The 57,105-nt window shown below is 72.3% G+C and carries 48 protein-coding genes and 2 pseudogenes (1 of these 50 only partly in view); 30 read left to right on the forward strand and 20 right to left on the reverse strand.

Going from position 1 to position 57,105, the window contains the following annotated elements:
• From ACSLTV_RS24235 to ACSLTV_RS24260, 6 genes are all read left to right on the forward strand, one after another.
• A partial coding sequence (locus tag ACSLTV_RS24235; protein ID WP_435612873.1) for an alpha-glucosidase C-terminal domain-containing protein occupies positions 1–230 on the forward strand: 230 nt, incomplete at its 5' end.
• Between the two features lie 93 nt (positions 231–323).
• Positions 324–1,703 (forward strand): maltokinase N-terminal cap-like domain-containing protein, encoded by a 1,380-nt coding sequence (locus tag ACSLTV_RS24240; RefSeq protein ID WP_432158729.1) that lies wholly within the window; start codon positions 324–326, stop codon positions 1,701–1,703.
• A 34-nt stretch (positions 1,704–1,737) separates the two neighbouring features.
• Entirely contained in the window at positions 1,738–4,566 is a 2,829-nt protein-coding gene (gene glgB, locus ACSLTV_RS24245) for a 1,4-alpha-glucan branching enzyme (protein WP_435612874.1), read from the forward strand.
• A gap of 61 nt (positions 4,567–4,627) precedes the next feature.
• A complete protein-coding gene (locus tag ACSLTV_RS24250; protein ID WP_435612875.1) occupies positions 4,628–5,728 on the forward strand; it encodes a hypothetical protein in 1,101 nt (366 codons plus the stop codon).
• Positions 5,632–6,225: a hypothetical protein gene (locus ACSLTV_RS24255; RefSeq protein WP_435612876.1), complete on the forward strand. Its 594-nt coding sequence runs from the start codon at positions 5,632–5,634 to the stop codon at positions 6,223–6,225. Before ACSLTV_RS24250 ends, ACSLTV_RS24255 begins: the two co-directional genes overlap by 97 nt.
• A gap of 36 nt (positions 6,226–6,261) precedes the next feature.
• Positions 6,262–6,672: a hypothetical protein gene (locus ACSLTV_RS24260; protein WP_435612877.1), complete on the forward strand. Its 411-nt coding sequence runs from the start codon at positions 6,262–6,264 to the stop codon at positions 6,670–6,672.
• A gap of 177 nt (positions 6,673–6,849) precedes the next feature.
• Here the strand turns inward: ACSLTV_RS24260 and ACSLTV_RS24265 are convergent, their stop codons facing one another.
• From ACSLTV_RS24265 to ACSLTV_RS24280, 4 genes are all read right to left on the reverse strand, one after another.
• Positions 6,850–9,072: a HelD family protein gene (locus ACSLTV_RS24265; RefSeq protein ID WP_435612878.1), complete on the reverse strand. Its 2,223-nt coding sequence runs from the start codon at positions 9,070–9,072 to the stop codon at positions 6,850–6,852.
• A 169-nt stretch (positions 9,073–9,241) separates the two neighbouring features.
• Positions 9,242–9,556, reverse strand: coding sequence for a thioredoxin family protein (locus ACSLTV_RS24270; protein ID WP_432158731.1), 315 nt, complete (start codon positions 9,554–9,556; stop codon positions 9,242–9,244).
• The gene (locus ACSLTV_RS24275) at positions 9,553–9,990 is read right to left on the reverse strand and encodes a MerR family transcriptional regulator (RefSeq protein ID WP_432134177.1); all 438 of its coding nucleotides are present in this window, start codon (positions 9,988–9,990) and stop codon (positions 9,553–9,555) included. Before ACSLTV_RS24275 ends, ACSLTV_RS24270 begins: the two co-directional genes overlap by 4 nt.
• A gap of 29 nt (positions 9,991–10,019) precedes the next feature.
• Entirely contained in the window at positions 10,020–10,529 is a 510-nt protein-coding gene (locus tag ACSLTV_RS24280) for an Lrp/AsnC family transcriptional regulator (protein ID WP_432134176.1), read from the reverse strand.
• A gap of 45 nt (positions 10,530–10,574) precedes the next feature.
• Between ACSLTV_RS24280 and ACSLTV_RS24285 the strand changes: the two are divergent.
• Positions 10,575–11,487, forward strand: a pseudogene (locus ACSLTV_RS24285) (NAD-dependent epimerase/dehydratase family protein).
• Positions 11,488–11,489: 2 nt separating this feature from the next.
• Positions 11,490–12,401 (forward strand): aldo/keto reductase, encoded by a 912-nt coding sequence (locus tag ACSLTV_RS24290; protein ID WP_432134174.1) that lies wholly within the window; start codon positions 11,490–11,492, stop codon positions 12,399–12,401.
• A 190-nt stretch (positions 12,402–12,591) separates the two neighbouring features.
• Here the strand turns inward: ACSLTV_RS24290 and ACSLTV_RS24295 are convergent, their stop codons facing one another.
• A complete protein-coding gene (locus ACSLTV_RS24295) occupies positions 12,592–14,442 on the reverse strand; it encodes an MFS transporter (protein WP_435612879.1) in 1,851 nt (616 codons plus the stop codon).
• Positions 14,443–14,596: 154 nt separating this feature from the next.
• On the opposite strand from ACSLTV_RS24295, the gene ACSLTV_RS24300 reads away from it, so the two are divergent.
• Complete coding sequence (locus tag ACSLTV_RS24300; RefSeq protein ID WP_432158722.1) at positions 14,597–15,214, forward strand: TetR/AcrR family transcriptional regulator; 618 nt, start codon at positions 14,597–14,599, stop codon at positions 15,212–15,214.
• A 149-nt stretch (positions 15,215–15,363) separates the two neighbouring features.
• Here ACSLTV_RS24300 and ACSLTV_RS24305 read toward each other — a convergent pair whose 3' ends face one another.
• On the reverse strand, positions 15,364–16,779 hold the full coding sequence (locus tag ACSLTV_RS24305) for a cation:dicarboxylate symporter family transporter (RefSeq protein ID WP_432134192.1): 1,416 nt from the start codon (positions 16,777–16,779) through the stop codon (positions 15,364–15,366).
• A gap of 155 nt (positions 16,780–16,934) precedes the next feature.
• Here ACSLTV_RS24305 and ACSLTV_RS24310 point away from each other — a divergent pair, with 155 nt between their 5' ends.
• On the forward strand, positions 16,935–18,575 hold the full coding sequence (locus ACSLTV_RS24310) for an ATP-binding protein (protein ID WP_435612880.1): 1,641 nt from the start codon (positions 16,935–16,937) through the stop codon (positions 18,573–18,575).
• A complete protein-coding gene (locus ACSLTV_RS24315; protein WP_435612881.1) occupies positions 18,572–19,270 on the forward strand; it encodes a response regulator in 699 nt (232 codons plus the stop codon). The genes ACSLTV_RS24310 and ACSLTV_RS24315 overlap by 4 nt, the downstream gene beginning before the upstream one ends.
• On the opposite strand, the pseudogene ACSLTV_RS24320 reads toward ACSLTV_RS24315, so the two are convergent.
• Together ACSLTV_RS24320 and ACSLTV_RS24325 are read right to left on the reverse strand one after the other, a co-directional pair.
• Positions 19,266–21,359, reverse strand: a pseudogene (locus tag ACSLTV_RS24320) (ATP-binding protein); the annotation flags it as partial. The gene ACSLTV_RS24315 and the pseudogene ACSLTV_RS24320 overlap by 5 nt on opposite strands.
• The gene (locus ACSLTV_RS24325) at positions 21,356–21,910 is read right to left on the reverse strand and encodes a hypothetical protein (RefSeq protein WP_432134169.1); all 555 of its coding nucleotides are present in this window, start codon (positions 21,908–21,910) and stop codon (positions 21,356–21,358) included. The gene ACSLTV_RS24325 and the pseudogene ACSLTV_RS24320, both read right to left, overlap by 4 nt.
• A 45-nt stretch (positions 21,911–21,955) precedes the next feature.
• On the opposite strand from ACSLTV_RS24325, the gene ACSLTV_RS24330 reads away from it, so the two are divergent.
• Both ACSLTV_RS24330 and ACSLTV_RS24335 read left to right on the forward strand, forming a co-directional pair.
• Positions 21,956–22,834, forward strand: coding sequence for a nucleosidase (locus ACSLTV_RS24330; RefSeq protein ID WP_435612882.1), 879 nt, complete (start codon positions 21,956–21,958; stop codon positions 22,832–22,834).
• 385 nt (positions 22,835–23,219) lie between these two features.
• A complete protein-coding gene (locus ACSLTV_RS24335) occupies positions 23,220–23,927 on the forward strand; it encodes a helix-turn-helix domain-containing protein (RefSeq protein ID WP_435612883.1) in 708 nt (235 codons plus the stop codon).
• Here ACSLTV_RS24335 and ACSLTV_RS24340 read toward each other — a convergent pair.
• Positions 23,924–24,949, reverse strand: coding sequence for an ATP-dependent 6-phosphofructokinase (locus ACSLTV_RS24340; RefSeq protein WP_432134166.1), 1,026 nt, complete (start codon positions 24,947–24,949; stop codon positions 23,924–23,926). The genes ACSLTV_RS24335 and ACSLTV_RS24340 overlap by 4 nt on opposite strands.
• Before the next feature lie 279 nt (positions 24,950–25,228).
• Here ACSLTV_RS24340 and pta point away from each other — a divergent pair, with 279 nt between their 5' ends.
• The 3 genes from pta to pyk all read left to right on the forward strand — a co-directional run bounded on the left by pta (position 25,229) and on the right by pyk (position 30,121).
• Positions 25,229–27,391, forward strand: a complete 2,163-nt coding sequence (gene pta / locus ACSLTV_RS24345) for a phosphate acetyltransferase (protein WP_432158714.1) — start codon at positions 25,229–25,231, stop codon at positions 27,389–27,391.
• On the forward strand, positions 27,388–28,602 hold the full coding sequence (locus tag ACSLTV_RS24350) for an acetate kinase (protein ID WP_435612884.1): 1,215 nt from the start codon (positions 27,388–27,390) through the stop codon (positions 28,600–28,602). Before pta ends, ACSLTV_RS24350 begins: the two co-directional genes overlap by 4 nt.
• A gap of 88 nt (positions 28,603–28,690) precedes the next feature.
• Positions 28,691–30,121, forward strand: a complete 1,431-nt coding sequence (gene pyk / locus ACSLTV_RS24355) for a pyruvate kinase (RefSeq protein WP_432134163.1) — start codon at positions 28,691–28,693, stop codon at positions 30,119–30,121.
• Between the two features lie 97 nt (positions 30,122–30,218).
• Here pyk and ACSLTV_RS24360 read toward each other — a convergent pair whose 3' ends face one another.
• The 4 genes from ACSLTV_RS24360 to ACSLTV_RS24375 form a co-directional block, all read right to left on the reverse strand.
• Positions 30,219–31,547: a hypothetical protein gene (locus ACSLTV_RS24360; RefSeq protein ID WP_435612885.1), complete on the reverse strand. Its 1,329-nt coding sequence runs from the start codon at positions 31,545–31,547 to the stop codon at positions 30,219–30,221.
• 94 nt (positions 31,548–31,641) lie between these two features.
• Complete coding sequence (locus ACSLTV_RS24365) at positions 31,642–32,253, reverse strand: DUF6114 domain-containing protein (protein ID WP_432134161.1); 612 nt, start codon at positions 32,251–32,253, stop codon at positions 31,642–31,644.
• A 139-nt stretch (positions 32,254–32,392) separates the two neighbouring features.
• Entirely contained in the window at positions 32,393–33,052 is a 660-nt protein-coding gene (locus ACSLTV_RS24370) for a DUF6230 family protein (protein WP_432134160.1), read from the reverse strand.
• 664 nt (positions 33,053–33,716) lie between these two features.
• Complete coding sequence (locus ACSLTV_RS24375) at positions 33,717–34,691, reverse strand: tetratricopeptide repeat protein (protein WP_432155814.1); 975 nt, start codon at positions 34,689–34,691, stop codon at positions 33,717–33,719.
• Positions 34,692–34,913: 222 nt separating this feature from the next.
• Between ACSLTV_RS24375 and ACSLTV_RS24380 the strand changes: the two genes are divergently transcribed.
• Positions 34,914–35,540, forward strand: a complete 627-nt coding sequence (locus ACSLTV_RS24380; protein WP_432134158.1) for a TetR/AcrR family transcriptional regulator — start codon at positions 34,914–34,916, stop codon at positions 35,538–35,540.
• A 19-nt stretch (positions 35,541–35,559) separates the two neighbouring features.
• Here ACSLTV_RS24380 and ACSLTV_RS24385 read toward each other — a convergent pair whose 3' ends face one another.
• Positions 35,560–37,260 carry an acyl-CoA mutase large subunit family protein gene (locus ACSLTV_RS24385; protein WP_432134157.1) on the reverse strand — a complete coding sequence of 567 codons (1,701 nt, stop codon included), beginning with the start codon at positions 37,258–37,260 and terminating at the stop codon, positions 35,560–35,562.
• 95 nt (positions 37,261–37,355) lie between these two features.
• Between ACSLTV_RS24385 and ACSLTV_RS24390 the strand changes: the two genes are divergently transcribed.
• The gene (locus tag ACSLTV_RS24390) at positions 37,356–37,697 is read left to right on the forward strand and encodes a DUF3817 domain-containing protein (protein WP_432134156.1); all 342 of its coding nucleotides are present in this window, start codon (positions 37,356–37,358) and stop codon (positions 37,695–37,697) included.
• A gap of 46 nt (positions 37,698–37,743) precedes the next feature.
• On the opposite strand, the gene ACSLTV_RS24395 is transcribed toward ACSLTV_RS24390, so the two are convergent.
• Positions 37,744–38,253: a MarR family winged helix-turn-helix transcriptional regulator gene (locus ACSLTV_RS24395; protein WP_432134155.1), complete on the reverse strand. Its 510-nt coding sequence runs from the start codon at positions 38,251–38,253 to the stop codon at positions 37,744–37,746.
• A gap of 107 nt (positions 38,254–38,360) precedes the next feature.
• A complete protein-coding gene (locus tag ACSLTV_RS24400; RefSeq protein WP_435612886.1) occupies positions 38,361–39,728 on the reverse strand; it encodes an MFS transporter in 1,368 nt (455 codons plus the stop codon).
• A 111-nt stretch (positions 39,729–39,839) separates the two neighbouring features.
• Here ACSLTV_RS24400 and ACSLTV_RS24405 point away from each other — a divergent pair, with 111 nt between their 5' ends.
• The 3 genes from ACSLTV_RS24405 to ACSLTV_RS24415 all read left to right on the forward strand — a co-directional run bounded on the left by ACSLTV_RS24405 (position 39,840) and on the right by ACSLTV_RS24415 (position 42,664).
• Positions 39,840–40,820: a DUF5937 family protein gene (locus ACSLTV_RS24405; protein ID WP_435612887.1), complete on the forward strand. Its 981-nt coding sequence runs from the start codon at positions 39,840–39,842 to the stop codon at positions 40,818–40,820.
• Positions 40,821–40,953: 133 nt separating this feature from the next.
• The gene (locus ACSLTV_RS24410) at positions 40,954–41,718 is read left to right on the forward strand and encodes a hypothetical protein (protein WP_432134152.1); all 765 of its coding nucleotides are present in this window, start codon (positions 40,954–40,956) and stop codon (positions 41,716–41,718) included.
• Positions 41,719–41,980: 262 nt separating this feature from the next.
• Entirely contained in the window at positions 41,981–42,664 is a 684-nt protein-coding gene (locus ACSLTV_RS24415; protein ID WP_435612888.1) for a TetR/AcrR family transcriptional regulator, read from the forward strand.
• 110 nt (positions 42,665–42,774) lie between these two features.
• On the opposite strand, the gene ACSLTV_RS24420 is transcribed toward ACSLTV_RS24415, so the two are convergent.
• Entirely contained in the window at positions 42,775–43,086 is a 312-nt protein-coding gene (locus ACSLTV_RS24420) for an MTH1187 family thiamine-binding protein (protein ID WP_432134151.1), read from the reverse strand.
• A complete protein-coding gene (locus ACSLTV_RS24425; RefSeq protein WP_432134150.1) occupies positions 43,083–43,427 on the reverse strand; it encodes a DUF3817 domain-containing protein in 345 nt (114 codons plus the stop codon). Before ACSLTV_RS24425 ends, ACSLTV_RS24420 begins: the two co-directional genes overlap by 4 nt.
• Positions 43,428–43,605: 178 nt before the next feature.
• On the opposite strand from ACSLTV_RS24425, the gene ACSLTV_RS24430 reads away from it, so the two are divergent.
• The 4 genes from ACSLTV_RS24430 to ACSLTV_RS24445 all read left to right on the forward strand — a co-directional run bounded on the left by ACSLTV_RS24430 (position 43,606) and on the right by ACSLTV_RS24445 (position 46,253).
• Positions 43,606–44,238, forward strand: a complete 633-nt coding sequence (locus ACSLTV_RS24430) for an AIM24 family protein (protein WP_432134190.1) — start codon at positions 43,606–43,608, stop codon at positions 44,236–44,238.
• Position 44,239: 1 nt separating this feature from the next.
• Positions 44,240–44,890, forward strand: coding sequence for an AIM24 family protein (locus tag ACSLTV_RS24435; RefSeq protein WP_432134149.1), 651 nt, complete (start codon positions 44,240–44,242; stop codon positions 44,888–44,890).
• Between the two features lie 38 nt (positions 44,891–44,928).
• Positions 44,929–45,681 (forward strand): AIM24 family protein, encoded by a 753-nt coding sequence (locus ACSLTV_RS24440; RefSeq protein WP_435612905.1) that lies wholly within the window; start codon positions 44,929–44,931, stop codon positions 45,679–45,681.
• 95 nt (positions 45,682–45,776) lie between these two features.
• Positions 45,777–46,253 (forward strand): MarR family winged helix-turn-helix transcriptional regulator, encoded by a 477-nt coding sequence (locus ACSLTV_RS24445; protein WP_432134148.1) that lies wholly within the window; start codon positions 45,777–45,779, stop codon positions 46,251–46,253.
• Between the two features lie 873 nt (positions 46,254–47,126).
• Here ACSLTV_RS24445 and meaB read toward each other — a convergent pair.
• Positions 47,127–48,083, reverse strand: a complete 957-nt coding sequence (gene meaB, locus ACSLTV_RS24450; RefSeq protein ID WP_432134147.1) for a methylmalonyl Co-A mutase-associated GTPase MeaB — start codon at positions 48,081–48,083, stop codon at positions 47,127–47,129.
• Positions 48,084–48,120: 37 nt separating this feature from the next.
• Positions 48,121–49,317 (reverse strand): acetyl-CoA C-acetyltransferase, encoded by a 1,197-nt coding sequence (locus ACSLTV_RS24455; protein WP_432134146.1) that lies wholly within the window; start codon positions 49,315–49,317, stop codon positions 48,121–48,123.
• A 149-nt stretch (positions 49,318–49,466) separates the two neighbouring features.
• On the opposite strand from ACSLTV_RS24455, the gene mce reads away from it, so the two are divergent.
• From mce to ACSLTV_RS24480, 5 genes are all read left to right on the forward strand, one after another.
• Positions 49,467–49,907 (forward strand): methylmalonyl-CoA epimerase, encoded by a 441-nt coding sequence (gene mce / locus ACSLTV_RS24460; RefSeq protein WP_432134145.1) that lies wholly within the window; start codon positions 49,467–49,469, stop codon positions 49,905–49,907.
• Positions 49,908–50,169: 262 nt separating this feature from the next.
• Positions 50,170–54,270, forward strand: a complete 4,101-nt coding sequence (gene scy, locus ACSLTV_RS24465; RefSeq protein WP_435612889.1) for a polarized growth protein Scy — start codon at positions 50,170–50,172, stop codon at positions 54,268–54,270.
• A 183-nt stretch (positions 54,271–54,453) separates the two neighbouring features.
• Entirely contained in the window at positions 54,454–55,392 is a 939-nt protein-coding gene (locus tag ACSLTV_RS24470; protein WP_432134143.1) for a cellulose-binding protein, read from the forward strand.
• A gap of 89 nt (positions 55,393–55,481) precedes the next feature.
• Positions 55,482–56,435 (forward strand): ABC transporter ATP-binding protein, encoded by a 954-nt coding sequence (locus tag ACSLTV_RS24475; RefSeq protein ID WP_435612890.1) that lies wholly within the window; start codon positions 55,482–55,484, stop codon positions 56,433–56,435.
• Position 56,436: 1 nt separating this feature from the next.
• Positions 56,437–57,105, forward strand: the 5' portion of a protein-coding gene (locus ACSLTV_RS24480) for an ABC transporter permease (protein WP_432134141.1). Its footprint extends 102 nt past the window's final position; only the first 669 of its 771 coding nucleotides appear in the window; the start codon lies at positions 56,437–56,439; the stop codon falls past the right edge of the window.

A 57,105-nucleotide genomic window follows, 5' to 3' on the forward strand; every position in this document is an offset into this window, starting at 1 on the left:
GGGCCGTCCTCGCCTTCCTGCGCGAGTTCGAGGACGACCTGGTGCTGTGCGTGCACAACTTCTCCCGCTTCGCGCAGCCCACCGAGCTGGACCTGCGCCGCTTCGCCGGCCGCCACCCGGTGGAGCTGTTCGGCGGGGTGCGGTTCCCGGCCGTGGGCGAACTGCCGTACCTGCTCACCCTCGCGGGTCACGGCTTCTACTGGTTCCGGCTGCGCGACGACGTGGCGTAGCCCGGCCCAACCCCGGGCGGGCCGGTTTCCGTCGGCCCACCCGGGGCACGCATCAGTAGCACCCCCGACCCTTCGGGGAAAGGACGTGACGCCATGGCGGAAACGGTCACCACCCGCGCCGGCACGACCACCACGAGCCCCGGCCTCCTCACGTCGCTGGAACCCCTGCTGCGGGACTGGCTGCCCCGGCAGCGGTGGTTCGCCGGCAAGGGACGGCCGGTCACCGGGTTCTCGCCGGTCGCGGCCACCGACCTGCTGCCCGCCGGAGGCGAGCTGGGCCTGCACCACGTGCTGGTGCGCACCCACGAGGGAGCCGCCCCGGGCGACTGCTACCAGTTGTTCGTGGGCGCCCGCGAGGCGCTGCCGCCCCGGCTGGCCCCCGCCCTGATCGGCCACGCGACGACCGGCCCGCTCGCCGGGCGCACCCTGTACGACGCCCTGTACGACGCCCGCCCGGCCGGTCTGCTGCTGGAGGCGCTGCGCACCGGAGCCCGGATCGGGGCGCTGCGCTGCGAGCGGGATCCGGCGCAGGAGATCCGGCCGGGGCTGGTGCCGCGCCTGGGGACCGCCGAGCAGTCGAACTCGTCGGTCGTCTATGGAGATACGTTCATTCTGAAGCTGTTCCGCCGAGTGGTGCCCGGGATCAATCCGGATCTGGAGCTTCCGCTGGCGCTGGCCCGGGAGGGCTGCACCCGGGTGCCGCCGCCGACGGCCTGGCTGCGGGCCGAGCTGGGCGGGGAGGCGTACGTCCTCGGCGTGCTGCAGCCATATATGCGCGGCGCGGTGGACGGCTGGGAGCTGGCGCTGCGGGAGCTGGCCAAGGGCGAGGACTTCGCCGAGGAGGCTCGCTCGCTCGGCCGGGCCACCGCCGAGGTGCACACCGCGCTGGCCCGCGCGCTGCCCACGGTCACGCTCGGGCACGCGCAGCTGGGGCCGCTGGTCGACGGCATGACCGAGCGGCTGGAAGCCGCCGCCCAGGCGGTGCCCGCGCTGCGCCCCTACGCGCCCGCCCTGCGCACCGCGTACACGGCGCTGGCCGACCTCGCCGGCGAGGGCCGGACCTGGACCGCCCAGCGGGCCCACGGCGATCTGCACCTGGGGCAGTGCCTGCGGTCGCCCTCCGGGGAGTGGACGCTGATCGACTTCGAGGGGGAGCCGGCCCGGCCGCTGGCCGAGCGGCGGATGCCTCAGCCGATCGAGCGGGATGTGGCGGGCATGCTGCGTTCCTTCGACTACGCTGCGTACTCGGCCGACCCCCCGGTGCCGGACTGGGCGTCCGCCTGCCGGGCCGCGTACTGCTCCGGCTACGCGGAGGTCTCCGGCACCGACCCGCGCACCGATCCGGTGCTGTTGCGGGCCTACGAGACGGACAAAGCGGTCTATGAGGTCGTCTACGAGGCCCGGCACCGTCCCGACTGGCTGCCCGTACCGCTGTCGGCGATACGGCGGCTCGCCTCACCCGACCCGTCCTGACGTCCCCCTCATCGCCGCCCAGGAGGCCCCGTCCGTGACTGCCAGCCCGTCGTCCAGCGACCCGAACCCGAAGAAGAAGTCGGTGGCGAAGAAAGCCGCGGCGAAGAAGACGACGACTGCCGAGAAGGCGGCGGCTGCGAAGAAGACGACCGCGGCTGCCAAGAAGACCGCGGCTGCCGAGAAGACGGCGGGTGCCCAGAAGACGACGGCGGCGAAGAAGGCCGCCGCGAAGAAGACGACCGCCGGCAGGACCACGGCCAAGAAAGCCGCCGCCACCAAGGCGCCGGCCAAGAAGCCGGCCGCGAAGAAGACCACCGCCGCGAAAACCGTCGTGAAGTCCGCGACGAAGACCGCCGCGAAGACCGCGGTGAAGAAGGCGGCCACGAAGAAGGCCGCAGCGTCCTCCCCCGCGGCCGAGGCCACCCCGGCCAAGGCCCCCGCCGCCCGGACCGTGCCCGCCCAGAAGGCCGCCCCCGCCGGGGCGCCGCCCGCCGGCAGGACACCGGCCCGGAGGACACCGGCCCAGAAGGCGCCCGCCCGGACGGCACCGGTTCACCAGGTGCCCGCCGGAACGGCGCCGGCCGACCAGGCGGCGCCCGCCCGGAACGAACCGCCCGTCGAGAAGCCCCCGGTGGAACCCATGGAGCCCACCCCCGCCACCCCCCTGACCATCACCGTCTCCCCCGCGCTGTCCGCCGCCGACCGCGAGCGGCTGCTCTCCGGCACGCACCACGAGCCGCACTCCGTGCTCGGCGCCCACCCGGTGTCCGGCGGGATCGTCTTCCGCGTGCTGCGTCCGTACGCCCACTCCGTCACCCTGCTCTGCGGCGAGCTGCGCGCCGAGCTGCACGACGACGGGGACGGCTTCTTCTCCGGCCTGCTCCCCCTGCGCGAGGTCCCCTCCTACCGCCTCCTGGTCGCCTACGAGGACGCGGTCCTGGAGATCGAGGACGCCTACCGCTTCCTGCCCACCCTCGGCGAGTTCGACCTGCACCTGATCGGCGAGGGCCGGCACGAACAGCTGTGGACCGTGCTCGGCGCCCATGTCACCACCCACCAGGGCGTCACCGGCACCCGCTTCTCGGTGTGGGCGCCGAACGCGCTCGGTGTGCGGCTGGCCGGCACCTTCAACCTCTGGGACGGCACCGCCTACCCGATGCGCTCGCTGGGCTCCTCCGGGGTCTGGGAGCTGTTCGTGCCGGGCATCGGCGAGGGCGAGCTGTACAAGTTCGACATCACCCGGCCCGACGGCTCGCACACCCTGCGCGCCGACCCGCTGGCCCGCCGCACCGAGGTGCCGCCGGCCACGTCGTCGGTGGTGACCGCCTCGGACTACGAGTGGGGCGACGAGGAGTGGCTGGCCCGGCGCGCCGACGCCCCGGCCCACCAGGCACCGTTCTCCGTGTACGAGGTGCATCTGGCGTCGTGGCGGCCCGGGCTGACGTACCGCCAGCTCGCCGAGCAGTTGCCCGCCTACGTCAAGGACCTGGGTTTCACCCACGTCGAGCTGATGCCGGTGGCCGAGCATCCCTTCGGCGGGTCGTGGGGCTACCAGGTCACCGGCTTCTACGCGCCGACGGCCCGGCTGGGCGGCCCGGACGACTTCCGGTACCTGGTGGACCGCCTGCACCAGGCGGGCATCGGCGTGCTGATGGACTGGGTGCCGGCGCACTTCCCGCGCGACGACTGGGCGCTGGCGGAGTTCGACGGGCGCCCGCTGTACGAGCACACCGATCCGCTGCGGGCCGCCCACCCGGACTGGGGCACCCTGGAGTTCGACTTCGGGCGGCGCGAGGTGCGCAACTTCCTGGTCGCCAACGCGGTGTACTGGTGCGAGGAGTTCCACATCGACGGGCTGCGGGTCGACGCGGTCGCCTCCATGCTCTACCTCGACTACTCGCGCGAGCCGGGCCAGTGGGTCCCCAACGAGCACGGCGGGCGGGAGAACCTGGACGCGGTGGCGTTCCTGCAGGAGATGAACGCGACGGTGTACCGCCGCAACCCGGGCGTGGTGACCGTCGCCGAGGAGTCCACGGCGTGGGACGGGGTCACCCGGGCCACGCACCACCGGGGCCCGAGCGGCTTCGGGGGGCTGGGCTTCGGCCTGAAGTGGAACATGGGCTGGATGCACGACTCGCTGCAGTACATGAGCCACGAGCCGGTCCACCGCAAGTACCACCACCACGAGATGACCTTCTCGATGGTGTACGCCTACAGCGAGAACTACGTGCTGCCGATCTCCCACGACGAGGTGGTGCACGGCAAGGGCTCGCTGGTGTCGAAGATGCCCGGCGACTGGTGGCAGCAGCGCGCCAACCACCGCGCCTACCTCGGCTTCATGTGGTCCCACCCGGGCAAGCAACTGCTGTTCATGGGGCAGGAGTTCGCGCAGGGTGCCGAGTGGTCCGAGGCACACGGCCCGGACTGGTGGCTGCTGGACCCGGCGTACGGCGCGGCGGACGACCACCGCGGGGTGCGGGACCTGGTCCGCGACCTCAACCACGTCTACGTCGCCACTCCGGCGCTGTGGCAGCTGGACACCGATCCGGCCGGCTTCGAGTGGATCGTGGGCGACGCGGCCGAGGACAACGTGTTCGCGTTCCTGCGCCGCGACCGGGAAGGCGCCCCGCTGCTGGCGGTGAGCAACCTCTCCCCGGTCGTCCGGCAGGACTACCGGCTCGGCGTGCCCGACGACGCCGCCGCCTGGCACGAGGTGCTGAACACCGACGCGGCCCGCTACGGCGGCGGCGACGTCCGCAACCCCCACCCGGTCAAGGCCGAGGCGCACCCCTGGCACGGCCGCCCGGGCTCCGTCCGGCTGACCCTGCCACCGCTGGCCACGGTGTGGCTGCGGCCGGCCTGAGGCGCGGCCCGCCCGGCTGGTCTCACGACAGCATCTCGAAGGAAGGCCATGTGACTTACCGATGCTGTTCGCCCCGACCGACGTCGTCGTCCGCGTCGCGCTGAACCTCCGGGACGCCGGGACCGCCGACGCCGCCATGGCCGCCTGCAGGCCGCTCGTGGGCGAGCTGGCGCCGAGGGCCGTGTGGTTCGAGGCAGCGGACCCGGCCGGACTGCGCCGGGGTTTCCTCGGCGAGCTGCTCGTGGTGCTGCCGTGCGCTCCGGCGCCGACGCCCGGTCGGGCGCTGCGCCGGTCGGTCGAGCCCCTGATGCGGCGGCTCGGCCTGCGGCCGGAGTGGCTGAAGATCTCCGACGCGGGCGGCACCGCCGTGAAGCGGGACGCCGACGCGGCCCTCGCGGACGGCTCCGCCGTCGTGCTGAACGAGTTCATCGAGACGGGCCAGCACACCGCCCGCGCCGAGGACGACCGGGAGACCGCGCTCACCCTGCTGAACGACGGCGGGGCCGAGGTCAAGGCGGCCGCCGAGGTCGCCCTGGCCGGCCCGGACGCGCTGCTGCGCGACTTCGTGGCCGAGGGCCGGTACCGGGCGGCCAAGCGGGACCACGACACGGCGACGCACGTCGCCGGGGTCCGCCGGGTCATCGCCGACGCCGCCCAGGTGGCCGCGCGGGCCATGGAGGACGCCGCCCGGGCCGCCGAGGAGGCCGCCAAGGCCCGCGACGCGGCGCAGGACGCCCTGGACTACGCCGCCCAGGCGGACGCGTCCGCCCAGGAGGCCGAGGGCTACGCCAGCAGGCCGCGGCCTCCGCCGCGCAGGCCCGCAGCGCCGCCGACACCGCGGCGACCGCGGCCCGGCAGGCCACCCGGTCCGCCGCCTACGCCCGCGCTTCGGCGACCAAGGCCGCCTCGTACGCGAGCGGTGCCTCCGCCGAGTCCGCGCTCCAGGCGATCATCACCTACCTGGAGCTGCGCGAACAGGAGGCGAAGAACTCGGCGGGCTACGACATCAACGATCCAGACGGCAAGGACAGCCCGCCCATCGACGCGGACAAGCAGCCGCCGTACATGGACGGCCTCGCCACGGACATCTACAAGCTGCTCGCCATCGACGACGACGCCGTACGGGCCGCCCAGGCCGGGGCGATGGGGATCGCCTGCCTGAAGGCCGGTCCGCTCTCCTGCGAGCTGTACAAGTACTGGCTCGGCAAGGAGGGCGGCACCTACGAGCTGAACCAGAAGCAGATGGGGATGATCTTCGGTGACGCCGGCTGGAACACCGACCTGGACGACAGCCTCAAGAGCTACGCGACGGCCGCGGCCGAGCAGTGCCAGGGCCCGGTGGGCGCGCAGTGCGTGATCCGGCTGGACTCGAAGTGGATCACCCACCAGTTCACGTCCGGTGACCTGTACTACGCGTACCGGGGTCTGAACTACCGCGTGACCGGGCAGTTGCTGGGCACGATCACGGAGAACGGGGTCCATCTGTCGGGCACGGCCCGGGTCGACGTCTTCAAGGACTACAACTTCGACCTGTTCGAGACCGCCGAGTTCAAGGGCATCGACATCCCGCTGGCACCGCTGTCCGTGGCACCGTCGTACGGTCTGGCGCGGAACTTCGTGATCCAGGGCAGCCAGACCATCGACGTCGACGTCCCGTAGGCGACGCAACACGCGGGAGGTCCCGCAGGAGGACACATGCGGACACGGCTCACCGCCGCCGCCGTGGGAGCGGCGCTGGCGCTCACCCTGACCGGGTGCGCGTTCGAGGTCTCGGACCCGCGTGCCTACCCGGGCACGTACGAGGACCTCGACCCGGTGCTCGACAGCTTCCGGCTCACTCTGCCCTCGTGCGAGGTGGCGGACCTGCGGTACACCGGGCGGTCCAAGGAGTGGGGCAGGCATCTGTACCTGCGCTTCGAGGCGCCCACGGCGTGCGTCGAGAGCTATCTCACCGCCCACGGTGTGGATCTCGCGCATCCGCGCCACTGGCCGGACGAACCCGGCTTCACCGTCGACGGCGAGCAGGTGCTGTCGCCGACCGCGCCGCCGTTCCCCGACGAGGCCGTGGAGAAGTTCGGCCTGAAGCTCGACCCGAGGAGGACGTAAGACCGCTACCCGGACTTCGGCACGCCGGCCGGGGCCGAGTTCAGCGTCCTCCTGGTGCCCTCGGGCACCGACCGGCAGACCGTGTACATGACGTCGACGTCCGCGGGCGGCGACTGAGCGGCACGGCCGCCACCGCGGGGCCGCTGCCCGTCGACCGGACGGGCAGCGGCCCCTTTCTCATCCGAGCCGCCCGGCCAGTGCCGCCGGCAGTCCCTCACAGTGGACGACGCCGAGCCTTTGGGTGGCGCGGGTCAGGGCCACGTACAGGTCGCTGGTCCCGTAGGCGGCGGGCTCCACCACGAGCACCGAGTCGAACTCCAGCCCCTTGGACTGGCGGGGGTCCAGCAGCACCACCGAGCGGGTGAGGTCCGGCTCGCCGCCCGCCGTGACCCCGTCCAGCCGGGCGGCGAGGGCGCGGTGCAGCGGGCGCGGCGCGATCACCGCGAGCCGGCCCTCGGCGGGGGTCAGCTCGGCGACGGCCTCGGCGACCGCGCCGGGCAGGTCGTCGGTGGCGCGGGCCCAGGGCCGTACGCCGGTGGAGCGGACCGAGCCGGGCGGTTGGAAGCCGGGGTGCTCGGCCCGTACGACCGCCGCCGCGACGTCCATGATCTCGGCGGGGGTGCGGTAGTTGACGCCGAGGCGGGTGTGTTCCCAGCGGTCCTCGACGTAGGGCTCCAGGATGTCCCGCCAGGAGCCGACGCCGGCCTCCTCCGCGGTCTGCGCGGGGTCGCCGACCAGGGTCATGGAACGGGTCGGGCAGCGCCGCATCAGCAGCCGCCAGGCCATCGGGGACAGCTCCTGCGCCTCGTCGACGATGATGTGCCCGAACGCCCAGGTGCGGTCGGCGGCGGCCCGCTCGGCGGCGCTGCGGTGGTCGGCCTCCACCTGCCGTTCGGCGAACCGCTCGGCGTCGATGATGTCGTGCGCGGACAGCACCTCCGAGTCCTCGTCGTCCTTGTCCTCGAACTCGTAGGTCCTGGAGGCGTACGACACGTCGAGCACCCCCTGCGCGTACGCGACCTGGGTCTCCCGCTCGCGGTCGGCGCGGGCGCGGGCCGCCCGTTCGTCCTCGCCGAGGAGTTCGGCGGCCTCGTCGAGGAGCGGGACGTCGGCCACCGTCCAGGCGCGGGTCACCGGGCGGCGCACGGCGTCCGCGTCGGCCGCGTCGAGGTGGTCCTCGGGCGCGGCGAGGAAGTCGGCGACCAGGCGTTGCGGGGTGAGCACCGGCCACAGGCGGTCGATGGCGGCCCAGACCTCGGGGTTCTCGGCGATCTCGTCGCGGATCTGGGTGATGTCGGCGGCGTCGAGCAGGCTGGAGCCGTCATAGGGGTCGGTGCCGACGCGCTCGGCGTACAGCTCGGTGAGGGTGTTGAGGATGTGGCCCTCGAAGTACTCGCGCGCCGCGTTGTGCGGGAGCTTGGCGGCCCGGGTGCGCTCCCGGGCGACGTTCACCAGATCGTCGTCGAGCATCAGCACCTCGCGGTCGTGCTCGATGGCGATCACCGGGTCGGGCAGCGTCTGCCGGTCGCGTACGACGGCGGCCAGCACCTCGGCCATGTCGGCCCGGCCCTTGACCGCGGCCGCCGCGGGCGAGTCCGTCGCCGTCGCCTTCACGCCCGGGTAGAGCTCGCCGACCGTGGACAGCAGCACACCGGTCTCGCCGAGGGAGGGCAGCACCTCGCCGATGTAGCCGAGGAAGGCGGGGTTGGGGCCGACGATGAGGACGGCGCGCCGGGCGAGCAGTTCGCGGTGCTCGTAGAGGAGGTAGGCGGCGCGGTGCAGCGCGACCGCCGTCTTTCCGGTGCCGGGGCCGCCCTCGACGACCAGCACACCGCGGTGGGGCGCCCGGATGATGCGGTCCTGCTCGGCCTGGATGGTCTGCACGATGTCGCTCATGCGGCCGGTGCGGGCGGAGTTGAGCGCGGCGAGCAGCACGGCGTCTCCGGTGGGGTCCTCGTGGCCGGTGCGCTCCCGGTCGCCCAGGTCGAGGATCTCGTCGTGCAGGGCGGTGACGGTGCGGCCCTCGGTGGTGATGTGCCGACGGCGGCGCAGCCCCATCGGGGTGTGGCCGGTGGCCAGGTAGAAGGGGCGGGCGACGTCGGCCCGCCAGTCGATGAGGACCGGGGTGCGCTCGGGGTCGTCCCGGCGCAGTCCGATACGGCCGATGTGGTGCGCGGCGCCGGAGGCGAGGTCGATCCGGCCGAAGCACAGCGAGCCGTCGACCGCGTTCAGCGCGGCGAGCAGTCCGGACCGCTCGGCGACCAGGATGTCGCGCTCCAGTCGGGCCTGCATCGGCTTGTCGCCCTGGGCGAGGGCGTCGGAGACGGAGTTCTCGGTCTCGCCGCGCAGGGCGTCGACGCGCGCGTAGATGCCGTCGATGAATTCCTGCTCGGCGCGCATTTCACCGTCTTGAAAATCGCCGTTTGACAATTCCACTCCCGGGCCGATATACTGTGCTCAGTAAGCTTCTCCGTGACTCGAATTCCATGAAGTCACGAATCAGCGAATATACGCGAGGAAAACCCCCGGGCGCAATTGCCCGGGGGTTTTCTTTGTCTCGGACGCCATGTCACAGCACGTCGGCGAGTTCCTCCAGCAGCCGTCGCCTGGGCCTGGACCCGACCATCGACCGCACCGGTTCACCGGAGCGGAAGACGATGAAGGTCGGCATCGAGAGCACCTTGTAGGCGTTGGTGGTCGCCGGATTGCGGTCCACGTTCAGCTGCACCACCTTCAGCCGCTCCCCCTCCTCGGCGGCGACGGCCTTGAGTACCGGCGCCATCTGCCGGCACGGCGGGCACCAGTCGGCGGTGAACTCCACCAGCACCGGCAGCTCCGAGCCGATCACCTCGGCCTCGAAATCCGTGTCCGTCACCTCGGTCAGCTCCGTCGCCATGGCGGCCCTCCCATCTCGCACCCGGGTTCCGGACCCCCCGGAACCAGCGCCTCGGCGGCCAGCTCGTCCCTTACCCGCTCGGCACGGGCCAGCTGGTCCGCGACCTTCGCCCGCACCGCTGCGAGCTCCGCGACGAGCGCGTCCAGCTCGGCCAGCTTCCTGCGGTACACCGCGAGCGAGGCCGGACAGGTGTCGCCCTCGGGGTGTCCGGCCCGCAGGCACTCCACGAACGGGCGGGTCTCCTCCAGCTCGAACCCGAAGTCCCGCAGCGTCCGGATCTGCTCCAGCAGGCGCAGGTCCGTCTCGTCGTAGCAGCGGTGCCCCAGCTCGTCGCGGCGCGCGGGCAGCAGTCCCCGCGACTCGTAGTACCGCAGCGCTCGTGTCGTGGTCCCGGCCCGTGCGGCCAGTTCGCCGATTCGCATGCGTCCGAACGTAAGCCCTGACGCCGACGTCAAGGCAACAGCGGTTTGCGGGGCACCGGAGAGGTCAGCACGATCGACGTCGTGGTGCGCCCGAGGGCCGACACCTCCTCCAGGACCTCCTCCAGGTGGACGGTGTCCTTGACCGCGGTCTTCAGGATCCAGCAGTCCTCGCCGACCACATGGTGCACCTCGACGATCTCCGGCCGCCGGATGAGCTCCAGCGTCCGCGGGTGCCTGAGGTTGTAGCCGCCGTGCGGATCGACCCGGATGAACGCCTGGATCCCGTACCCCAGCCGGGCCGGCACGACATGGGCGCCGTACCCGCTGATCACCCCGGCCGCCTCCAGTCGGCGCACCCGCTCGGTGACCGCGGCCGGGCTGAGCCGCACCCGGCGCCCCAGCTCGCTGAACTTGATCCGCCCGTCGGTCTGGAGCAGCCGCAGGATCTGCCGGTCCAGCTCGTCGAGGGCGACCGAGGTTCCGTCGGCGCCGGCGCGCGAATGCCGTGGTTCTTTCGGTGCGGACGCCGGATCTCCCATGTCTTCCCTTTCAGGACGTGGTGGCGGGCCGGGAGAATTATGATCATGCATACGGCGCGAGAGGCACGAGACGTACTGGTCATCGGCGGCAGCCGCTACTTCGGGACCCGGCTGGTGGCCCGCCGGGGACCGGGTCACCGTCCTCAACCGCGGCTCGTCGCCGCCCCCGGCCGCCGCCCGCCATCTGATCGCCGACCGCGACGACGAGCCGTCCCTGGCCGCCGCCCTGGCCGGCCGCGACTTCGACGTCGTCGTCGACCAGGTCTGCTACACCCCCCGCCAGGCGGACATCGCCCGCCGTCTGTTCACCGGCCGCACCCGCCGCTACGTGATGACCTCGACGGTGGAGGTGTACGAACATCAGGACTCGGCGTCCCTGGTCCCGGAGTCCGCGGTCGACCCCTCGACCGTGGCCGTCGACCTGGCACTTCCTTGGCACGACGCGGACTTCGCCGCCGCCCACTACGGCGAGGGCAAGCGCCAGGCGGAGGCGGTGTTCGCGGCCGGCGGCACCGGGCTGCCGTACGTCGCCGTCCGCGTCGCCCACGTGCTGGGCGGTCACGACGACTTCACCGGTCGGCTGCGGCACTACGCGGACCGACTGCGCGCGGGCGACCCGATCGCGGTCCCGGCCGGCAACCGCCCGGCCACCTACATCCATGTGGAGGAGATCGCCGACTTCCTCTTCTGGGCGGCCGGCGCGGGGTTCACCGGCCCCGTCAACGCGGCCTCGCACGGGCTGCTGGACACGGCCGGCCTGTGCGCGGCGGTGGCCGCCCGTCTCGGCACCGGCCGGCCCACGTTCCGTCAGGCCGGTGCCGGAGAGACCTCCCCGTTCTCCTTCCACCGCTCCTACGGCATGGACAACTCCCGCGCGACAGCGCTGGGCTTCACCTTCGGCGACGTACGGCGCTGGCTCCCGGACGCCGTGGCCGAAACCCTCGGGAAGGACGTCTGACCATGCGGTACCGCCCCCTGGGAGAGCTGCGCGTGAGTGCCGTCGGACTCGGCGCCATGCCACTGTCGATCGAGGGCCGCCCCGACGAGGCCCGCGCGGTCGCCACCGTGCACGCGGCGCTCGACGCGGGCGTGACCCTGCTGGACACGGCCGACTCCTACACGCTCCCGGACGGCGAGCCCGGCCACAACGAGCGGCTCGTGGCTCGGGCGCTCGCCGCCTACGGCGGGGACACGTCCGGCGTGCTGGTGGCGACCAAGGGCGGCCGCGGCCGCACGCCCGACGGCGGCTGGACGGTGAACGGCGACCCGCGCCGGCTGAAGGCGGCCGCCGAGGCGTCCCGAAGGCGGCTGGGGGTGGAGGCCATCGGCCTCTACCAGCTCCACAAGCCGGACCCGGACGTCCCCTTCGAGGAGTCCGTGGGCGCACTGCGCGACCTCCTCGACGCGGGCACCATCCGCTCGGCGGGCCTGTCCAACGTGAACGCCGACCAGCTCCGCCGGGCCCACGCGATCCTCGGCGACCGCCTGGTCTCCGTGCAGAACCGGTACTCACCGGCGGTCCGGGACAGCGACCCCGAGCTGCGCCTGTGCGCCGACCTGGGTCTGGCGTTCCTGCCCTGGAGCCCCCTCGGCGGCATCTCCCGCAGTTCCCTGGACGGCCCGCCCCGGACGGAGGGCGCGACCCGGTTCGCCGCGTTCCACGAGGTGGCGCGGGAACGCGGGGTGAGTCCGCAACAGGTGTGCCTGGCCTGGCTGCTGGCGCGGTCCCCGGCCGTGCTCCCCATCCCGGGCGCAAGCCGCCCGCAGACGATCAGGGATTCGGCAGGGGCGGCGGACCTGGAACTGACCGGGGAGGAACTGACCCGTCTCGGGGCGAGCGTCCGCACCGCGGTGGGGGCGCACCCGCTGTGACCGCCGCGTCCCGTCCCCGCGGTCGCCGCGCCGGGCCGGTTCCTCGCTCGGCGGGGCCGAGCCCCTCAGGCGGGCGGGCCTGACAGGCCGCTGCCGCGCGTCGGGGCGAACCGGACCCGGCCTCACCAACGGGCGGGCCAGGCTGCGGCGGGAGGTCGTCCAACGGTGCAGGCGGCCTCCCGCGCGGGTCTCATCGGCGCGCCGACTCCTTGTCGGCCCTGCCGCGCCCGCCCTTCCGGGACCGGGACCCCTCGCCCCCGGAGTCGTCGCCCCCGGAGCCGTCGCCCCGGGCGTGCTCGCTCCGCGCCTGCTCGTCCGCGGGCTTCCCGCCCTCGGACTTCCGGTCTTCGGACTGCTCGCCCTCCGTCCCGCCGTCCCCCTCCTCGGTGGACTCGGACCGGGTGACGCCGATCTCGACGGCGCCCGCCCCCTTGCGCGGCAGCAGCAGCGTCACGAGCACCGTGCCGACGCCGAGGATCACCGCGCCCACCAGGCTGGTGTGGGCGACCGCGTCCGCGAAGGAGGAGCCGACCGCGTCGGCCATCTGCCGCGCCCCCTGGGCCAGCTGCTCGGCCTGCGCCTTCAGCCCGGCCGCCTGCTGCGGGTCGGTGGCCTGCGCGGCCTGCGCCGCGAGCGCTTGCGCCTTCTCCCCCACGCCCCGCGCGACCTCGTAGCCGGCGCCCACCGAGTCCTGGGCGGTGGCCAGGGTTGCGGCGGGCAGACCGGCGCCGTCGGCCGCGTCCGCGAGGTGGTCGGAGTAGGACGTGCCGAGCAGCGAGCCGAGGATCGCGATGCCGAGCGAGCCGCCCAGCTCCAGCGAGGTGTCGTTCACCGCGCCGCCGACCCCCAGGTCGGACTCGGGGAAGGCGCCCATGATCGCGTCGGTGCAGGGGGACAGCGCGAGGCCGATGGCCACGCCGAGGATGACCAGGGGAGCGACGAAGTCGCCGTACGCGGACCCCGCGTCGACCCGGGTGAGCAGGGCGAGCGCGAGCGTACCGAGGGCCATGCCCGCGCCGACCGTCCACTTCATGCCGGTCCTCGGGGTGAGGTAGCCGGTGAGGGCGGAGCCGACGAAGACCGCGCCGGCCAGCGGCAGCATGCGCAGCCCGGTGTCCAGGGCGTCGTAGCCGAGGACGAACTGCAGGTGCTGGGTGAGGTAGTAGAAGGCGCCGAACACGGCGAGGAAGAACAGGGCGACGGCGAGGTTGGCGCCGGCGAAGCCGCGGTGGGCGAAGCGGCGCACGTCCAGGACGGCGTTCGGGTGGCGCAGCTCCCAGCCGACGAAGGCCAGCAGGCCGACGCCCGCCACGACGGCCGCGGTGACCGCCTTGGGGCCCCAGCCGAAGTGCGGCCCCTCGATGATCATGTAGACGAGCGCGCCGATCCACACCACGGACAGCAGGCCGCCGACGAGGTCCACGCGGTCGTGGTGCCCGGCCTTGGACGGCGGGACGAGGACGAAGGCGCCGACGAGGGCCACCGCGGCGACCGGCACGTTGATCAGGAAGGTGGCGGACCAGCCGTGGTTCTCCAGCAGCGCGCCGGCGACCAGGGGACCGGCGGCGATGGCGAGGCCGGCGGTCGCGGTCCACAGCACGATGGCCTTGGCGCGCTCGGCGCGCGGGAAGGTCGCGGCGAGCAGGGAGAGGGTGGCGGGCATGATCAGCGCCGCGCCGACGCCCATCACCGCGCGGGCCGCGATGACCTGGCCCGCGCTGCCGGCGAGGTAGCCGAAGACGGCGCCGCCGGCGAAGACCACGAGGCCGAGCACCAACGCGCCGCGCCGGCTGTACTTGTCGCCGATCGCGCCCAGCAGCAGCATCAGTGCCGCGTACGGGACGGTGTAGCCGTCTATGACCCACTGCAGGTCGGCGCTGGACAGGCCGAGGTCCTGGGTCATGTCGGGCGCGGCCACGGTCAGGGCCGTGTTGGCCATGACGATGATCAGCAGGCTCAGGCAGAGGACGAGCAGCGCCCACCAGCGGCGGGGGTAGGGCCGCTCCATCCTGTCGACCGGTTGGTTCATGACGAGTCGCATGGCAGGGATCGCCTTCCTCAGACGTGCGCGATTCGACGTACGGGAGATGCACGACGCGCATGACTTGCACACGGACGTGCAAATGCACAACAGTGTGCAATGTACGCCCGTTGCACAACGCTGTGCAAATGGTGAATGACGAAGGACGTGCAGAATGGCTGCCATGACCACCGGCCCCACCAGCCGCGCCGACGTGAACCGGCGCCGCATCCTCGACGTCGCCCTCGCCGAGCTGCTGCGCGACCCCGACGCGTCCGTGGACCAGATCGCCCGGGCCGCGGGCGTCGTCCGGCGCACGGTGTACGGGCACTTCCCGAGCCGCGAGGCGCTGATCGGCACGCTGGTCGACGAGGCGGTGGCGGTGCTGGCGAGGGCGCACGCCGCCGGGCGGGAGGGCGTGGCGGACCCGGCGGAGGCGGTGGCCCGCTCGGTGCTGTCGGTCTGGGAGATCGCCGACCGCTACCGGCTGCTGGTGGCCCTCGCGCAGCGGACCGTCACCGTGCAGGGCATCCGCGAGCGGCTCACACCGGTACGGGCGAACAGCGTCCGGCTGCTGCAGCGCGGCCTCGACGAGGGCGCCTTCGCCTCACCGCTGCCCGCGCCGGCGCTGGCGTACGTCCACGAGCAGATCATGTTCGCGCTGATGGAGGCCGTGAACGACGGCCTGCTGGACACACGCGAGGCGGGCCGCTCCGCCGCGGTCACCGTACTGACCGCGGCGGGCGTACCCGCCTCGAAGGCCACCGACCTGGTGGCGAGGGTGAGCGCCTGACACCCGGAGGCCGTATCCGCCGGACTCCGCGTCCGCCGGACACCCGGACGCCGTGTCCGCCGGACGCCCGGACGGCGCACCGACGCCCGGACGGCATGAACCGGACGTCCGGCCCCGGTTCAGGCGGGGCCGGACGTCCGGCGTGTGGGTCAGGCCCTGGCCAGCTCCTTCTCCGCCGGCCCGGCCACCTCGGCGGGGACCTCCGCCGCCCCGTCGTCCAGCAGCGTGGTCTCGTCGAACGGCAGTTCACCGGCGAGCACCAGCCCCACCCGCTCCCTGTCGATCTCCTTGGTCCAGGTGCCGATGAGGACGGTCGCCACCGCGTTGCCCGCGAAGTTGGTCAGCGCCCGCGCCTCGCTCATGAAGCGGTCGATGCCGACGATCAGGCCGACGCCGTCCACCAGCGCGGGCTTGTGCGACTGCAGACCGCCGGCCAGGGTGGCCAGGCCCGCGCCGGTGACACCGGCGGCCCCCTTCGAGGCGACCAGCAGGAACAGCAGCAGCGGGATCTGCTCGCCCACCGACATCGGCGCGCCCATGGCGTCCGCGATGAACAGCGACGCCATGGTCATGTAGATCATGGTGCCGTCGAGGTTGAAGGAGTAGCCGGTCGGGACGGTGATGCCCACGACGGGCTTGCTGACACCCAGGTGCTCCATCTTCGCGATGAGGCGCGGCAGCGCCGACTCCGAGGAGGAGGTGGACAGGATCAGCAGGAACTCCCGGCCGAGGTACCTGAACAGCGTGAGGACGTTCACCCCGGCGACGATCCGCAGCAGCGTGCCGAGGACGACGAAGACGAACAGGAAGCAGGTGACGTAGAAGCCGAGCATCAGCACGGCGAGGCTCTTCAGGGCGTCCACGCCGGCAGAGCCGGTGACGGCCGCGATGGCGCCGAAGGCACCGATCGGCGCCGCCCACATCACCATGGCGAGGATCCGGAAGACCAGCCGCTGGATGTGCTCCACCCCGCGCAGGACCGGCTGCCCGGCGCTGCCCATGGCCTGCAGCGCGAACCCGGCGAGCAGCGCGACGAGCAGGGTCTGCAGCACCTCGCCCTCGGTGAAGGCGGAGACGATCGTCTTGGGGATGATGCCGAGCAGGAACTCGGTGGTGTCCTTGGCCTCCGCGTCGACCTGCGCGTGGCCGACGTCCTTGACCGCGTCGGTGACCGCCAGGCTGGAGCCCGGCTCCAGGATGTTGCCGACGACCAGGCCGATACCGAGGGCGACGAACGACATGGCGAGGAAGTAGCCGAGGGCGATGCCGCCGACGGCACCTACCTTGGCCGCCTTGCGCACCGAACCGATGCCCAGCACGATCGTGCAGAAGATGATCGGCGAGATCATCATCTTGATCAGGTTCACGAAGCCCTTGCCCAGCGGCTTCAGCTCGACCGCGAAATCGGGGGCGGCCAGGCCGACCGCGATACCGGCGGCGACCGCGATGATCACCGCTATGTAGAGGTAGTGGGTGCGGTCCCGCCGGGCGGCGGGTGCGGCAGGTGCCGTATCGGGGGTGCTGCTGGTGGCCACGGCTGCCCTCCTTGACGTCTTCGTCGGCATCACCGGCGTGCGGCTCACGTCCGGGGTGTCTCTCCGCCGGGGGCGCTGCGGGCCGGTCCGGGGAGGGGGAATGCAGGGACTATCTCCCGGGCTGTGAGGGCGGTCACCCTTGCGTTCATTTAGTTCGCGCCGGACACCAGGGGCACACTGACGGCATGCGCCTCCCGTTCCCCCGGCCCCGCAGCCTGGCCGGTCAGCTGTTCGCGATGCAGGCCGTGCTGATCGCGGTCCTGGTCGCCGGGTACGCGCTCTTCTCGTACGTCAGCGACCGGCAGCAGGCCGAGGAGGCGGCGGGCCGGCACGCCACGTCGGTGGCCCGCACGGTCGCGGACTCCCCGTCGGTGCGGGCGGCGATCGGCACCGCCGACCCGTCGGAGGAACTCCAGCCGTACGCGCTGCGCGTCATGCGGGACACCGACGTCGACTTCGTGACGATCATGAACCCGGCGGGCATCCGCTGGACCCACCCCGACCCGGCCCAGATCGGCCGGCACTTCCTCGGCAACACAGGGCGCGCGCTGAAGGGCGTGACCTTCACCGAGACCTACACCGGCACCCTCGGCCCGTCGGTGCGCGCGGTCACCCCGGTCGAGGACTCCGGCGGGCGCATCGTCGGCCTGGTCAGCGCGGGCATCCGGGTCGAGGCGATCAGCGAGCGGGTGCAGGACCAGGTGACGGCGCTGCTGGGGGTGGCGGGCGGCGCGCTGGTGCTGGGCGCCGTGGGGACGTACGTGATCAACGCACGCCTGCGGCGGCACACCCACGGCATGAACGCGGCGGAGCTCAGCCGGATGCACGACTACCACCAGGCGGCGCTGCACGCGGTGCGCGAGGGGCTGCTGATGCTGGACGGGCAGTACCGGGTGGCGCTGATCAACGACGGCGGGCGGGAGCTGCTGGGGCTGGGCGCGGACGCGGTGGGCACGTCGGTGGCCGAGCTGGGACTGCCGGCCCCGCTGACGGGGGCGCTCCTGGCGTCGGAGCCGAGGGTCGACGAGGTGCATCTGACGGCGGACCGGGTGCTGGTGGTGAACACCTCCCCGGTGTCCGGCGGGGAGCGCCGGGGCACCGTGGTGACGCTCCGCGACGTGACCGAACTCCAGTCCCTGATGGGCGAGCTGGACTCCGAGCGGGGCTTCACCCAGGCGCTGCGCTCGCAGGCCCACGAGGCGGCGAACCGGCTGCACACGGTGGTCTCGCTGATCGAGCTGGGCCGGGCCGAGGAGGCGGTGGACTTCGCGACCGCCGAGCTGGAGCTGGCGCAGGCGCTCACCGACCAGGTGGTGGCGGCGGTGGGCGAGCCGGTGCTGGCCGCGCTGCTGCTGGGCAAGACGGCCCAGGCCAACGAGCGGGGCGTGGAGCTGGTGGTCTCGCGGGACAGCCGGCTGGACGACGGGGTGCTGCCGGCCTCCCTGTCGGCGCGGGACCTGGTGACCATCCTCGGCAACCTGATCGACAACGCCGTGGACGCGGCGCAGGGCAGCGTGGGCGCGCGGGTGACGGTGACGGCGTACGCGGGCGAGGAGGAACTGGTCCTGCGGGTCGCCGACACCGGCGAGGGCGTCCACCCGGACCACGCCGACCTGGTCTTCCAGCGCGGCTTCTCCACGAAACCGGCCGGTCCCGGGGGCCGCGGGCTCGGCCTGGCGCTGGTACGGCAGGCTGTGCAGCGACATGAGGGGGCGCTGTCGGTCGCGCGGGCCGAGGGCGGCGGGGCGGAGTTCACGGTGCGGCTGCCGTTGCGCGGGGGCGTCACGGCGACCGCGCCGTCGCCGGTGAGTGGAGGCAGCGCGTGACGAGTGATCAGCCGATCCGGGTGCTGGTCGTCGAGGACGACCCGGTGGCCGCGGACGCGCATGTGATGTACGTCGGGCGGGTGCCGGGGTTCGTCGTGGTCGGCAAGGCGCACACCGGGGCGGAGGCGCGGCGGATGCTCGACCGGGCGCCGGTCGATCTCCTCCTGCTGGACCTGCACCTGCCGGACGGGCACGGGTTGCAGCTGGCGCGGTCGCTGCGGGCGGCCGGCTACCACGCGGACGTCATAGCCGTGACCTCGGCACGGGACCTCGCCGTGGTCCGGGAAGGGGTGTCGCTGGGCGTCGTCCAGTACGTGCTGAAACCATTCACCTTCGCGACACTGCGGGACCGCCTGGTCCGCTACGCCGAGTTCCGCCGGGCGGTCGGCGAGGCCGGCGGCCAGGACGAGGTCGACCGGGCACTCGCCGCCCTGCGCGCGCCGGGGCCCGCGGCGCTCCCGAAGGGGCTGAGCGCGCCGACGCTGGAGCGGGTGACGGGAGTTGTGCGCAAGGCGGAGGAAGGACTGACTGCGGCGGGGGTGGCCGAGGCGGTGGGGATATCGCGGATCACGGCTCGGCGGTATCTGGAGCACCTGGTGGAGGCGGGGAGGGCCGAGCGGAGGCCGGTTTACGGGCAGGTGGGGAGGCCGGAGTTGGTTTATCGGTGGGTTCGGGGGGTTCTGGGGCAGCGGTGAGGGCTTCGGCCATGTCTCGAGACATGGCTGCTTCGGTGGGGGCGTTGGCCCGGGTGTAGGCGTCGGCGGCCTGGAGCCAGTGGGCACGGGCTTCGGCGAGGCGGTGGGCGGTCAGGTGGGTGATGGCGAGGTTGTACAGGACGCGGCCTGTCCCGTACCAGTCCTCGAACTCCCGGCAGACCGCCAGGCTCCTGTCGAACGCCTCGATCGCCTCCGCCACCCGACCCGCCTCCCGCAGCGCGAGCCCGAGATTGTTCCACACCGTGGCCTCGCCGTGGTGGTCCCCGGATGTCTGGAACAGGTCCCGGGCACCCGTGTGGGCCTCGATCGCCTCCGCCACCCGGCCCGCCTCCTGCAGGGCGATGCCGAGGTTGTTCCACGCCATGGCCTCGCGGTGGCGGTCCCCGGCGACATGAGACAGGTCCCGGGCACGGGTGTGGGCGTCGATCCCCTCCTCCTTCCGGCCCGCTTCCCGCAGGGCGATGCCGAGGTTGTTCCACGAGGCGGCCTCGCGGTGGTGGTCCCCGGCGGTCCGGAACAGGTCCCGGGCGCGTGTGTGGGCCTCGATCGCCTCCGCCGCCCGGCCGGTCTCCTTCAGGGCGATCCCTAGACTGGTCCACGCGGCGGCCTCGCCGTAGCGGTCCCTCCCACGGTAGGCGGCCCCTTGCGCGGCTCGGCAGACGGCGATCTTGTCGTCGAAGTACCGCCGCCAGTCGAGATACTCCGTCAGAGACAGAGCCAGACGCACCGCCGTCTCCGCGAACATGTCCTGCTCCGCCCACGACACCGCGGCCACCAGCCCCGCCCGCTCCCCGTCCAGCCAAGCCAGTGCCTGACCCCGGTCCGCGAACAGCTCCGGCTCCGGCATTCCCGGCAGCCACCGCAGGCGGTCGTCAGCCGCCCCGGCCCACAGGGCGTAGAACTCCAGCACCCGCTCCCGCGCCGCCACCGCCTCCTCCCGCAGCCCTTCATCCTCAGCGGCCACACCCGCCCCGAACATCCGCACCAAGTCGTGCAGCCGCCACCTCCCGCGCGTGCTTCCCCGCTCCACAAGGTGGGCCTGGACCAGCCCTCTGAGATCGCGCAGCGGAGCGGTCTCCGTGCCGACCAGCGCCGCGGCGGCCTCCTCGCTCACCTCCGGGCCGGGGGCAAGGGCGAGCAACCTCAGCAGCCGGGCCTGTCCGGCCGGCAACCGGCGGTAGGAGAGCGCGAAGGCGGCGCGCACGCTGCGTTCACCGTCTTCCAGGTCGGCAAGGAGATCACGTGACGCCTCCAGTTCGCCGACGAGTTCCATGACCGGCTTGTCCCGTTCCGCGGCCAGCAACGCCGCCGAGATCCTGAGCGCGAGGGGCAAGTGCCCGCAGAGCGCCGCGAGTCGCCGGGCCGCCTCGGATTCGTCAGTGATCCTGCGGTCGTCGAGATCGGCGATCCGCAGGGCGCGGTCGAGGAGTTCCTTCGATCCCGTGGCTGTGAGCTGGTTCAACGGCAGCAGACGAGCCGGGAGTTGAGGCAGCCGGTTCCTGGACGTCACCAGAACCCGATGCCGCGCGTCCCCCGGGAGTAACGGCCTCACCTGCTCCGGGGACGACGCGTTGTCAGCCAGGATCAGCATGGGGCCCCGGTCCCCGGCCCTCTCGGCCAGCACCGACCGGTACAGCACGGCCCGTTCGTCCGCCGTGGCCGGGACGTGCTCGGGCTCGACCCCCAGCGCCCGCAGCAGCGACTGCAGCGCCTGTTCGGCGGTGACCGGCGCCTCGTCGTAGCCGTGCAGGTCGACGAAGAGCACCCCGCCCGGGAACCACCCCCGCTCCCGGGCTTGGTGCGCGGCCGTCACCGCCAGCGCGGTCTTGCCGATGCCGCCGAGCCCGGACACGGCGGTCACGAGAACGGCCTCCTCCGCCGCCCCGTCCAGGGCGGCCAGCAACCGCCCCAGTTCGTCATCCCGCCCCGTGAAGCCGGCCGCCGGGGCTGGTAACGAGTCCAACGCCGTGGGTGCCGGGGCCCGCCCGCCGTACTCGACCTTCCCGATGACGGGGCCGGCGAAGTCACCCCCCTCGAAGTGGACGTGATCCTCGTACGCGCTCCTCACGCAGCGTCACCGCCCCGTCCCCGCTCTCCCAGCGCATAACGCACCACGAACACCCCGACCCCCACCACGGCCCCAGCCTCAACAACCGACACGGCCAGCAGTCCGCCCGACACCTGCCCGCCGCCCCAGTAGACACACAGACCGCTCATCGGCACGACGCAGAACGCCAGCACATCCACCACGCACTGCACGATCTTGCGCGCCGCCCGCCGCGCGTCGTTGCGATGAAACGTCTCCCAGCCGAAGACGTCCGTCGCACCGGCGAGTTGCGCCAGCCGCGGCCCCAGCTCCCCCCGTACGTACCGCCCGATCGCAGAGATCTTCTCGTCGTTGACCAAGTAGGTCCAGCCCAGCACCACGCACACCGGCGGCAGCGCCAGCAGCATCTCCGTGCGCTTGGCCTGCACCGCCGCCGCGATGACGGCGGCCACGACGGCCAGCGTCACGTACAGCAGGTTGTCCCGGAAGCCGATCCGCGCCTTCTGCTCGTCCTTGACGCTCTGGTACTCGGCGAGCAGCAACTGCCCCGCCGTGACGTCCTGTTCAGCCACTCGGACCCGCCCCTTCCCCCGAACCCATGGCAGTACCTTAGATGCGTGCCAGAGACAAAGCCCACCGTCGTGGTCCTCACCGCACTCGCACTCGAATACGCGGCCGTACGCGCGCACATCACCGACCGCGAGGAGAGAATCCTCCCCGGCCGCATCCCGGTCGAGATGGGCCGCCTGGCCGACAGCCCCTGGCGGGTGGCCCTCGCCGAGCTGGGCGAAGGCGCCCTGAACGCGGCGTCGTTGACGACGCAGATCCTCACCGGCCTGGACGCGGAGGCGGTGCTGTTCGTCGGCATCGCGGGCAGCCTGAAGAAGGACATCGGCATCGGGGACGTCGTCCTGGGAACCAAGGTCTACGGCATACACGGCGGCAAGTGGGCGAACGGCCGCTTCCTCTCCCGGCCGGAGGCCTGGCACGCGTCGCTCCCTCTCGTCCAGGCGGCCCGTTCGGCGGTACGGGACATGGAGGACGTACGCCCGCACTTCAAGCCGATCGCCGCCGGGGACGTGGTCCTGGCAGATGCACGGGCCGAGATCGCCGCCCACCTCCGCGAGCACTACAACGACGCCGCCGCGATCGAGATGGAAGGCTCGGGCGCGGCCCACGCGGCGCATGTGAACGGGCAGTTGGACGCGCTGGTGGTCCGGGGCATCAGCGACCGCGCCGACGCACGCAAGAGCAGGGGCGACGCGGCCGGCCACCAGGAACGGGCGGCCGAACAGGCGGCGGAGGTGGCGATGGCGGTGCTGCGCAAGCACCGGCCGCGCGACCGAGCCTCAGCCTCCAGCAGTGGCACCGGCACCGAGGAGGGCCCCCAACCCCCTGTATACGGCGGCGACCACATCCACTTCGAGGGCGGCACCTTCCACGGACCGGTCATCGGAAAGATCGCCGATCGACAGCCGTCCGGTCAGTGGCCGTAAGGAGCCGATCCACGGCCCGGTCCCGGTCGCGACCGCCACACTCCCGCCCCGCCCTCCCGGCTTCACCGGCCGCTCGGCAGAACTGGATCGCCTGCTCCCCCGCCTCGCGCCCACGTCGGACGAGAGCACCCCGCTGCCCATCTCCGCCGTCACCGGCATGGGCGGCATCGGCAAGACGGCACTCGCGGTGGAGGCGGCGCACCGGGCGCGGGCACCGGTTTTCCGCCCACCGTGCACCTGCACCGGGACCCGTGTGCGGCCGAGCGCACCTCCGGGCGCCGGGAAAGGGACGATCGGCCACCCGCCCCCGTACGTTCCTACAATGCGTGATTGTGTCCGAACCGACCGTGTTCACACCGGCGGCCCGGGCCTAGCTTGGTGCCCCGTGCGCCGACCCTCACCTCATGCCCAGCAGCCCGGCCCCCCGTTCAACGCCCCCGCCGCCCGCCGGCTGAGGGCGGCACTCGGCATGGGGCCCGAGCACGTCGCCCACGCGCTGTGCGTCTCGTACGGGCTGCCGTACGTCACGCCGGACCACGTGATCGCCTGGGAGCGCGGGACGCTCACGCCGAGCAGCCCGGAGCTGACCGCGCTCGCGGGCGTGCTGTGGTGTTCCCCGGGGGAGCTGATCGGGCGGCCCCGCACCCTGCGCGAGCACCGCATCGCCCGCGGCCTGGCCCCGGAGGACGTGGCCCGGGCGGTGGGCATGGACCTGCCCGGCTACCTGCGGATGGAGGAGACGGGCAAGTGGCGCGGCAACGACCGGCAGGGCGCCGGGCTCGCCGAGGCGCTGCGGCTGTCGCCGGCGGAGCTGGTCACGGTCACCGGGCGCGAGGCCCGGCTGGTGGAGTTGCTGCACAGCGCGGTGAGCACGCGCTGGCAGGCCTACGTGCGGCCGGTGGGGAAGGTCGTGTCGCTGGACCGGCGGGTCCTGGAGGGCACGCTGCGGCGGCTGCACGAGGACTACCAGGGCCGTATGGCGGCCACGCTGAGCTGGGGCGGCGGGGGCGGCGAGTCCGGCGAGGCGGGGCGTGAGTACCTCGCCGGGATCGTCGACACCTTCTGGGCCGCGGTGGAGGACCAGCGCGGTTAGAAGACCGACTCCGTCTCGTCCATCCGGTCCTTCGGGACCGTCTTCAGCTCGGTGACGGCCTCGGCCAGCGGCACCATCACGATGTCGGTGCCGCGCAGCGCGGTCATCCGGCCGAAGTCGCCCCGGTGGGCGGCCTCCACCGCGTGCCAGCCGAAGCGGGTGGCCAGGACGCGGTCGTACGCGGTGGGTACGCCGCCGCGCTGGACGTGGCCGAGGATGACCGGGCGGGCCTCCTTGCCGAGCCGCTTCTCCAGTTCGTACGCGAGCGCGGTGCCGATGCCGCGGAAGCGCTCGTGGCCGTACTGGTCGATCTCGCCCTTGCCGTAGTCCATGGTGCCGTCGGCGGGGTGGGCGCCCTCGGCGACGCAGATGACGGCGAACTTCTTGCCGCGCGAGAAGCGCTCCTCGACCATCTTCACCAGGTCGGCCGGGTCGAAGGCGCGCTCGGGAAGGCAGATGCCGTGGGCACCGGCGGCCATGCCGGACTCCAGGGCGATCCAGCCGGCGTGCCGGCCCATGACCTCGACGACCATCACGCGCTGGTGGGACTCGGCCGTCGTCTTCAGGCGGTCCATCGCCTCGGTGGCGACGCCGACGGCCGTGTCGAAGCCGAATGTGCGGTCGGTGGAGGAGATGTCGTTGTCGATGGTCTTCGGGACGCCGACCACGGGCAGGCCCGCGTCGCTGAGCATCCGCGCCGCCGTCAGCGTGCCCTCGCCGCCGATCGGGATCAGCGCGTCGATGCCGAAGTCGCGGGCGATGTCGGGGGCGTTCTCGCAGGCCTCGCGCAGCCGGTCGCGCTCCAGGCGGGAGGAGCCGAGGATGGTGCCGCCGCGGGCCAGGATGCCGCTGACGGACTCCAGGTCGAGGCTGCGGTAGCGGCTGTCCAGCAGCCCGGCGTAGCCGTCGACGAAGCCGATCACCTCGTCGCCGTAGTGGGTGACCGCTCGGTGCACGACCGACCGGATCACTGCGTTCAGGCCGGGGCAGTCGCCGCCTGCGGTGAGAACTCCGATACGCATCGTGCTGTGTCTCCTGCTCGCTTCTGATCCGGTGAGCCAGTGCCGATTGTTTCATGCTCCCCCGGCGGCCGCCGAACCCCCGGAGCCGGTCTCCCGGCCCCTTTCCACGGGACCTTGGTCCCGGCCGGACGGGCCTGATCTGACGGGCACCTAGTCCACCCCGAAGGGTATTGTCAAGAGGGTTCCGCTCACTCCGGTGGGCGATTTTTGTACAGAGAACGCCCCTCGAAGAACGCCCTCCCACAGAACGCCCCTCACGAGCGAGAACGGAGATCACGCGTGACGCGCAGCGTGTACGTGACCGGCATCGACCGCGGCGACGGCCGGCAGGTCGTCGAGCTGGGGGTCATGGAGCTGCTGACCCGGCAGGTCGACCGGGTGGGCGTCTTCCGCCCCCTGGTCCACGACGGCCCCGACCGTCTGTTCGACCTGCTGCGGGCCCGCTACCGGCTGACCCAGGACCCGGCGACGGTCTACGGCATGGACTACCAAGAGGCGTCCGCGCTCCAGGCCGAACAGGGCACCGACGAGCTGGTGGCCACCCTGGTGGACCGCTTCCACCTGGTCGCGCGGGACTACGACGTCGTCCTCGTCCTCGGCACCGACTTCGCCGACACCCAGCTCCCGGACGAGCTGGCGATGAATGCGCGCCTCGCCAACGAGTTCGGCGCGTCGGTGATCCCGGTGGTCGGCGGGCGCAAGCAGACCGCCGAGGCGGTGCGCGCCGAGACCCGCAACGCCTTCCGGGCGTACGACGGACTGGGCTGCGACGTGCTGGCGATGGTCGTCAACCGGGTGGCCCGCGCCGACCGCGAGGTGATAGCCGAGCGGCTCGCCGACCGCCTCCCCGTGCCCTGCTACGTGCTGCCCGACGAGCCCGCGCTGTCCGCTCCGACGGTCGCCCAGATCAGCCACTCCCTCGGGGCGAAGGTGCTGCTCGGCGACGACTCGGGGCTCGCCCGGGACGCGCTGGACTTCGTCTTCGGCGGTGCCATGCTGCCGACCTTCATCAAGGCCCTGACCCCCGGCTGCATGGTCGTCACCCCCGGCGACCGCGCGGATCTGCTGGTGGGCGCGCTGGCCGCGCACAGCGCGGGGACCCCGCCGATCGCCGGTGTGCTGCTCACCCTGGACGAGCGGCCCGGCGACGAGATCCTCACCCTCGCCGCCCGCCTCGCCCCCGGGACCCCGGTGATCTCGGTGCCCGGCTACAGCTTCCCGACCGCCGAACAGCTCTTCGCGATGGAGGGCAAGCTGAACGCGGCCACGCCGCGCAAGGCGGAGACGGCGCTCGGCCTGTTCGAGCGGCACGTCGACACCGCCGACCTGCTGGGACGGGTGTCCGCGCCGAGCAGCGACCGGGTCACGCCGATGATGTTCGAGCACAAGCTGCTGGAGCAGGCCCGCTCCGACCTGCGGAGGGTGGTGCTGCCGGAGGGCACCGAGGAGCGGGTGCTGCACGCGGCGGAGGTGCTGCTGCGGCGCGGGGTGTGCGAGCTGACCCTGCTGGGCCCCGTCGACCAGATCCGCAAGAAGGCCGCCGACCTCGGCATCGACCTCGGCGACTCGCACCTGATCGACCCGGCGACCAGCGAGCTGCGCGACGCCTTCGCGGAGAAGTACGCCAAGCTGCGCGCCCACAAGGGCGTCACCGTGGAGCTGGCCTACGACGTGGTCTCCGACGTCAACTACTTCGGCACCTTGATGGTCCAGGAGGGCCTCGCCGACGGCATGGTCTCCGGCTCGGTGCACTCCACCGCCGCGACGATCCGCCCGGCGTTCGAGATCATCAAGACCCGGCCGGGCGGCGGCGGCCCCGGGGACGCCTCGATCGTGTCCTCGGTGTTCTTCATGTGCCTGGCCGACAAGGTCCTGGTCTACGGCGACTGCGCGGTGAACCCCGACCCGAACGCCGAGCAGCTCGCCGACATCGCCATCCAGTCGGCGGCGACCGCCGCGCGGTTCGGTGTGGAGCCGAGGATCGCGATGCTGTCGTACTCGACGGGTACTTCCGGGACCGGCGCCGACGTGGACAAGGTGCGCCAGGCGACCGAGCTGGTGCGGGAGCGCCGGCCCGACCTGAGGATCGAGGGGCCGATCCAGTACGACGCGGCCGTGGAGCCGACGGTCGCCGCTACCAAGCTGCCGGGGTCGGAGGTCGCCGGGCAGGCGACCGTGCTGATCTTCCCGGACCTCAACACCGGCAACAACACCTACAAGGCCGTGCAGCGCTCGGCCGGCGCCATCGCGGTCGGGCCGGTACTGCAGGGTCTGCGCAAGCCGGTCAACGACCTGTCCCGGGGCGCCCTCGTCCAGGACATCGTCAACACCGTCGCCATCACGGCGATCCAGGCGCAGTCCTCGGACTCCGCCGGCTCTGTCGATTCCGCGGAGCCGTCCCCCGCCCTGACCACCCCGAGCGAGAAGGCAACCGCCCAGTGAGCAGCGCCACCCGAGTCCTCGTCCTGAACTCCGGCTCCTCGTCGGTGAAGTACCAGCTGCTCGACATGCGCGACGAGGCCCGGCTGGCGGCCGGACTCGTCGAACGCATCGGCGAGCAGACGTCCCGGCTGAAGCACTCCCCGCTCGCCCGCGGCGGCGAGAGCCGGGAGTGGAGCGGCCCGATCGCCGACCATGACGCCGCGCTGAAGGCCGTGGCCACCGAGCTGGCCAAGGACGGGCTGGGGCTCGACTCGCCGGAACTGGTGGCGATCGGGCACCGGGTGGTGCACGGCGGCAAGCACTTCACCGCGCCGACCGTCATCGACGAGAGAGTGCTCGCCGAGATCGAGCGGCTGATCCCGGTCGCCCCGCTGCACAACCCGGCGAACCTGACGGGCATCCGCACCGCCCGGCACCTGCGTCCGGACCTGCCGCAGGTCGCCGTGTTCGACACCGCGTTCCACACCACGATGCCGGAGGCGGCGGCGCGCTACGCGATCGACGTGCGGACCGCCGACGAGCACCGGGTGCGCCGCTACGGCTTCCACGGCACCTCACACGCGTACGTCTCCCGGGCGACGGCGAAGCTGCTCGGCAAGGCGCCCGAAGAGGTGAACGTCATCGTGCTGCACCTGGGCAACGGGGCGTCCGCGTCGGCCGTCGAGCGAGGCCGCTGCGTCGACACCTCGATGGGGCTGACACCCTTGGAAGGGCTGGTGATGGGTACGCGCTCGGGTGATGTGGATCCCGCGGTCATCTTCCATTTGGCACGTGTTGGCGGAATGTCCATCGACGAAATCGACACTCTTCTCAACAAGAAGAGCGGGCTGATCGGCCTGTGCGGCGACAACGACATGCGCGAGATCCGGCGCCGGATCGACGAGGGCGACCAAGAGGCGAAGCTCGCCTTCGACATCTACATTCACCGTTTGAAGAAGTACATAGGCGCCTATTACGCCGTGCTCGGCACCGTGGACGCGGTGGCGTTCACCGCCGGCGTCGGCGAGAACGCGGCACCGGTACGGGCGGCGGCCGTCGCGGGCCTGGGGGCCCTGGGCCTCGCGGTGGACGACGAGCTGAACGCGGTGCTCGGCGACGAGCCGCGGCTGATCTCACCGGCGCACGCGCCGGTCGCGGTCGCGGTGGTGCCGACGGACGAGGAACTGGAGATCGCGACACAGACCTACGCACTGGTCGGGAAAGGCAACTGAGAGGAAAGCAACTGAGCGCGAACCCTCTCACTTGTACCTTCCGCCAGACGGAATATTCCGTAGCGAAACAAACCGATAGGATCGATCCATGCGCCGTTCGAAAATCGTCTGTACTCTCGGCCCCGCGGTCGACTCCCATGAGCAGCTCGTCGCACTGATCGAGGCGGGCATGAACGTGGCCCGCTTCAACTTCAGCCACGGCTCGCACGCAGAGCACCAGGGCCGGTACGACCGGGTCCGTGCCGCCGCCAAGGAGACCGGCCGGGCCGTCGGTGTCCTCGCCGACCTCCAGGGCCCGAAGATCCGACTGGAGACCTTCGCCGAGGGCCCGGTCGAGCTGGTGCGCGGTGACGAGTTCACCATCACCACCGAGGACGTGCCGGGTGACAGGACGATCTGCGGCACCACCTACAAGGGGCTGCCCGGTGACGTCACCAAGGGCGACCAGGTCCTCATCAACGACGGCAACGTCGAACTGAAGGTCACCGAGGTCGAGGGCCCCCGGGTGCGGACGATCGTCATCGAGGGCGGTGTCATCTCCGACCACAAGGGCATCAACCTGCCCGGCGCGGCCGTCAACGTGCCCGCGCTGTCCGAGAAGGACGTCGAGGACCTGCGGTTCGCCCTCCGGATGGGCTGCGACATGGTCGCCCTGTCCTTCGTCCGGGACGCCAAGGACGTCGACGACGTGCACCGCGTCATGGACGAGGAGGGCCGCCGGGTCCCCGTCATCGCCAAGGTGGAGAAGCCGCAGGCGGTGGAGAACATGGAGGACGTCGTGATGGCGTTCGACGGTGTGATGGTCGCGCGCGGCGACCTCGCCGTCGAGTACCCGCTCGAGAAGGTCCCCATGGTGCAGAAGCGCCTCATCGAGCTGTGCCGCCGCAACGCCAAGCCGGTGATCGTCGCGACCCAGATGATGGAGTCGATGATCACCAACTCGCGCCCGACCCGCGCCGAGGCCTCCGACGTGGCCAACGCGATCCTGGACGGTGCCGACGCGGTCATGCTCTCCGCCGAGTCCTCGGTCGGCGCCTACCCGATCGAGACCGTGAAGACCATGTCGAAGATCGTCACCGCGGCCGAGCAGGAGCTGCTCTCCAAGGGCCTGCAGCCGCTGGTCCCCGGCAAGAAGCCGCGCACCCAGGGCGGTTCGGTCGCCCGCGCGGCCTGCGAGATCGCCGACTTCCTCGGCGGCAAGGGCCTCATCGCCTTCACCAAGTCCGGTGACACGGCCCGCCGTCTGTGCCGCTACCGCGCGGTCCAGCCGATCATCGCCTTCACCACGGACGAGTCCACCCGCAACCAGCTCACCCTCAGCTGGGGCGTGGAGTCCCACGTCGTGCCGTTCATCAGCAGCACCGACGAGATGGTGGACCTGGTCGACCAGGAGGTCACCAAGCTGGGACGCTTCGGCGCCGGCGACACGGTCATCATCACCGCCGGCTCACCCCCCGGCGTCCCCGGCACGACCAACATGGTCCGCGTCCACCACCTGGGCGGCGGCGCGCGAGACTGACGCCGGTCTCCCCCCACTACACCGAGGGCGCCCCCTGCTCCATTTGGCAGGGGGCGCCCTCGGCGCGGGTGCGGCTTCCGGACTGGCCTGGGGGGTGTCAGTCGGTGGTGTACTGCCGCATTCCGGGGATGGTCAGGGTGCCGCCGAACTGGGCGGCCTGGGTGACCTTCACGTTGGTGAAGTAGATCCAGGGCAGGTCCAGCGGGGGCGGGTTGTCCGGGGTGAAGGTGACCGGGATCAGGCCGAGCAGGTTGCCGGAGATGCTCTCGGTGTACATCACCGTGTCACCGCCGCGGATGGTGGACGTGGTGCCCTTGCCCGCCTGCACGTGGTAGGTCTTGCCGACCGTCTTGTCCTTGACGATCTGGTGCAGGTCACCGATGTCGGTGCCCTTGGAGATGACGTACTTCAGCACCTTCTTCTTGGTGCCGCTGCGGGTCTGCACCTCGACTATGCCCTGGTAGTCGGCGCCGTTGAGCGTCAGCGAACTGGCCTGGAGGTACCACGGCTCGTCGGCCACGGCGATCTTGTTGTCGACGCCGCCGCCGTCCTCCGCGGCGATCGGGCAGTTCGCCGGGTCCACGGTGGAGGAGGCGCTGGGGGCCGGCGAGTCGGCGGCCGTCCCGGCCGCGTCCTTGGCGGCCTCGGTGACCTTCTTTTCCGTCTCGGCGGCGGTGCCGGTCGCCTTCTCGGCCGTGCCCCCGACGGTCTTCTTCACCGTCTCGGTGACCTTGCCGGTCGTCCCGCTCCCGGTGCCGGACCCGCTGCCGGAGGTGTCCTTGTCCGCGTCGTCGGACGTGCCGGACGAGTCCGAGGAGCCGGACGTCTGGGTAGCGGAAGGCGACGGGCTCGCCGTCGGCTCGGAACCGGAGTCACCCGTCCCGCTGCCGCCGGTGAAGATGTCGGTGATGGCGCCGCCGATGACCTCCAGCAGGTTCTCGCTGGTCGGTGACTCCGACGGGGTCGGAGCGGCGTCGGACGTCGCCGACTGCTCCGTCTTGGTGCCCGAGGCGGTCGAGGACGGCGAGGGGCTCGGCTCGGACTTGGCGTCCCCGTCGTCGGAACCTGAATCCGACGAAGAGGACGAACCAGAGGAAGAGGAAGAGGAAGAGGAAGAACCGGACTTGCCGTCCGAGGACGAGGAGTCCTGCGAACTCTCGGAGCCCTGCGTGTCCTCGGAATCACCCCCGGACGTCTTGTCGCCGCCGCTCGCGTCCTTCGACGCGGACGGCGAGGGAGCCTCCGGCTCCGTGACCTCGCCGGCCTCCAGGGCCTTCATGCAGGCCTCGTACTCCTGGGCCGTCATGTGGTCCGCGGAGCTGGCCGCCGGGTTGTTGTCGGCGACCGCGAAGGAGCCGGTGAAGCCCATGCCCATGAGGACGGCGGTGGGCATCGCCGCCATGGCTATCGCCCGGCCGCCGGGCATGTGGAACCTGGTGAACAGCGGCTTCCGGGGTGCCGCGTGGCGCGGTCCGGATCTCTCACGGGATGATTCCGCGTCAGTCCCGTGGGTGACCTCGTCAGTCGGCACTGTGCCTCCCGTTCGCCCCGTTGGCCGGGGTCGTTCCTGACAGATCCTTGGTCTCGTCCGGCTCGTCGGCGGGCAGCGGGGTTCCGGCCTCGGGCAGCGGGATGCCCGCGTCGGGCCCCGCGTCAGCCGGGGCGCCCCCGTCGACGGGGGCGTCTCCGTCGTCCACCGCGCCGCCCTTCGCCACGGCCCCGCCCCCCTTGGCCGGCGCCCAGGCGACCGCCATGGCGCCGCCGAACATCGCGAACAGGAAGCCGACGAGGAAGCCGCCGAAGTTGGAGACGGGGATCGACACCAGCGCCAGCAGAATCGCCGCGACACCCGCGAAGGTCCGCACGTGCTGCTGGAACCAGAGACTGAAGCCCAGCACCACCAGCAGTACGCCGATGATCAGCGATCCGGCTCCGGCCGTGGTGGACATCGCGACCGTCAACTGGCCGAAGTGGAGTTTCGCGTACGGGAAGTACATGATCGGTACGCCGCCGATCATGACGTACAGACCCGCCCAGAACGGACGGCCACCCCGCCAGGCGCGGAAGTTCCGCCGAAGGACCCGGAGGTAGTGCTCATCGCGGCCAGGCACGGCAGGAGTCTCGGCGCTCATGGAAAACAGCTCCCTGGTACGGCTGTGGTGAGGGTGGTACTGCGATGGAGATACAGGGGGATGCTGAGCCGCGGGTGGTGCGGTGACGGGCGGGGTGCGGCCGGGAGCCCCGGCCGCACCCCGGCCCGTCAGTGAGCGCCTAGTAGCACTCGACACCCTTGCCGCTGCCCCAGCTCAGACCCATGTGGAGGTTGGCGAGCTTGAAGGTGCCGGCCGTGGTGGCCCACGCCGTCTGCTTCACGCCGGTCAGCGTCACCTCGTCGGCCTGCTGAGCGAACCCGTACGGGCTCGACGTGTGCTTCTCGTACTCACCGGCCTTCGGCTTCGGGCCCTTGGTGGCACTGCCGGCCGCGACGCCGATGTCGATCTGCTTGAACACGGCGTTCTCGGCGTCGAGGTTGGCGACGTCGATGTAGAGCTGCTCCGCGGCGACGGGCGTGCCCTTGTCACCCGCGGTCAGCTTCAGCGTGACCGACTTGTTCAGGAACGGGATCGGCGTGACGACGGACTGGCACATGTTGGTGATGCTGGCGTCGTTGAACGCCGAGACCGCCACCGGGTGGGCCTGGTTCTCACTGCCGTCGAGGCTCTTGCCGGTGTCGAGGGAGCCGTACTGGGTGAAGCCGTGGCCGACGAGCTCGCCCGCCGACACCTTGAACTCCTGCCCCGACACACTGAACGACGCGGCAAGAGCGCCCTGCGCGAGGGCGACACCTATCGCGGCCGTCGCGGCGACGCTGGGCACCATGACCACAGCGAACCGCTTCCATCTGGTCCCGCCACGCACCTGGGACTCCATATTTCCTCCTTCTCGGACGTACATCTCCTGCTCCGGGTCGCCGCCGTGAACGGCGGTTCGGCCGGGCAGAGATGGGAGAAGTGCTACGTCCTCGGGAAGGGGAGCGCCCGCGCTCGGCGGCACGGATACCGTGCCCGAATCACCGGCGATCACCCCCGAGCGACAACCACTGGTCGCGCCTGACACGCATCACGCACAACCTTGCCGGACAGGCTTCACGGTGGGTGGGACACCCGTTGCGAAGACCCCCCTGTCCAAGGGCCGGCGTCACTGCCGCCGACCCTGCTCGGTGGGGACCCAGGAAGTCCCGTGACCCGATTGGCTGTCGGGGTACGGGAAGGGACCGAGCGTGGCCGATCGTGGTGCATTCTCGGCCCGGGCACAAGGGGGTTCGTTACTCGCTAGTAACGGCCGGATAACCGGATCACGACCCGCAGGCCTCCTCCGGCGACGCTCGGTGGCGCCAAGTGGCCGGACAAAACTATTGATCGTTGGACAGAACCAGACAGAACAAGAGGCCTGACTTACTGCTAGTAACAGCCTGCGCGATTACCAAGATTTGGTAAAGCGCGGTCGCGCCGGGGCCCCGTCGACAGAACCTTCACCCAGGCACCACGCACCGGCCGCCCGACGGCCGGTGGTGACGAGGCCCCCGCGCCGGCGGTCAGAACAGCGCGCGCGCCAGGGCCCGGCGGGCCGCGGCCACCCGCGGATCGTCCGCGCCCACGACCTCGAACAGCTCCAGCAGGCGCAGCCGTACGGCGTCCCGGTCGCTGCCCGCGGTCCGCGCGACCGTGTCGGTCAGCCGCCCGAAGGCGTCCTCGACGTGGCCGCCCACCAGGTCCAGGTCGGCGGCGGCGATCTGCGCGGCGGGGTCGGCCGGCCGGTCCGCGGCGTCCTTGCGCACCTGCTGCGGGTCCGCGCCCTGCACCCGCTGGAGCAACTCCGCCTGCGCGAGGCCCAGCTTGGCCTCGGTGTTGCCCGGGTCGTCGGCGAGGACGTTCTTGTAGGCCTGGACCGCGCCGCCCAGATCACCGGCGTCCAGCGCCCGTACGGCCGCCTCCAGGAGCGCGTCGTACGGGCCCTCCGGCTCGGCGGCGGCAGCGGGCGCACCGCCCGGCTCCGCCTCGGGATCGACGGTCAGACCGGTCAGCCCGAAGCGCTGCTCGGCGACCTGCACCAACTGGTCGAGGGTCTGCCGGATCTCCGCCTCGCCGGCGGCCCCCTGGAAGAGCGGCAGCGCCTGCCCGGCGACGACGGCGAACACCGCCGGGATCCCCTGGATCCCGAACTGCTGCATCAGCATCTGGTTGGCGTCGACATCGATCTTGGCGAGCAGGAAGCGCCCGTTGTACTCGACGGCCAGCCGCTCCAGCACCGGGCTCAGCTGCTTGCAGGGCTGGCACCACTCGGCCCAGAAGTCGATGACGACGGGCACCTCGGCGGAGCGCTGCAGTACATCGCGCTCGAAGCCGGCCTCGTCGACGTCGATGACGAGGTCGGCGGGCGAGACGCCCCCTCCCCCGCCCTTCCGGGCCGCTTCGGCGCGCGCCTGCTCCGCCTTCGCCTTGGCCTCCTGGGCCGCCTTCACCGCGGCGAGGTCGACGACTCCGCTCATGGACATGTTCCGTGGCTGCATGCGTCTATCCTCCCCCGTCCGCGCGTGTGAATGAAAAGCGAGCGGTACGGCGGGCGCCGGGTCCCCACCCCGCGTCGAACAGCCGTACGGCCACAAGCCCGTGCACGTCCAGCACGAGCTTTCGCTACGAGTCGTAGCGTAATACCAAGGGTAGCCCTCCCGAACCCCCGAACCGGTGATCTCCCTCACGACCGGCCGAAAACGGCCGGTTATCGTCAGGGCATGCAGAGCCGCAGCCCCGCCGGGCGCCCCGGCCGCCCGCGCAACGCCGCCGCGGACGCGGCCATCCTCGCCGCCACCCGTCAGGCACTGGTCGAGCTGGGCTGGTCCAAGCTCACCCTGGGCGACGTGGCGACGCGCGCCGGGGTCGCGAAGACGACGCTGTACCGCCGCTGGGCGGGCAAGAACGAACTCGTCGTCGACGCCGTCGCCGAACTCTTCGACGAACTGTGCCTGCCCGACCGGGGCAGCCTGGCCGAGGACATCGAGGGCGTGGTGCTGCAGTTCGCGGCGATCCTGGCCCGGCCGGAGGCGAAGAGCGGACTGATGGCCGTGGTGGCGGAGTCCACCCGGGACGCGGCCCTGCGCGAGCGCATCCGCGAGTCGATCGTCGAACGGCAGAAACGGCTGGTGGCGGAGGGCCGCGCCCGGGCCCAGCGACGCGGCGAGCTGCCTCCCGAGACGGATCCCGCGGAGGCAGCCCGCACGGCCGACCTGATCTTCGACGTGGTCGCCGGCGCGGTGGTCCACCGCACCCTGGTGAGCGCGGAACCGGCCGACGAGGAGTGGGTACGCAGCTTCACCAGGGTGCTACTCCTGGGGTTGCAGGGGGCGGCGCCGGACGCCTAGACGCTGAGAACGCCAGGCACTAGAACCCGGCGGGCTCCGTGTACACCCCCCACTCGTCGCGCAGCACCCCGCAGATCTCGCCCAGGGTGGCCTCGGCGCGTACGGCGTCCAGCATCGGCTCGATCATGTTGGAGCCGTCGCGGGCGGCGGCGAGCATCGCGTCGAGGGCAGCGCGGACGCGGGCGTCGTCCCGAGCGGTCTTCCGGTCCCCCAGGAGCCGAACCTGCTCGCGTTCCACCTCGTGGCTGACCCGGAGGATCTCCAGGTCGCCGGTGACCGATCCGGTGTGGACGTTGACGCCCACGACGCGCTTGTCGCCCTTCTCCAGGGACTGCTGGTAGCGGAAGGCGGACTCGGCGATCTCGCCGGTGAACCAGCCGTCCTCGATGCCGCGCAGGATGCCGGAGGTGATGGGACCGATGGGGTGCCGCCCGTCCGGGTGGGCCCGCAGTCCGCGCTCCTTGATCTGGTCGAAGATCTTCTCGGCGTCCGCCTCGATGCGGTCGGTGAGCTGCTCCACGTACCACGAACCGCCCAGCGGGTCGGCCACGTTGCCGACGCCGGTCTCCTCCATCAGCACCTGCTGGGTGCGCAGGGCGATCTCGGCGGCCTGCTCGCTGGGCAGGGCCAGGGTCTCGTCGAGGGCGTTGGTGTGCAGGGAGTTGGTGCCGCCGAGCACCGCGGCGAGCGCCTCCACCGCCGTACGCACCACGTTGTTGTACGGCTGCTGTGCGGTGAGCGAGACGCCCGCGGTCTGGGTATGGAACCGGAGCCACTGCGCCTTGTCGCTCTTCGCGCCGTACACGTCCCGCATCCAGCGGGCCCAGATGCGGCGCGCCGCGCGGAACTTGGCGATCTCCTCGAAGAAGTCGACGTGCGCGTCGAAGAAGAAGGACAGGCCGGGCGCGAAGACGTCGACGTCCAGGCCGCGGCTCAGGCCCAGCTCCACGTACCCGAAGCCGTCCGCGAGGGTGTACGCCAGCTCCTGCGCGGCCGTCGCACCGGCCTCGCGGATGTGGTAGCCGGAGACGGACAGCGGCTTGTAGGCGGGGATGCCGGCGCTGGTGTACTCCATCAGGTCGCCGATGAGGCGCAGGTGGGGCTCGGGCTGGAAGAGCCACTCCTTCTGGGCGATGTACTCCTTGAAGATGTCCGTCTGGAGCGTGCCGTTGAGGACGGACGGGTCGACGCCCTGCCGTTCGGCGGCGACCAGGTACATGCAGAAGACGGGCACGGCCGGCCCGCTGATGGTCATGGAGGTCGTCACGTCGCCGAGCGGGATGTCCTTGAACAGGACCTCCATGTCGGCAGCGGAGTCGATGGCGACCCCGCAGTGGCCGACCTCGCCCAGCGAGCGCGGGTCGTCGGAGTCGCGGCCCATGAGCGTCGGCATGTCGAAGGCGACGGAGAGGCCGCCGCCGCCGTTGCGGAGGATCATCTTGTAGCGCTCGTTGGTCTGCTCGGCGTTGCCGAACCCGGCGAACTGCCGGATGGTCCACGTACGCCCTCGGTAGCCGGTCGGATACAGGCCGCGCGTGAAGGGATACTCCCCCGGCCAGCCGATCCGCTCGAAGCCGTCGTAGGTGTCCCCCGGTCGGGGCCCGTACACCGGCTCCACGGGGTCGCCGGAGAGCGTGGTGAAGTCTGCGTCGCGCTTGCGTGCGGCGTCGTACCGGGCCTGCCAGCGTCGGCGGCCCTCCTCGATGGCGTCAGCGTCCATACCCTCGAATTTACTAGGACGTCCTAGTAAATGATAGTGGTGCAGGTCAGGACACGCGTGCGGGACACCTCGGCGCACCCGTTACGCTCGACACCATGAAGAGGAGCGTCCTGACGCGTTACCGGGTGATGGCCTATGTCACCGCCGTACTGCTGGTCCTGCTGACGGTCGGCGTCATCGGGAAGCGGCTGCTGCACCTGGACGGGTTCGGCAGCTTCACCACGATGGTCGGCATCGCCCACGGCTGGCTGTACGTGCTGTACCTGATCTTCGCCTTCGACATCGGCAACAAGGCGAAGATGCCGGTCGGCCGCCTTCTCTGGGTGCTGCTGGCGGGCACCGTCCCCACCGCCGCCTTCTTCGTGGAGCGCCGCGTGACCCGCGAGGTGGAGCCGCTCATCGCGCAGGACGCCGAACCCAAGCCCGCCGCGGCCTGACGCCTCGCGGAGGCCCGGGCGGCGCGTGCTGGTCGGCGGACGGCGTTCAGCCCTCGTCGAAGTCCCGCGCAGCGACCCGCAGCGGGCGCAGCAGGGCGAAGATCTCGGCGCACTCCTCCGCGTCGTACGCACCGAGGCCGAAGTCCATGGCCATCAGGTCGCGGGTGGCTGCGTCGACGACCTCGCGGCCCTTGTCGGTGATGGTGGCGAGGGTGCCGCGGCCGTCGTTGGGGTTGGGGCGCTTGGCCACCAGGCCGGACTTCACCAGGCGGTCGACCGTGTTGGTCACCGAGGTCGGGTGCACCATCAACCGCTCGCCGATCTTCGACATCGGCAGCTCGCCCGCCTTGGAGAAGGTGAGCAGTACCAGTGCCTCGTACCGCGCGAAGGTCAGCCCGTACGGCTTGACCACCGCGTCGACCTCGGCGAGCAGGATCTGGTGCGCACGCATGATCGACGTGATCGCGGCCATGGACGGCACGTTTCCCCAGCGCTGCTTCCAGAGCTCGTCGGCGCGGGCGATGGGGTCGAAGGGGAGACTGAGGGGCTTTGCCACGTCATCAGACCCTACCGGTCGGTCATATCGTGGTCAGCACCGTCTCGGCCTTCGGTCACCGGCCTTCGGTCGCCTGCCTTCGGTCACCGGCCTTCGGTCACCTTCGGTCACCGGCCGTCCGGCGCGGCTGCCGGACCCGGCTCCGCCACCGGGCTGTCCTCGTCGGCCGCCCGTCGGGCCGCGACCGCCAGCAGGACGCAGCACACCGCGCCCAGCGCACCCGCCCCCACCACGGTCGTGCGCACCCCCGCGGCCTCCGCCGCGACCCCCGCCAGGGCCATCCCCACCCCCTGGGAGGTCATCAGCCCGGCGGTGAGCAGGGTCATCGCACGGCCGCGCACCGCGTCCGGCACCACCCGGACCAGCCGCTGGTCGACGCCCAGGGTGTACGCGGAGCCCGCCCCGGAGAGAGCCAGCAGGAGCAGGGAGACGGCGAGTCCGGGGCGCAGCGCGAAGGCCAGGTAGGGCAGCAGGGTCAGACAGACCAACGGCAGCGCGATCCGCTCCCGGGTCGCGGGGCGCAGCCGGGCGCCCGCGTACAGCTCGCCCGCGATGGTGCCGACGGGCATCGCGCACATCAGCAGGCCGAGGGCGGCCGGGCCGGCGCCGAGCGTGTCGGCGTAGGGGGCCGCGAGGGCCTCGGGGGCGACGGCGAAGGCCGGCGGGATCCAGAACAGCAGGAACAGCACGCGGATCCGGCGGTCGGCGAGGACCCGCCGCGCGCCCCGCAGGGAGTCCCGCACCAGCGCTCCGCCGTCGTGGGCGCGGGCCGGGCGGCGGCGGGTGCCCAGGCGCAGCAGCACGGCCGAGGCCAGGAAGGTGCCCACGGTGATCAGCAGGGCCTGCCGCGGTGAGGCCACCGTCAGCAGCAGACCGCCCAGGCCGAAGCCGACGAGCAGCGCGCTCTGCGCGGTGATGCGCAGCAGGGAGCGGCCGAGGACGAAGAGGTCGCCGTCGCCGAGGATGTCCGCGAGGGTGGCCATCCGGGTGCCGGCGAACACCGGGGAGACGACCGCGAGGCAGCAGCGCAGGGCGAGCAGGACGGCGATGGGGACGCCGGGCGCCGTCATCGGCACCACGCAGGCCGCGCACACCAGGTCGCACACGACCAGTACCCGCCGGGCCGGGAAGCGGTCGGCGGCCCCGGCCAGCAGGGTGCCGCCGACGACGTACGGCAGGAAGCCGAGCGCCCAGGCCAGCGCGCTCAGCAGCGGGGAGCCCGTGACGTCGTAGACGAGGACGGAGAGGGAGATCTCGGCGACGATCACGCCGAGCATGGACATCAGGTGCGCGGCGAAGACGGCGCGGAACTCGCGGACGGCGAAGACGCGGCGGTACCCGGCGGGCCGCTCGGGGCCGGACGCGGGCTGCACCTTGGCCGCGGGCGCGGACCGCGGCTCGGCTGTGGGCTCGCGCCCGGGATCGCGTGCCGGCTCGGGTGGGGGTACTTCCCGCACCTGGGTCTCTTCTGGCATGGGCAGCAGCCTGCGGCGATCCGTCCCACCACCCTAGTCTTTCGCCTCCAGCCGAATCTTTCCCTCCTCTTGACTGCCGAATCTTTCCCTCCTTGTGACTCCGGAGCCCCCATGCCCTCGTATCTGCACTTCGGTGAGGACGACTTCCTGCGCTGCCGGTTCGCCGTGTCGCCGCTGTGGGAGACGCAGGAGGCGGTGCGGACGCTGAAGCGGCCGGACCGGCACGGATACCACGCGCCGTGGCTGCGAAGGTTCCGGGCGGCGGCCGACGCGCTGGACCTGTCGGGCGTGTGGCTGCTGATGCCGCGCCGGGGGCACTCCCCGGACTGGCTGTGCCCGCCACCGGTCGGGCCGGCGGCCGGGTTCGAGGAGGAGATCGCCGCGGTGCGGGCGGCGGACCCGGAGGCCGCGCGGGAGGACACCGCGCGTTCGCTCGCGGACACCCCGGGGGCGGCGGACTCCCCGTACGGGCGGGCCTGGATGCGGGACCCGGAGCGGATGGTGGCCGAGTTGGCGGACACCCTGGAGCGGGTCTGGCACACCCTCGTCGAGCCGGAGTGGCCCCGGCTGCGGGCCCTGCTGGAGGCCGACGTCGCCTTCCACTCGCGGCGGCTGGCCGAGGTGGGTCTCGGCGGGCTGCTGCCGGAGATCAACCGCCGGTGCGGCTGGCGGGCCGGGACGCTGACCGTGGAGTCCCAGGGCCGGCACGAGCGGCATCTGGGCGGGCAGGGGCTGGTGCTGATGCCGAGCGTGTTCGTGTGGCCGGACGTGGTCAGCGGCTTCGACCCGCCGTGGCAGCCGACCCTGGTGTACCCGGCGCGGGGCATCGGCGGCCTGTGGAAGGACGGACCGGCGGACGACGACGCGCTGGCCCGGCTGCTGGGCCCCAACCGGGCCGCCGTCCTCGCCGCCCTGGACGAGCCGGCCGCCACCTCCGCCCTCGCCCACCGCCTCGGCCTCGCCCCGTCGTCGGTCTCCGCGCACCTGACCGTGCTGCGCGCGGCCGGCCTGTTGCTGTCGCGGCGCTACGGCCATCAGGTGCTGTACGAGCGGACGCCGCTGGGAATGGCGCTGGTGTCGGGCGGCCGGTGAGCGGGGACTTGGACGGACGGTCCGGCAAGTACGGTCGGCCGGGGGGCGTTTGAGCGACCGCTCAAACAGGTGTACCGTCCGCCGAGGGAGTTTGAGCGGTCGCTCAAACGCCGTACGGACCAGGGGGATTCGCATGTGGGAGCCGGGGCTCTACGTGGAGGCGCGGATCCTCGCCGACCTCGACGAGCTGTGGACCCACACCCAGGACCCGGCCCTGCGCCGACGCTGGGACCTGCGCCTCACCCGGATCGACCAGCTCCCGCGCGCGGAGGGCGGACCACTGCGCTACCGGTACGCAGCCCGCCCGCTGCCGTTCCTGACGGTCACCGCCACCGCCGTGGGCGCGAGGGAACGCGAGCGTCCGGACGGCAGCCGCACCTCGGTCCTGCGCTTCGCCTGCGCGCACCCGCTGTCGCCGCTCGTCGAGGGCAGCGGGTACTGGCGCTACCTGCCCGACGGCGACGGCGTGCGGTTCGCGGCGGGCTGCGACTACCGGCCGCGCTGGGGCCGCTTCGGCGCGCTTGCCGACCGCTGGGCGGTCCGTCCGCTGACCCGCTGGGCGACGGCCTGGTCCTTCGACCGGCTGCGGCTGTGGCTGGAGCGGGGAGTCACGCCCGAGCGGGCCCTGCGCAACTGGGTGGCGGAACTGGCCGTCCGTGCGGCGGTGGCGGTCGGCGCCGCGGGGGCGCTGGCCGCCGGTCTGGACCCGGCGCAGCGGGTCCTCGGGACGTTCGCGGCCTCCCTGGCGTTCCTGTGCCCGCTGCTGCTGAGCGTGGCCCTGTGCCTGGCGCTGTTCGCCCCGCCGCTGCCCGGCACCCCGGCCGCCCGCCGCTGCCTGCGCCGGCCGCCGGACCCCGTACGACCGCCCCGGCTGATGCGAGCACTGGAGAACCCCTGATGATCTCGGCGCGACGCCCGGCGCACGGCGGCGGTACGGAGGAGCCGGCGTGAGCCCGGAGACCAGCAAGGCCCGGGAGACGGGCGGCAGCACCCCGGGAACAGGAGGGAAGCCCCTGGAGACCCGAGGGGAGCCCCTGACCACCGGAGGGAAGACCCCGGAGGCCGGGGTGAAGACCCGGGAGGCCTCAAGGAAGGCCTCAGGGAAGGCCTCGGAGACAGGCGGCAAGACCCCGGAGGCTGGGGCCGGGGCCCCGGAGGCCGTGAGCAGAACCCGGGAGGCTGGGGCCAAGGCCCCGGACACCGGAGGCAAGGCCCTGGAGACGAGGACCAGGCTCCTCGACGGCGCCCTGCGCACCCTCACCGAGCAGGGCATCGCCAGGACGTCGGCCCGTACGGTGGCCGCGGCCGCGGGAGTCAATCAGGCACTGGTCTTCTACCACTTCGGCTCGGTGGACGAACTCCTCGCGGCGGCCTGCCGCTACGGCGCGGAGCGCTCGGTGGCCCGGCACCGCGGCCGCCTGGCGGCGGTGCGGTCGCTCTCCGAACTCCTCGCCCTGGGCCGCCGGATCCACGAGGAGGAGCGCGCCGGCGGCCATGTCACCCTGCTCGGCCAGCTGCTGGCGGGCGCCCAGACCCACCCGGCGCTGGGCCCGGCCACGGCGGCGGGCCTCGACCTGTGGATCACGGAGATCGAGCGGGTCCTGGAACGGGTCCTGTCCGACACCCCGTTCGCCGAGCTCACCGACCCGGCGGGCCTGGCCCGTGCCATCGCCGCGTCGTTCGTCGGCCTCGAACTCTACGAGGGCGCGGACCCGGCCGGCGCCACCTCCGCCCTGGACGCGCTGGAGCAACTGGGCGTACTGGTGGGAGCGTTGGAGACCCTGGGACCGGTGGCCCAGCGGGCGGTCCGCCAGCACCTGCGCCGGGCGGCCGGGCGACGGTGACGGCGGGGGCCACGCCGTCGGGGGCCGGTGACCTTGCCACCGAGCCGCTCACCCGGTCGGCCCCGCCCCTGCCCCGGCGCTCGCGCCTGTCCGCTCCTCGCCCCCTACTCCTACTCCTGCCTCGGCCCCTGCCCGGACAGGTGCCGCTCGACCGTCTCCACCTTGGAGGTGAGGCCGTCCGTCACCCCGGGGCGGATGTCCGCCTTGAGGACCAGGGAGACGCGGGGGGCGCGGGCCTCGACGGCGGCGACAGCGCGTCCGACGACGGCCATGACCTCGTCCCACTCACCCTCGATCGAGGTGAACATCGCGTCGGTGCGGTGGGGCAGGCCCGACTCGCGGACCACCCGGACGGCGTCGGCGACGTACTCCCCCACGTCCTCGCCGACGCCCAGCGGCGTCACGGAGAAGGCGACGATCATGCGTTGACGACCCCTTCCTTGCGGACGCGGGCGGCGATCACCGCGTCCTCGGCCTCCCGCCGGAGCCGTCGCTCGGCGAAGAAGCCGCCGGTGGGCAGGACGGAGAGGACGAAGTAGAGGGCGGCGGTGCGCAGCGACCACTTGGCCCGGTTCCAGGCGTCCGCCCAGAAGACGACGTAGAGGACGAACAGGATGCCGTGGATCGCGCCCATCACGGGCACCGCGTTGAAGTCCGTGGTCCGCTTCAGCACCGAGCAGACGAGCAGGATCAGGAAGGACACGGCCTCGGGGGCCGAGACCAGGCGGAGGCGGCGGAGGGCGGAGGCGGTCTTGAGGTCCACGGGTCACCTTCGGGGGGTCGGCAGGAGTGCGCGTCGCCGGTCTGCGGCTTTGTGAACACGCGCACAAGCGTCCGTCCATTGTGGCAAACCGCCACACTGAGGGTTCGCTCAGGGTCCGTCTCCTCCCCTGGGCGCTGGCCGCTCCGCCCACCCGGCGGCTACCTTCCCTTGCGTGGCGATGTTTCGACTGCAGGGCGGCAAGGTGCTGGCCGTCGACATGACCGGGGACACCGTTCGGGCGAAGAACGGCGCGATGGTCGCGTACGACGGACAGATGGCCTTCAAGAAGCTGACGGGCGGCGGCGAGGGGCTCCGGGGGATGGTGACCCGGCGGCTCACCGGCGAGCAGATGACCATGATGGAGGTGAAGGGGCACGGGACGTGCTGGTTCGCGGACCGCGCCTCCGACATCAACCTCATCGGCCTCCAGGGGGACAAGCTCTACGTCGAGTCGAGCAGCCTGCTCGCCACCGACGCGGGGCTGAGGACCGGGACGACCTTCACCGGGCTGCGCGGGGCCTCGCAGGGCAACGGGCTGTTCACCACCACCGTGGAGGGCCACGGGCAGGCGGCGATCATGTCGGACGGGCCGGCGGTGGTGCTGCGGGTGAGCGCGCAGTACCCGCTCTGCGTCGACCCCGGCGCGTACGTCGCGCACCAGGGGAACCTGCGGCAGTCCTTCCAGTCCGGTGTGACGTTCCGCACGTTCCTCGGGGAGGGCGGCGGCGAGGCGTTCCAGATCCGCTTCGAGGGCGACGGACTGGTGTACGTCCAGCCCAGCGAGCGCACCACGATCGCGGGGGATGTGTGACATGGGTTTCCGCGAGATCAACTCGAAGATGATCGAGGCGACCGTCGTGCCGGGGCAGCGTCTGTTCAGTCAGCGCGGCGCGATGCTCGCCTACAAGGGCGAGGTGTCCTTCACGCCCAACGTCCGGGGCGGCCAGGGCGGGGTGATGTCCATGATCGGCCGGCGTCTCGCCAACGAGGACACCCCGCTGATGACGGTGGAGGGCAACGGCACGGTCCTGTTCGGGCACGGCGGCCACCACGTCCAGGTGATCGGCCTCTCCGGCGACACCCTGTACGTGGAGGCGGACCGCCTTCTCGCCTTCGAGGGCACCCTGGAGCAGGGGACCATGTTCCTGGGCTCCCAGGGCGGGGTGATGGGCATGGTCCGGGGACAGGTCAGCGGCCAGGGGCTGTTCACCACGACCCTGAAGGGGCACGGCGCCGTCGCCGTCATGGCGCACGGCGGGGTGATCGAGGTTCCCATCACCCCCCAGCGGCCCGTCCATGTCGACCCGCAGGCCTACGTCGCCCACCACGGCGACGTCCGCAACAAGCTGTCCGCCGCGCTCGGCTGGCGCGACATGGTGGGCCGGGGCTCCGGCGAGGCGTTCCAGCTGGAGCTGAGCGGCAGCGGTGCGGTCTACGTCCAGGCGTCGGAGGAGAAACTGTGAGCACCCACCACGGCACGGGCCCCACGGTCCACGACCCCATGACGCTGCCCGCCGACGACAACGTGAACAACTACACCTTCTGCGTGGAGCTCAAGGGCTCCCAGTGGTTCCTGCAGAAGGGGAAGATGATCGCCTACTACGGATCGATCGACTTCAACGGCATCGGGCACGGGCGATTGGACCGACTTGTCCGAACGGCGTTTCATTCGCCGTTGCACGCGAGCGACTGGGTGGTGGCCGAGGGCTCGGGCAAGATGCTGCTCGCCGACCGGGCCTTCGACGTCAATTCGTACGACCTGGACGACGGCAACCTGACCATTCGCTCCGGCAACCTGCTCGCTTTTCAGCCAAGTCTGTCGCTGAAGCAATCGATCGTGCCGGGTTTTCTGACGCTGATCGGAACCGGGAAGTTCGTCGCGGCATCTAACGGGCCGGTGGTGTTCATGGAACCTCCCATCCGGGTGGATCCGCAGGCACTCGTCGGCTGGGCCGACTGCCCGTCCCCGTGCCACCACTACGACCACGGGTACATGGCAGGCGTATTGGGCGGTCTACGTGCACTGACGGGCCTGGGCGGGGCCTCCGGCGAGGAGCACCAGTTCGAGTTCGTGGGGGCCGGCACGGTGCTGCTCCAGTCGACCGAGACGCTGATGGCGGAGCAGGCGACGGGGGCGGTTCCACACCAGGCGGGGGTACCCGGTGGCGGGGGTCACGGCCCCCAGGGGCCCCAGGCGGGGGGACCGCGTCTTCCCGGACAGCTGGGAGACCTCCAGCGTCGCTTCGGGCTGTGAGCGGTAGTCTGCGGAGTGTGACGAGTTCGAACGCGTGCACCCAGTCACACCACCCTCAGTAGTTCGCCTTTCAACATTTTAGGTAGACTTCATTCATGGAGACCGAGACGGCCACCCCCTGGCTCACCGATGCGGAGCAGTGCGCCTGGCGCACCCACCTGGAGGTCAACAGGCTGTTGACGTACCAGCTCGAAAAGGATCTGCAGCCGTTCGGCCTGACAATGAACGACTACGAGATCCTGGTGAACCTCTCCGAGTCGGAGGACGTCCGGATGCGGATGAGCGACCTCGCGTCCGCGACCCTCCAGTCGAAGAGCCGCCTCTCGCACCAGATCACCCGCATGGAGAACGCCAACCTGGTCCGGCGGGAGAACTGCGAGTCGGACCGCCGGGGGCTGTACGCCGTGCTCACCGAGCACGGCATGGAGACCATGAGAAAGGTCGCGCCCCACCACGTGGCGTCCGTACGGCGCCACTTCATCGACCTCCTCGACCCCGAGGCCCTGTCGGAACTGGACCGCGCCCTCAAGCCCATCGCGGAACACCTGCGCGGGCAGCGCGGCCGCCCCTGACGGGAGCCGCGCCACGAGCCGGCGGCCGGCCCGCCCGCCCAGCGGCACCGCGCCCCCACGGGGCGGCCCGTGAGGCGCTCGTCCGTCCCCCACCCCGGGCGGCGACAGCGGCCGTGCGCAGGACCGTCGCGCCCGCCGCCGCGAAGCACACGGCGAGGGGCGGCCTGCCCGCCACGGGGCCCGCGTCGACCGGGCAGCAGACGTCGCCGCCCGCGTCGACCGCCGCGGTGACCCAGGCGCCGGGGCGGGTGCGGGTCCGGGTGTCCGGCGTCGCCCTCCCGTCGATGCCGCGACAGGCCGTGGTGAGCGCCGTTCCTCCCGCAGCGCGCGCGTCCTCGGGCCGAGCAGGAGTGCGCGGGCGCCGGTGACGGCGGCGAGCGCGGCCACCGCAGTGCCGGGCCGCGGGACACCGCGAGGGAGCCAGCGGGCCGGCGTACGGCAGCGTTACCGGGGGCCGGGCGCGGCGCGCGCCGTACCGGTCGACCAGCGCCCACAGGCGCATCAGGGCGACCGTGAGGACCACGGAGGCGGCCATGTCCGCCACCGCGCCTGCCACGGCGCGGGACACGGTCATGCGGACGGCCGCCGGGCCGCGCGGACAGCGAGATCAGCCCGTCGGCGAGGCGCCCCGGCCGGGTGCGCTGCCGAAGGCGCGCAGGGCATGAGTGAGTCCGAGGACGGCACGGCCCGCACGGCGGGACGGCACGGCCCGCACGGCCCGCTGCTCCCAGCCCCTCCCCCCGGCCACCGGTCCTGCACGCCCCGCCCCGCGAGCCCCTGGGCAGGGACCGTCGGACCGGTCGGGCCGAGGCGGGGCCCCGGGCGCCGGGGGATGACGGGTGCCAGGCCCCCCGGTCGCGGGCGAAGGCGGTGTCAGGACTCGGTGACGGCCGCCACCAGGTCGTCCGCGGCGCGGTACGGGTCCAGTTCCCCGGACACGACGCGCTCGGCGAGGGTGGTGAGGTGACGGTCGCCGCGCAGGTCGCCGATGCGTTCCCGCAGGGCGGTGACGGCGATGGTCTCGACCTCGTGGGCCGCGCGGGCGAGCCGGCGTTCGGTGAGGACGCCGTGCTCCTCCATCCACGCGCGGTGCTTCTCCAGGGCCTCGACGACCTCGTCGACGCCCTCGCCGCGCGCGGCGACCGTCTTGACGATGGGCGGCCGCCAGTCGCCGGGGCCGCGGGCCTCGCCGAGGCCCAGCATGTGGTTGAGTTCGCGGGCCGTGGCGTCGGCGCCGTCGCGGTCCGCCTTGTTCACCACGTACACGTCGCCGATCTCCAGGATGCCCGCCTTGGCGGCCTGGATGCCGTCGCCCATGCCGGGGGCCAGGAGCACCACGGAGGTGTCGGCCTGGGAGGCGATCTCCACCTCCGACTGGCCGACGCCGACCGTCTCCACGAGGATCACGTCGCAGCCGGCCGCGTCCAGGACGCGGATCGCCTGCGGCGCGGCCCAGGCGAGGCCGCCCAGGTGGCCCCGGGTGGCCATGGAGCGGATGTAGACGCCGGGGTCGGAGGCGTGCTCCGACATCCGGACGCGGTCGCCGAGCAGCGCGCCGCCCGAGAACGGCGACGACGGGTCCACGGCGAGCACGCCGACCCGCCTGCCCTGCTTGCGGTACGCCGTGACCAGCGCCGACGTGGAGGTCGACTTGCCGACACCGGGCGAACCGGTGAGCCCGACCACGTACGCGTTGCCCGTCAGCGGGGCCAGCGCCGCCATGACCTCCCTGAGCTGCGGGGACGCCCCCTCCACCAGGGAGATCAGCCGGGCCACGGCCCGGGGCCGGCCTTCCCTGGCCTGGGCGACCAGCGAGGAGACGTCCTGCATCACAGCTCCGTTCGGTTCAGGTTCGTACGGGAGGAACTCAGGCCTTGGGGACCCGGACGATCAGTGCGTCGCCCTGGCCGCCGCCGCCGCACAGCGCGGCCGCGCCGACCCCGCCGCCGCGCCGCTTCAGCTCCAGCGCCAGGTGCAGCACGAGACGGGCGCCGGACATGCCGATCGGGTGGCCGAGGGCGATGGCACCGCCGTTGACGTTCACCTTTTCCGTGGACACGCCCAGGTCCTTCATTGACTGGACGGCCACGGCGGCGAACGCCTCGTTGATCTCGATGAGGTCCAGGTCCGCGACCTCCAGGCCCTCCTTCTTCAGGGCATGCAGTATGGCGTTGGACGGCTGGGACTGCAGCGAGTTGTCGGGGCCGGCCACATTGCCGTGGGCGCCGATCTCGGCGATCCACTCCAGACCCAGCTCCTGCGCCTTGGCCTTGCTCATCACGACGACGGCCGCAGCGCCGTCGGAGATCTGCGAGGACGTGCCCGCGGTGATGGTGCCGTCCTTGGTGAAGGCCGGGCGCAGCCTGCCGAGCGACTCGGCGGTGGTCTCGGCGCGGATACCCTCGTCCTTGCTGAAGACGACGGGCTCGCCCTTGCGCTGCGGGATCTCGACCGGGGTGATCTCGGCCTCGAAGACGCCGTTCTTCTGGGCCGCGGCCGCGCGCTGGTGGCTCAGCGCGGCGATCTCGTCCTGCTCGGCCCGGCCGATGCCGAGGCGGGTGTTGTGCTTCTCGGTGGACTCACCCATCGGGATGGTCTCCCACGGGTCGGTCAGACCGTCGTACGCCATCGCGTCGAGCATCTGCACCGCGCCGTACTTGAAGCCGTCGCGGGACTTCGGCAGCAGGTGGGGGGCGTTGGTCATGGACTCCTGGCCGCCGGCGACGACGATGTCGAACTCGCCGGCGCGGATCAGCTGGTCGGCCAGCGCGATGGCGTCCAGGCCGGACAGGCACACCTTGTTGACGGTGAGCGCCGGGACGCTCATCGGGATGCCCGCCTTGACCGCGGCCTGGCGGGCCGGGATCTGTCCCGCCCCGGCCTGCAGCACCTGGCCCATGATGACGTACTGCACCTGGTCGCCGCCGATCCCCGCACGGTCGAGGGCGGCCTTGATCGCGAAGCCGCCGAGGTCGGCTCCGGAGAAGGACTTGAGGGAGCCCAGCAGTCGTCCCATGGGCGTGCGCGCGCCCGCGACAATCACCGAGCTGTTGGTAGATGACATGAGCTGCGATCCCCTTACCGGCCTGCACAGCCGAGGAGTGAACGAGGGTTTACTTCGAATGTACTGAGCGGCACTCCGTGCCGTCACCGGCCCGTCGGTGTGATCGCGCGCACGTTGCGTAACCACCTCCCGAGCGCTGCACTGAAACCATGCTGACGCGAATCGACCACATCGGGATCGCCTGCCACGACCTCGACGCCACCGTCGAGTTCTACCGGGCCACCTACGGCTTCGAGGTGTTCCACACCGAGGTCAACGAGGAGCAGGGCGTGCGGGAGGCCATGCTCAAGATCAACGAGACGTCCGACGGCGGCGCCTCCTACCTGCAGCTGCTGGAGCCCACCCGCGAGGACTCCACGGTGGCGAAGTGGCTGGCGAAGAACGGCGAGGGTGTCCACCACATCGCCTTCGGCACCGCCGACGTCGACGGCGACGCCGCCGCGATCAAGGACAAGGGTGTCCGGGTCCTCTACGAGGAGCCCCGGCGCGGCTCCATGGGGTCACGGATCACCTTCCTGCACCCCAAGGACTGCCACGGTGTCCTGACCGAACTGGTCACTTCGGCACCGGTTGAACCGGCTGAGCACTGACCCACGTACATAAGGGCCGGTAGGGTTGGGGGCGGTCGCCGCTTCCCATGGGCGGCCCGGTCCTGACATCAAGGTCGGCGTCTGCCCGCGAGCGGCCGTCGGCCCCGACGTCAGGACCGCCGGGGTCCGGGTTTCGGGGGTGCGAGCGGCGGGCGGTAGCCCTTGCCGCGCCGTTGATCTGACACCATTCCCCGGGGGCCCCGTCCGGCGGATGGACGGTGCTCGTTGGAGAAGCTGACCAGGGGACGGATGGGACCGCGCAGTGCGGGGCTACGAGAGCCAGGAGCGGGAGCCGGCGGCTGACGTCGACCACCTCACTCGGTTCGAAGCCGAGATGAAGCGGCTGAAGACCGAGCGGGACAAGGCGATCCAGCACGCCGAGGACCTCGGCTACCAGGTCGAGGTGCTGCGCGCCAAGCTGCACGAGGCGCGGCGCACCATCATGTCCCGGCCCGCCTTCGACGGCGGTGACATCGGCTACCAGGCCGAGCAGTTGCTGCGCAACGCGCAGGTGCAGGCCGACCAGCTCCGCGCCGACGCCGAGCGGGAGCTCAGCCAGGCGCGGGCACAGACCCAGCGCATCCTGCAGGAGCACGCCGAGCAGGCCGCCCGGCTGCAGGCGGAGCTGCACCAGGAGGCGGTGACCCGCCGCCAGCAGCTCGACCAGGAGCTGGCCGAGCGCCGCCAGACCGTCGAGTCGCACGTCAACGAGAACGTGGCCTGGGCCGAGCAGCTGCGCGCCCGGACCGAGGCACAGGCCCGTCGGCTGCTGGAGGAGTCCCGCGCCGAGGCCGAGCAGGCGATGGCCGCGGCCCGCGCGGAGGCCGAGCGGCTGACCGGGGAGGCCCGGCAGCGCCTGCAGAGCGAGGCGGAGACGGCCCGGGCGGAGGCGGAGCAGCTGCTGCGCCGGGCGCGGGCGGACGCCGAGCGGCTGCTGAACGCCGCCTCCACCCAGGCCCAGGAGGCCACCGACCACGCGGAGGCGCTGCGCACGTCCACCGCGTCCGAGTCGGACACCGCACGCCGGCAGGCGCAGGAGCTGACCCGCGCCGCCGAGCAGCGGATGGCGGACGCCGAGGAGGCGCTGCGCAAGGCGCAGGCCGAGGCCGAGAAGGTGCTCAACGAGGCCAAGGAGGCCGCCGGCAAGGCGCTGTCGAGCGCCGAGGCCGCCAACGAGACCCGTACCCGCACGGCGAAGGAGCAGGTCGCCCGCCTGGTCGGGGAGGCCACCAAGGAGGCGGAGGCGACCCGCGCGGAGGCCGAGCAGGCGCTCGCCGACGCCCGCGCTGAGGCGGAGAAGCTGGTCGCGGAGGCCGCCGAGAAGGCCCGCACGCTCACCGCCGAGGAGAGCGCCACCCAGCTGTCGAAGGCGGCCAGGACCGCCGAGGAGGTCCTCAACAAGGCGGCCGAGGACGCCCGCTCCACCACCAGGGCGGCGGCCGAGGAGGCCGAGCGGATCCGCGGGGAGGCCGAGGCCGAGGCGGACCGGCTGCGCGCCGAGGCGCACGACATCGCCGAGCAGCTCAAGGGCGCGGCGAAGGACGACACCGAGGAGTACCGCGCCAAGACGGTCGAGCTGCAGGAGGAGGCCCGCCGGCTGCGCGGCGAGGCCGAGCAGCTGCGCTCGGAGGCCGTCGCCGAGGGCGAGCAGATCCGGGCGGAGGCGCGCAAGGAGGCCGTCCAGAAGATCGAGGAGGCCGCCAGGTCGGCCGAGGAGCTGCTGGCGAAGGCCAAGGCGGACGCGGACGAGCTGCGCCAGGGCGCCACCGCGGACAGCGAGAAGGTGCGCACCGAGGCCATCGAGCGCGCCACCGCGCTGCGCCGGCAGGCCGAGGAGGCCCTGGAGCGCACCCGCCAGGAGGCGGAGAAGTACCGGGCGGAGGCGACCGAGCAGGCCGAGGCGGTCCGGGAGGACGCCGAGCGGGCCGCGCGGGAGCTGCGCGAGGAGACCGAGCGGGCCGTCGAGGCCCGGCAGGGCGAGGCCGCCGCCGAGCTGACCCGGCTGCACTCGGAGGCCGAGTCCCGGCTGGCCTCCGCCGAGCAGGCGCTGACCGAGGCCCGCGAGGAGGCCGCGCGGATCCGCCGCGAGGCCGGCGAGGAGGCCGACCGGCTGCGCTCGGAGGCCGCGGAGCGGATCCGTACGCTGCAGCAGCAGGCCGAGGAGGAGGCGGAGCGGCTGCGCGGCGAGGCCGCCGCCGACGCGTCGGCCGCCCGTGCCGAGGGCGAGTCGGTCGCCGTACGGCTGCGGTCGGAGGCCGCGGCCGAGGCGGAGCGGCTGCGGACGGAGGCGCAGGACACCGCCGACCGGGTGCGGGCCGAGGCGCAGGCCGCGGCGGAGCGGCTGGCCGCGGAGGCGTCCGAGACGCTGGCCGCCGCGCAGGAGGAGGCGGTACGGCGTCGCCGTGAGGCCGAGGAGACGCTCGGCGCGGCCCGGCAGGAGGCCGACCAGGAGCGGGAGCGGGCCCGGGAGCAGAGCGAGGAGCTGCTGGCCAGCGCGCGCAAGCGGGTCGAGGAGGCGGAGACCGAGGCGACGCGGCTGGTCGAGGAGGCCGAGCGGCGGGCCGGCGAGATGGTCGCCGCGGCCGAGCAGCACGCCCAGCAGGTGCGGGAATCGGTGGCCGGGCTGCACGAGCAGGCCCAGGAGGAGATCGCCGGCCTGCGCAGCGCCGCCGAGGTGGCCGCGGACCGCACCCGACGGGAGGCCGAGGAGGAGGCGGACCGGGTCCGCGCCGACGCCTACGCGGAGCGGGAGCGGGCCGGCGAGGACGCGGCGCGGCTGCGCCGGGAGACGCAGGAGGAGTCGGAGGCCGCTCAGGCGCTCGCCGAGCGCACCGTCGGCGAGGCGGTCGCGGAGGCCGAGCGGCTGCGCGCGGACGCGTCGGCGCACGCCCAGCGGGTGCGCACCGAGGCGTCGGACGCGCTGGCGGAAGCGGACCAGACCGCCTCCCGCACCCGGGCCGACGCCCGCGAGGACGCCAACCGCATCCGCTCCGACGCGGCCACCCAGGCCGACACCCTCATCACCGAGGCCCGCGCCGAGGCCGAACGCCTGCAGACCGAGACGATCGCCGAGGCCGAGCGGCTGCAGACGGAGTCGACGGCGGAGGCGGAGCGGGTCCGCGGCGAGGCGCAGGCGGAGTCCGAGCGGCTGCGCTCCAAGGCGTCACAGACGCTGGCGGAGGCCGAGCAGGCCGCGTCCCGCACCCGGGCCGACGCCCGCGAGGACGCCAACCGCATCCGCTCCGACGCGGCCGGCCAGGCCGACACCCTCATCACCGAGGCCCGCGCCGAGGCCGAACGCCTGCAGACCGAGACGGCCGCCGAGGCCGAGCGGCTGCGCGCCGAGTCGGTCGCCAAGGCGGAGAAGCTGATCGGGGACGCCGCCGACGAGGCGGAGCGGTTGCGCGCCGAGGCCGCCGAGACGGTGGGCTCCGCGCGGCAGCACGCCGAGCGGCTGCGCACCGAGGCGGAGCGGGTCCGGGCCGAGGCCGCCGCGGAGGCGGAGCGGCTGGTGAACTCCGCGCGGGAGGAGGCCGACCGGACGCTGGACGACGTCCGCAAGGAGGCCAACAAGCGGCGTTCGGAGGCCGCCGAGCAGGTCGACAAGCTCATCACGGAGACCACCGCCGAGGTCGACAAGCTGCTCACGGAGGCGCAGGAGCAGGCGCTGCAGACGACCGCGGACGCCGAGTCGCAGGCGGACACCATGGTCGGCGCGGCCCGCAAGGAGGCCGAGCGGATCGTCTCCGAGGCGACGGTCGAGGGCAACACCCGGGTGGAGAAGGCCCGCACGGACGCGGACGAGCTGCTGGTCGGCGCCCGCCGGGACGCCACCGCCATAAGGGAGCGCGCGGAGGAGCTGCGCGACCGCATCACCGGCGAGATCGAGGAGCTGCACGAGCGGGCCCGCCGCGAGGCCGCGGAGACGATGAAGTCGGCCGGCGACCGCTGCGACGCGCTGATCACGGCGGCCGAGGAGCAGCTGGCCAAGGCGCAGGCGAAGGCCAAGGAGCTGGTGTCGGAAGCCAACTCGGAGGCGGGCAAGGTCCGTATCGCGGCGGTGAAGAAGGCGGAGGGGCTGCTCAAGGAGGCCGAGCAGAAGAAGGCTTCGCTCACCAAGGAGGCCGAGGAGCTCAAGGCCGAGGCGATCCGGGAGGCCCGGCGCACCGTCGAGGAGGGCAAGCGCGAGCTGGAGCTCCTGGTGCGCCGCCGGGAGGACATCAACGCGGAGATCTCCCGTGTCCAGGACGTGCTGGAGGCGTTGGAGTCTTTCGAGGCGCCGGCGTCGGGCAAGGACGGCGGGGTCAAAGCGGGCGCGACGGTGGGAGCCCCTCGATCGGGTGGCAAGTCCTCGGACGGCTAGCGGAGCGGGGGCATTCCGGTGAAGTATGGGGGCTTTGCCCGGGCCTTTGGCAAGCCGTCCGGTCTTCAGCCACTCAAAAGGGGTGTCATTCTCCAGATCAAACACGCATCCGCTCGATGACACACCGCTTCGGCCCCTAGGATTCCACCTATCACCTCACCGGTCTCTTTCGACAGGAACCCCATGAGCGACACTTCCCCCTACGGCTTCGAGCTTGTGCGGCGTGGGTACGACCGCGCTCAGGTGGACGAACGGATCTCCAAGCTCGTCTCCGACCGTGACAGCGCTCTCGCCCGCATCACCGCTCTGGAAAAGCGCATCGAGGAGCTCCACCTCGAGACGCAGAACGCGCAGGCGGCGGTGACGGACGCCGAGCCGTCGTACGCCGGTCTCGGCGCCCGCGTCGAGAAGATCCTTCGGCTGGCCGAGGAAGAGGCCAAGGATCTGCGCGAGGAGGCCCGCCGCGCGGCCGAGCAGCACCGCGAGCTCGCCGAGTCGGCGGCCCAGCAGGTGCGCAACGACGCAGAATCGTTCGCTGCGGAGCGCAAGGCCAAGGCCGAGGACGAGGGCGTCCGGATCGTCGAGAAGGCCAAGAGCGACGCCTCCCAGCTGCGCGCCGAGGCGCAGAAGGACGCGCAGTCCAAGCGTGAGGAGGCGGACGCCCTCTTCGAGGAGACGCGCGCCAAGGCCGCCCAGGCCGCCGCCGACTTCGAGACGAACCTCGCCAAGCGCCGCGAGCAGTCGGAGCGCGACCTGGCCTCCCGTCAGGCCAAGGCGGAGAAGCGCCTCGCGGAGATCGAGCACCGCGCGGAGCAGCTGCGTCTGGAGGCGGAGAAGCTGCGCACCGACGCCGAGCGCCGCGCCCGTCAGACGGTGGAGACGGCCCAGCGCCAGGCCGAGGACATCGTGGCCGACGCCAACGCCAAGGCCGACCGCATCCGCTCGGAATCCGAGCGCGAGCTGGCCGCCCTCACCAACCGCCGCGACTCCATCAACGCGCAGCTGACGAACGTCCGCGAGATGCTCGCGACGCTCACCGGCGCCGCGGTGGCCGCGGCCGGCGCGCCCGCGACGGACGACGAGCCGATCTCCCGCGGCGTTCCGGCGCAGCAGACCCGGTGACACACGGCGTTTTCCGCTGCGGCTGAAAACATGCGGAGCCCTCCGCCACCGAGGTGGCAGAGGGCTCCGTGCCGTTCTAGCGTGGCCGCATGATCGAGCTCGAAGGCCTGACCAAGAGGTACGGCGAGAAGGTGGCGGTCGACGATCTCACCTTCTCCGTCCGGCCGGGTGTGGTGACCGGTTTCCTCGGCCCGAACGGCGCGGGCAAGTCCACCACCATGCGGATGATGCTCGGCCTCGACCGTCCCACCGCCGGGGACGTCCGGATCGACGGCAGACGGTACGACGGCCTCAGGGACCCGCTGAAGTACATCGGGGCCCTGCTGGACGCCAAGGCGGTGCACGGCGGGCGCAGCGCCTTCAACCATCTGCTGTGTCTGGCCCAGAGCAACGGCATCCCGCGGAGCCGGGTGCACGAGGTGCTGGACACGGTCGGCCTGACCGCGGTGGCGAAGAAGAAGACCAAGGGGTTCTCGCTCGGCATGGGCCAGCGGCTCGGCATCGCCGCCGCGCTGCTGGGCGATCCGCGGATCCTGATGTTCGACGAGCCGGTCAACGGGCTCGACCCGGAGGGCATCCACTGGATCCGCACGCTGATGAAGGCGCTCGCGGCGGAGGGCCGCACGGTGTTCGTCTCCTCCCACCTGATGAGCGAGATGGCGCTGACCGCCGACCATCTGGTGGTCATCGGCCAGGGGCGGCTGCTGGCGGACACCTCCATGGCGGACTTCATCGCCCGCAACTCCCGGTCGTACGTGCGGATCCGCACCCCGCAGCGCGAGCGGCTGCTCGATGTGCTGCACGAGGCGGGGGTCACCGTGGTGGGGGCCGGCGGCCAGGCGCTGGAGGTGGACGGGGGCAAGGCGGAGCAGATCGGGGAGCTGGCGGCGCAGCACGGCATCGTGCTGCACGAGCTCAGTCCGCAGCAGGCCTCCCTGGAGGAGGCGTTCATGCAGTTGACCGCGGAGTCGGTCGAGTACCACGCGCACACCGGGCCGGCGGCTCCCGCGGGTCAGTGGGGCGACGGCTGGAGGAAGGACTGACATGGCGACCACCCAGGTCATCAGGTCCGAGTGGACGAAGATCCGCTCGGTGGCGTCCACGGTGTGGACGCTCTCGCTCGCCGTGGTGGTCACCGTCGCGCTCGGCATGCTCATCGCGGCGCTGTCGAAGAACGAGTTCGACACCATGAGCGAGCGCGACCGGCTCTCCTTCGACCCGACGTACATCAGTTTCGCGGGGATGGGGCTCGGCCAGCTGGCGATGATCGTGTTCGGGGTGCTCGTGGTGGCGAACGAGTACAGCACCGGCATGATCCGCACCTCGCTCGCCGCGGTCCCGCAGCGCGGCGCCTTCCTGTTCGGCAAGATCGGGGTGGCCACCGGGCTGGCCCTCGCCGTCGGGCTGGCCACCAGCTTCGTCACGTTCTTCCTGGGGCAGGCGATGTTGGGCGAGCACAAGGCGTCGATCGGTGACCCGGGGGTGCTGCGCGCGGTGATCGGCGGCGGCGTCTACATGACGCTGATCGCGGTGTTCTCCATGGGCGTGGCCGCGATGCTGCGCTCGCCGATGCTGTCGCTGGGCATCCTGATGCCGTTCTTCTTCCTGATCTCCAACATCCTGGGCAACGTCTCGGCGACGGAGAAGGTCGGCCGCTACCTGCCCGACCAGGCCGGCAGCAGGATCATGCAGGTGGTGACGCCGGTCGACGAC

The organism is Streptomyces sp. bgisy159, assembly GCF_965341775.1.
Classification (GTDB): Bacteria; Actinomycetota; Actinomycetes; order Streptomycetales; family Streptomycetaceae; genus Streptomyces.

Coding starts and splice junctions, on each gene's coding strand:
- ACSLTV_RS24295 (WP_435612879.1), bottom strand. CDS start 14,442: ATGCGACTCGTCATGAACCAACCGGTCGACAGGATGGAGCGGCCCTAC.
- ACSLTV_RS24360 (WP_435612885.1), bottom strand. CDS start 31,547: ATGCCCGGCGGCCGGGCGATAGCCATGGCGGCGATGCCCACCGCCGTC.
- ACSLTV_RS24410 (WP_432134152.1), top strand. CDS start 40,954: ATGTGGGAGCCGGGGCTCTACGTGGAGGCGCGGATCCTCGCCGACCTC.
- ACSLTV_RS24375 (WP_432155814.1), bottom strand. CDS start 34,691: ATGCAGCCACGGAACATGTCCATGAGCGGAGTCGTCGACCTCGCCGCG.
- ACSLTV_RS24340 (WP_432134166.1), bottom strand. CDS start 24,949: ATGCGTATCGGAGTTCTCACCGCAGGCGGCGACTGCCCCGGCCTGAAC.
- ACSLTV_RS24265 (WP_435612878.1), bottom strand. CDS start 9,072: ATGCGCGCCGAGCAGGAATTCATCGACGGCATCTACGCGCGCGTCGAC.
- ACSLTV_RS24475 (WP_435612890.1), top strand. CDS start 55,482: ATGATCGAGCTCGAAGGCCTGACCAAGAGGTACGGCGAGAAGGTGGCG.
- pyk (WP_432134163.1), top strand. CDS start 28,691: ATGCGCCGTTCGAAAATCGTCTGTACTCTCGGCCCCGCGGTCGACTCC.
- ACSLTV_RS24370 (WP_432134160.1), bottom strand. CDS start 33,052: ATGGAGTCCCAGGTGCGTGGCGGGACCAGATGGAAGCGGTTCGCTGTG.
- ACSLTV_RS24305 (WP_432134192.1), bottom strand. CDS start 16,779: ATGCCGACGAAGACGTCAAGGAGGGCAGCCGTGGCCACCAGCAGCACC.
- ACSLTV_RS24385 (WP_432134157.1), bottom strand. CDS start 37,260: ATGGACGCTGACGCCATCGAGGAGGGCCGCCGACGCTGGCAGGCCCGG.
- ACSLTV_RS24430 (WP_432134190.1), top strand. CDS start 43,606: ATGTTTCGACTGCAGGGCGGCAAGGTGCTGGCCGTCGACATGACCGGG.
- ACSLTV_RS24290 (WP_432134174.1), top strand. CDS start 11,490: ATGCGGTACCGCCCCCTGGGAGAGCTGCGCGTGAGTGCCGTCGGACTC.
- ACSLTV_RS24470 (WP_432134143.1), top strand. CDS start 54,454: ATGAGCGACACTTCCCCCTACGGCTTCGAGCTTGTGCGGCGTGGGTAC.
- ACSLTV_RS24250 (WP_435612875.1), top strand. CDS start 4,628: ATGCTGTTCGCCCCGACCGACGTCGTCGTCCGCGTCGCGCTGAACCTC.
- ACSLTV_RS24365 (WP_432134161.1), bottom strand. CDS start 32,253: ATGAGCGCCGAGACTCCTGCCGTGCCTGGCCGCGATGAGCACTACCTC.
- ACSLTV_RS24255 (WP_435612876.1), top strand. CDS start 5,632: ATGGACGGCCTCGCCACGGACATCTACAAGCTGCTCGCCATCGACGAC.
- ACSLTV_RS24420 (WP_432134151.1), bottom strand. CDS start 43,086: ATGATCGTCGCCTTCTCCGTGACGCCGCTGGGCGTCGGCGAGGACGTG.
- ACSLTV_RS24380 (WP_432134158.1), top strand. CDS start 34,914: ATGCAGAGCCGCAGCCCCGCCGGGCGCCCCGGCCGCCCGCGCAACGCC.
- meaB (WP_432134147.1), bottom strand. CDS start 48,083: ATGCAGGACGTCTCCTCGCTGGTCGCCCAGGCCAGGGAAGGCCGGCCC.
- ACSLTV_RS24240 (WP_432158729.1), top strand. CDS start 324: ATGGCGGAAACGGTCACCACCCGCGCCGGCACGACCACCACGAGCCCC.
- mce (WP_432134145.1), top strand. CDS start 49,467: ATGCTGACGCGAATCGACCACATCGGGATCGCCTGCCACGACCTCGAC.
- ACSLTV_RS24445 (WP_432134148.1), top strand. CDS start 45,777: ATGGAGACCGAGACGGCCACCCCCTGGCTCACCGATGCGGAGCAGTGC.
- ACSLTV_RS24300 (WP_432158722.1), top strand. CDS start 14,597: ATGGCTGCCATGACCACCGGCCCCACCAGCCGCGCCGACGTGAACCGG.
- ACSLTV_RS24400 (WP_435612886.1), bottom strand. CDS start 39,728: ATGCCAGAAGAGACCCAGGTGCGGGAAGTACCCCCACCCGAGCCGGCA.
- ACSLTV_RS24260 (WP_435612877.1), top strand. CDS start 6,262: ATGCGGACACGGCTCACCGCCGCCGCCGTGGGAGCGGCGCTGGCGCTC.
- ACSLTV_RS24275 (WP_432134177.1), bottom strand. CDS start 9,990: ATGCGAATCGGCGAACTGGCCGCACGGGCCGGGACCACGACACGAGCG.
- ACSLTV_RS24455 (WP_432134146.1), bottom strand. CDS start 49,317: ATGTCATCTACCAACAGCTCGGTGATTGTCGCGGGCGCGCGCACGCCC.
- ACSLTV_RS24310 (WP_435612880.1), top strand. CDS start 16,935: ATGCGCCTCCCGTTCCCCCGGCCCCGCAGCCTGGCCGGTCAGCTGTTC.
- ACSLTV_RS24435 (WP_432134149.1), top strand. CDS start 44,240: ATGGGTTTCCGCGAGATCAACTCGAAGATGATCGAGGCGACCGTCGTG.
- ACSLTV_RS24405 (WP_435612887.1), top strand. CDS start 39,840: ATGCCCTCGTATCTGCACTTCGGTGAGGACGACTTCCTGCGCTGCCGG.
- ACSLTV_RS24390 (WP_432134156.1), top strand. CDS start 37,356: ATGAAGAGGAGCGTCCTGACGCGTTACCGGGTGATGGCCTATGTCACC.
- ACSLTV_RS24440 (WP_435612905.1), top strand. CDS start 44,929: ATGACGCTGCCCGCCGACGACAACGTGAACAACTACACCTTCTGCGTG.
- ACSLTV_RS24280 (WP_432134176.1), bottom strand. CDS start 10,529: ATGGGAGATCCGGCGTCCGCACCGAAAGAACCACGGCATTCGCGCGCC.